The following is a 45,672-nucleotide window of genomic DNA, read 5'->3' on the forward strand; positions in this document are numbered from 1 at the left end:
TCCGGCATCAACACGGTGCCCGTCGGGCAGGCCGAGGCGGCACGCGCGATCGGCCTGAACTTCTCGCAGACCCTGCGGCTGATCGTGCTGCCGCAGGCCTTCCGCGCGGTGATCGGCCCGCTGGCCAACGTCCTGATCGCCCTGACCAAGAACACCACCGTGGCGGCCGCCATCAGCGTCGCCGAGGCCGCCGCCCTGATGAAGACGATGATCGAGAACGAGGCCCAGACGGTGGCCATCGGCGCGGTCTTCGCCTTCGGCTTCGTGGTCCTGACCCTCCCGACCGGCCTGTTCCTCGGCTGGCTCGCCAAGCGCCTGGCGGTGAAGCGATGAGCTCGGTCCTGTACGACGCCCCCGGGCCCCGCGCCAAGCGGCGCAACGTCCTGCTCTCCGTCGTCTTCGTGCTGCTGCTCGGCCTCCTGCTCTGGTGGGTCTGGCAGAAGATGGACGACAAGGGCCAGTTGAAATGGGACCTCTGGCAGCCGTTCACCACCTCCGAGGCGTGGACCACGTATCTGCTGCCGGGGCTCGGGAACACCCTCAAGGCCGCGGCGCTCGCCATGGTCATCGCCCTGCCGCTGGGCGCGGTCTTCGGCATAGCCCGGATGTCCGACCACGCGTGGATACGCATCCCGGCCGGCGCCGTCGTGGAGTTCTTCCGCGCTATCCCGGTCCTGCTGCTGATGCTGTTCGCCATGGAGTTCTACGTCCGCTCCACCGACGTGAGCAGCGACGAACGGCCGCTGTACGCGGTCATCACCGGCCTGGTGCTCTACAACGCCTCGGTGCTCGCCGAGGTCGTACGGGCCGGCGTCCTGGCGCTGCCCAGGGGGCAGACGGAGGCGGCCTACGCGGTCGGTCTGCGCAAGGGGCAGACCATGACCGGCATCCTGCTGCCGCAGGCGGTCACCGTGATGCTGCCGGCCATCGTCAGCCAGCTCGTGGTGATCGTGAAGGACACCGCGCTGGGCGGTGTGATGCTCCAGTTCACCGACCTGCTCAACGCCCGCGGCACGCTGGCCGCCAACTACGCCAACGTGATCCCCAGTTTCATCGTCGTGGCGATCATCTTCATCCTGCTGAACCTGGCCCTCACCACCTTCGCCTCCTGGCTGGAGCGCCGGCTGCGGCGCAGCAAGCGCGGCACGGGCGCGGTCCTGGGTGCCGAGGAGGTCGTCGACCTGAACGCCGCGGAGATCAGCGGCACCTACGCCACGGGCGCGGGCGGAGCCAACGCCTGACACGCGGTCGGCCCGGCCCGGAGAACGACGGAGGCAGCGATCATATGATCGCTGCCTCCGTCGTTCTCCGGGCCGTCGGCGGGCCCGCGCGCCCACCATGCTGACGTGTCCCCGGGTGCGCCGCTTGACCGGCTGGCGCCCAGTCTGTTGCATACGTTCTGTGATCGTGCACCCTGCTCCAACAACCTGTTCATCCGTCTCCGTCGGGACTTGCGTACGGGCAGGGGGCGCCGCGCCGTGGACCCGGTGATCATCGTAGGAGCGGGGCCCGTCGGGCTCACGCTCGCCCTGGCGCTGGCCCGTCAGGAGGTGCCGTCCGTCGTCCTGGACGAGGGTCCGGGCAAGGACGAACCGCGGCCGGCCCGCACGGTGGTGCTGCGCGAGGACACCTCCGCCCTGCTGACGCGGCTGTCCGGCGCCCCGCTGGACGAGCTGGGCACCCGCTGGACCGGCTGGCGCTCGATGCGCCGCAAGCAGGTGATGCGCGAGGTCGTCTTCGACGACGCGGCCGGCGAACCGTCTCCGCTGCACATCGCCCAGCACACGCTCACCCACGCGCTGCGCGCCGCGATCGCCGATCAGCCGCTGGTCAAGGTCGCCACGGACAGCAGGCTGGACGGCGTGGAGCAGGAGCGGTCCGGTGTCACCGCGCACACCCGTGGCCCCAAGGGCACCTGGTGGCGCGGCAGTTACCTGGTGGGCTGCGACGGACCCCGTTCGACCGTGCGCAAACTCCTGGACATCCGCTTCCCGGGCCGTACGGCGGTGGAGCGGCATGCGGTCGCCGCGCTGCGCACGGAACTTCCGTGGCCCGGCCAGGCGTTGCTCCACCGGACCCCGCCGTGGCGGATGTCCGGGCCCTCGGCCGCGGAGGTGACCGCCCGCCCCCTCCCGGACGGCGCCTGGCGCCTGGACTGGCTGCTGCCGCCCGGCAAGGACCTGGTCACCCCCGAGCTGCTGGTGAACCGGATCCGCGAGACCCTGGCGGGCTGGGCGGACGGCACCACCCCGCCGTACGACCTGCTCGACACGGGAGTGCACACCGTCCACCACCGTCTCGCCAGGCGGTGGCGGGTGGGCCGGGTGTTCGTCGCCGGGGACGCGGCGCATCTCCTCGGGGCGTTCGGCACGCACGGGCTGGAGGAGGGCCTGCGGGACGTGGACAACCTCGCCTGGAAGCTGGCCCCGGCCTGGCACCACGGCCCGCATGAGGCCCTGCTGGACAGCTACCAGAGCGAGCGGCGGGCGGCGGTCGCCGCCCGGCTGCGCGCCGCCGACCAGGTGCTGCCGCTGCTGCGCGGCGGCGGCGGGCTGCGCGGGATGGTGCCGGGCACGGCCAGGGGGCACGACGCGCTCCTCACCGATGGTCACCTGGGGCACGGCCCGCTCGGCGCGCCGGGGGCGTACGCCGACTCGCCGCTCGCCCCTCGGCACCTGGAGCACGAGATCCCGGTCGACACCCCGTTGGGAGCGCCGGTCAGCGACGTCCTGGTCACCGCGGAGGACGGCACCTTCGTGCAGCTGCGCTCACGGCTCGGCCGCGGCGCACTGCTCGTCGTCCTCATCGCGCCCGGTACGGGGGTGTGGGACCGCAAGCACTGGGTCTCCGCCGGGATCATGCCCCGGCTCGCCGCGGCCGTGGCCGCGCTGCCACACCCCGCCGAGCTGCTGGTCGCGGAGGCCTACCCGGGCGCACCGGCGCACTCCGTGCTGCTCGTGCGCCCCGACGGCCATCTGGTCACCGCCCTCAACGGGGTCCGGCCGGCCGATCTGTACGCGGCCGCCGAGGCCACGCTGGGCGGCAAGGACCCGGAGAAGACGGAAGCGGAGGCGGAGGCACAGGCCGGATCCGGTGCGCGGTGACCGCGCGGTCCACATGCTGACAGTGAGTTGACCCGCCCCCACCGGCGTGGTGTACTCCGCAACGTGAACGACACCACTGTGCGCCTGTGGCGGAAGGTCCATGTCGACCTGGTCCGCTATGCGGGCTGCGTGTGTCTTCCGTCCTGCTGAATTCGCTTTTTCTCCTTCCTTCTCCGGGGCGCCGTCCGCGCCCCCCTTCGGCGAATCTTCATCAGGAACGGTGCACGTGTCTGCCTCTCTCTCCACCCCGTCCTCCCCCGTTTCCCCGTCCGCCTCCGTGCCCGGCGCCGCCCCCACCCAGGCGGACCTCCTCGACTTCGTCCGGCGGACGGCCGCCGACACCGAGCTGATCTCCTCGCTCCCGCTCGACCCGGAGGGCCGCACTTGGGTACGGCTCGACGGTCCCGGCGGCAGCGAGGCCTGGCTGATCGGCTGGCCGCCCGGGTCCGGCACCGGCTGGCACGACCACGCCGAATCGGTCGGCGCCTTCCTCACCGCCGCCGGCGAACTGCGGGAGAACTCGCTCGCCACCCGGCTGCCCACCGACGGCTGGAAGACCCTGGAGCTCTCCGAGGACGTCGACCGGGAACGCCGGCTGCCCGCCGGGAAGGGCCGCTCCTTCGGCCGCGACCATGTCCACGAGGTACTCAACGAGTCCGCCGAGCACCATGCCGTCTCCGTCCACGCCTACTACCCGCCGCTGCCGCGGATCCGCCGCTACAGCCGCAGCGGACCGGTGCTGCGGCTGGAGCAGGTCGAGCGCCCGGAGGACTGGCAGTGAGCGCCGCCGGACAACACCCCCTGGGAATCGACGAGTTGCTGGAGCAGGCGCGGGCCGGCTACCAGCGCGTGGCAGCGCACGAGGCGTACGAGGCGGCGCGCACCGGAGACGCCCTGCTGGTGGACATCCGGTACGCGGCGCTGCGCGAGCGGGACGGGGTGATCCCCGGCGCCCTCGTCATAGAGCGCAACGAGCTGGAGTGGCGACTGGACCCCCAGGGCAGCCACAAGGCTCCCGAAGCCACCGACCACGACCTCCGGGTCATCGTGATCTGCAACGAGGGGTACGCCTCCAGCCTGGCCGCTGTCTCCCTGCACCAGCTGGGCCTGCACCGGGCGACGGACCTGGTCGGCGGCTTCCAGGCCTGGAAGGCGGCGGGACTACCGGTCACGCCCTGATCACCGCCCCGCACTCAGCGGGGCGGTCCGAACCGCCCGTCAGAAGTCCCCGCCCTCAAGGACATCCGTGTCCTCGCCCTCCTCCTCCAGAGCCCGCCGGACCACTCTGAGAGCCATGCCCTCGGGGTATCCCTTGCGGGCGAGCATGCCGGCGAGGCGGCGGAGGCGTTTGTCGCGGTCGAGACCGCGGGTGGAGCGGAGCTTCCGGGCGACGAGTTCGCGGGCCGTCTCCTCCTCCTGCTCGGAGTCGAGCCGGCCGACGGCCTCGTCGATGAGAGTCGAGTCGACGCCCTTGGTCCGCAGTTCCTGCGCGAGCGCGCGCCGGGCCAGCCCGCGGCCATGATGCCGGGACTCCACCCACGCGTCCGCGAACGCGCTGTCGTTGATCAGCCCGACCTCCTCGAACCGCGACAGCACCTCCTCGGCGACGTCGTCCGGGATCTCCCGCTTGCGCAGGGCGTCCGCGAGCTGTTTCCGGGTGCGCGGGCTCCCGGTGAGCAGGCGCAGACAGATCGCCCGCGCCCGCTCAACCGGGTCCGCCGGTGGCTCCCCCTGCTCGGCCCTCGACAAGGAGGAGGAACCCCCGTCCTCACCTGACGGCTCCCCGGAGCCACGCCGACGGCGCGTCCCGGGCCGCCGCGCGCCACGGCCGGGTGATCCGTGTCCGCGAGGCCCGTCCGGGCCGTCGTGCGTGCCGTTCTCGTACGCGCCGTACGAGTCGGGCGGGCCGTCGTCCTCGTACGAGCCGTCACGCCCGTACGAGCCATCGATCCCCCGTGTCGCGTCCCCGTACCTGTCGCCGCCTGCGCCGTAGGCCCCGGAGCCGTCCCCGGTGCCCCTCCCCCGTGGGGCACCGGGGGACATGTACTCGTGGTCGGCCCAGTCGGTTCGTCGTGTCACGGCGTCAGCTCTTGGCGGCGGCGGCCTTGGGCTTGGTGACCTTGGCGGCGGCCGGGGCGGGCACCGTCTTCGCCGCGTCGCCCGTGGCCGCGGTGACGACCGCCGCGTCCGCGCCCGGCTCTGCGGCGGGCGCCTCCGGGCGGACACCGACGCCCAGCTTCTCCTTGATCTTCTTCTCGATCTCGTCGGCCAGGTCGGGGTTGTCCTTGAGGAAGTTGCGCGCGTTCTCCTTGCCCTGGCCGAGCTGGTCGCCCTCGTACGTGTACCAGGCACCGGCCTTGCGGACGAAGCCGTTCTCCACGCCCATGTCGATCAGGCCGCCCTCGCGGCTGATGCCCTGGCCGTAGAGGATGTCGAACTCGGCCTGCTTGAAGGGCGGGGCCACCTTGTTCTTGACGACCTTGACGCGGGTGCGGTTGCCGACCGCGTCCGTGCCGTCCTTCAGGGTCTCGATGCGGCGGATGTCGAGCCGCACCGAGGCGTAGAACTTCAGCGCGCGGCCACCGGTCGTGGTCTCCGGGGAGCCGAACATCACGCCGATCTTCTCGCGGAGCTGGTTGATGAAGATCGCGGTGGTCTTGGACTGGTTGAGCGCGCTGGTGATCTTCCGCAGCGCCTGGCTCATCAGGCGGGCCTGGAGACCGACGTGGCTGTCGCCCATCTCGCCCTCGATCTCCGCACGCGGGACGAGCGCCGCGACGGAGTCGATGACGATGAGGTCGAGGGCGCCGGAGCGGACCAGCATGTCCACGATCTCCAGGGCCTGCTCGCCGTTGTCGGGCTGGGAGAGGATCAGGTTGTCGATGTCGACGCCGAGCTTCTGCGCGTACTCGGGGTCGAGGGCGTGCTCCGCGTCCACGAACGCGACCTGACCGCCCGCCTTCTGCGCGTTGGCCACGGCGTGCAGGGTCAGGGTCGTCTTACCGGAGGACTCCGGTCCGTAGATCTCCACGACCCGGCCGCGCGGCAGGCCGCCGACGCCGAGGGCGACGTCGAGCGCGGTCGACCCGGTCGAGATGACCTCGATGGGCTCCTTCGTCCGGTCACCCATGCGCATGACCGCGCCCTTGCCGAACTGCCGTTCAATCTGTGCGAGTGCGGCTTCGAGAGCCTTCTCGCGGTCGGTACCTGCCATGGGTTCCACCCGGTTTGCTTGAGTCGATCGCTTCACGTCAAAGACGCTAACGCCTGCCACTGACAATGCGCCCCGACGCCGGTCCGGCCTGTGGACAACTCAGGGACAAACCCGCCCGGACCATGCCGGACCGCCACTCGGACCCCCCGTCGAGAACCTCGCCGGAGCCTCCATAAGAATGGATGTTCGATTTTCGTGTCAAGCGCACCACGCGGTACTCCTGTACTTCCCCGCACGGCACTCACCCACCGCACACCGGCCACGCCGGACCGCCTCCGTGAGGTGTCCGGGCCACCCGCCACGGCAATCCGCACTGCCGGGCGAGGGTTCACCCGATCGCGAGTTTCCGCATGTCCGGCCCCCTCGTGCCGCGATCCTCGAAGAGGCGGCCGACAGGCGGCGCCCCTGTGTGGCGTGGGTGGGAGAGCGCATGACACGTGAGACGGGACGACCCGGCCCGGACGAACAGGCCGTACTGCTGGCGGCGGGACTGGCCGATCTGGCGGTGAGCACGCTGGGCACCGCCGTCGGCACGGTACGGGGGCTGCTGCGCCGCTCCGACGCCGGCGCGCTGGCGGCGGAGGCCGAGCACGACCTCACCGCGCGCGGACGCCTGGTGCTGGACCGGTACGCGACCGTTCCCCCGGCCCATCTGGAGATCCTCGCCCGGCACGCCCTCGCCCGGCGGACCGCCGATGTCGACTGACCGCTGGGATCCGACCGCCTTCAAGAACCGCGTCGACGAGGTACTGCACCAATTCGTCGCCCAGGAGGCCGACCTGTTCGCGGCGATCGATCCGCTGCTGGGCCCGGTGGCCGGGCAGCTGGAAGCGGCGGTCGCGGACGGCAAACGGCTGCGGGCGGCGTTCTGCTATTGGGGCTGGCGTGCGGTGGGGCAGCCGGACAGCGACGCGCTGGTGCGGGCGGCTGCCTCCATGGAGCTGGTGCACGCCGCCGCCGTCGTCCACGACGACCTCATCGACGACAGCCCGTTGCGGCACGGACGCCCCACGGCACATGTCGCCCTGCGGACCGCCGTACCGGCTCGGCCGGGTGCCGACGGCACCGCGCGGTCGCTGGCGATGCTCGTGGGCGATCTGCTGATGTCGCTGGCCGGGCAGTTGTTCGCGACCTGCGGCCTGCCCGCCGCCTATCTCGCCCGGGGCCGGCCCCTGTGGTCGCTGCTGGCCCGGGAGCTGATCGCGGGCGAGTGCCTGGAGATCCTGCGCACCGGCACCGGTCCGGACACGGACGCCTCGCTGAAGGTGATCCGTTACAAGACCGCCAAGTACACCGTCGAACAGCCCCTGCTGATCGGCGGTGCCCTGGCCGGGGCCGGTGAGCGGCTGCGGGCGGGGTACTCCGCGTACGGGCTGCCGCTGGGCGAGGCGTTCCAGCTCCGCGACGACCTGCTCGGCCTGTTCGGGGAACCGGAGCACACCGGGAAGGCCAACGCCGACGACGTGCGCGGCCACCGGCCCACCGCGCTGCTGGCGGAGACCTGGCGGCTCGCCCGCGCCGAGGACCGGGAGCGGCTCGGCGCGTTGCTCGGCCGGGGCGACCTGGGTGCGGAGGGTCTGGACACGGTCCGCGAGGTGATGTGCCGGCTCGGAGCGCCCGACCGGATCGAGCACATGATCGGCGCGCGGGTCGCGGAAGCGCTCGACGCCCTCCGTTCACTGGCCGTACCGGCCCCCGCCACGGGGGCCCTGACCGCGCTGGCCCACTCGGCGGCGGTCCGCCTGTCCTGACACCCCGCCCCCCACCGCCAGGTCAGCCACGACGAGACCCGCGAAAAGACCCGTGAAGACAAGGAGCCCCGCGTGACCCACACCGAGGCATCGTTGGACGCCCTGCGGCACGCCGGTGACGAACTCGCCGACGCCACGGTCGCCGCACTCTTCGAGCGCGGGGAGGTGGGCACGTTCAACACCCTGATGCGCTACGTCTCCACCGCCGGCGCTCCCCTGCCGGACGGGCTGCCCGACGTCGCGCGGGAGTACCTGGAGGCCACCCGGGTCCCGCCGTCGTGGGTGGACTGGGGCGAGATGGAGAAGGCCCGGCTGTTCTTCATCGACAACAACGTGCACATCGCGACCGCGCTCTCCTTCGCCTCCATGCCCGCCTGTTACGTCGTCCCGCGCGTGGCGAAGCTGCTGTCGGCCACCCACGGGCTCGCGTACCCGTCGAAACGCATGGCGGAGACCGGCCAGTTCACCGTCTACCTGATGCAGCCCGACGCCTTCGAGGCCGGCGGCCGCTTCGTCCCCGCCGCCCAGAAGGTGCGCCTGCTGCACGCCTCCATCCGGCACCACCTCAAGCGCGAGAACCGCTGGGACACCGAGGCGCTGGGCACGCCCATCTGCCAGGAGGACATGATCGGCGGGCAGATGTTCTTCTCGCTGCTGGTCCTCGACAGCCTGCACCGGCTGGGCATCCATCTGTCCACGGAGGGCGCGGAGGCCTACTACTACGCGTGGCGGGTGGTCGGCGCCATGCTCGGCGTCGACCAGGAGGCCGTTCCCAAGACCCTCGACGAGGCCCGCGGCTTCCTGGACCTGTACATGATCCGGTACATGGGTCCCTCCGAAGAGGGCGTCCACCTGACCCGGCAGCTCATCGAACTCTACGAGGAGGTCGTCCCCGGCACCTTCTTCGACCCGATCGTCCCGGCCCTCGTCCGCCATCTCGTCGGCGACACCTGCGCGGACTGGCTGGAGGTGCCGCGCACGCCGTGGGACACCGTGGTGAAGGCCGTACCGCACCTTCTCGGCGTTCTGGAGACCATCGAGGACCGCTCACCGCTGGGCGCCTGGGCCCTGGACCGCCTCGGCCATCTCACGGCCGTCTTCGAACTGTCCTCCCTCACCCGTGGCCGCGTCATGCACTACGCGATCCCGGAGCACCTCAGGAAGGACTACGGCGTGCCGGGCGCGGTGCCCCGCACCCGGCGGTGGACCCCGCCGGCCGCCACGGTCTCCTGATTCCTCCGCCCGCCTGCTCCTCACGGCGTACGGCCGCTGTCTTCGGCCGGACGACGACCGCGCGGCCGGCCTCCGGGAGGGTGGTCGCATGCCCTCACCCCTGGAAAGTCCGCCCTCCCTGGAGAGCCCGCCCCGCGACCCGCCGGCGAGCCGCCCGCGCGGGGTCCGCCCCGCCGAGCGTCTGTGTCATGCCACCGGTGTGCTGCTCGTCTTCTCCGGCCTGGTGCACCTGGTGGTGTTCGCGGTCGACGGCGGCCCCTGGTACGGCCCGGTCTCCTGGCGCAAGCCGGTCACGTTCGGGCTCTCCTTCGGGCTGACGCTGATCGCGGTCACCTGGGTCACCTCGTACCTGAGGATCGGCGAGCGGCTGCGGACCGTGCTGCTCGTGGTGTTCGCGGCGGACTGTGTGGTGGAGGTCGGCGGGATCACCCTGCAGACGTGGCGCCGGGTGCCCTCGCACCTGGACATGGAGACGCCGTTCGACACGGCGGTGTCGATGACCCTCGCGGTGGGCGGCGGGGTCCTGGTGGTGCTGCTCACCGTCTTCGCCGTGGTGTCGTTCCGGCGTCGGCCGGCCGGTCCCGAGGGCATGGCGCTCGCCGTGCGCTCCGGGTTCACGGTCCTGCTCGTGGCGCTGGCCTCGGGGGCCGCGATGATCGCGCGCGGGGTGCTGCTCGTCCGGACCGGCCACCAGGAGGCGGCGTACGGCTCGACGGCCCCGCTCAAGCCGCTGCACGGGGTCAGTCTGCACGCCGTGCTGGTCCTGCCCGCGCTGGCCTGGCTGCTGTCCCGCACGTCCTGGAGCGAACAGGTCAGGTGGCGGATCGTGGCCACGGCGGTGGGCTGCTACGCGGCCGCCGTGGCCGCCGCCGGGGTGTGGGCGGTGCTCACCTACTGACCACGGCGGGCCATCACCCATCGCGGTGGCGGTCACCGGCCACGGCGAGCCGTCACCGATCGCGGTGGCGGCCGCTGACCGCGGCGGCCGTCAGGCCGAGCCCTCCCGGGAGTCCTCGGCCGGCCGCTGCCATATCGCGTGCCGCACGCGCGTGAGCAGCCCGGGGCCGGCCGGGGCGCGTCGGGGGCGGCCGTTCACCCGGGGGTCGTCCGTGACGTCGTACCGCTTCACGTAGGCACCCAGGAAGGCCTGGAGCGTGGCGACCGCCGGGATCGCGATCAGGGCGCCGACGGCGCCGAGGAGCGCGGTGCCCGCGATGACCGAGCCGAAGGCGACCGCCGGGTGGATGTCGACGGACTTGGAGGTCAGCTTGGGCTGGAGCATGTAGTTCTCGAACTGCTGGTAGATCACGACGAACACCAGCACCCACACCGCGTACAGGGGATTGACGGTGAACGCGATCAGCATCGGCAGCGCGCCCGCGAGATAGGTTCCGATGGTGGGGATGAACTGCGAGACCAGGCCCACCCAGACACCGAGCACGGGCGCGTACGGCACGCCCAGGGCCTCCAGCAGGATGTAGTGGGCGATGCCGGAGATCAGCGCCATCACCCCGCGCGAGTACAGATAGCCGCCGGTCTTGTCGACGGCGATCTCCCAGGCACGCAGCACCTCGGCCTGGCGGGCGGGCGGCAGCACGGAACACAGGGTGCGGCGGAGCCGGGGGCCGTCGGCGGCGAAGTAGAAGGCGAACAGGGTGATCGTCAGCAGCTGGAAGAGGCCGCCGAGCACCTGTCCGGAGACGTCGAGCACCCCGGCCGCGCTGTTCTGCGCGTACTTGCGCAGCCAGTCGGAGTGCAGCAGGCCTTCCTGGACGTCGACCCGCTTCACGTCGGTGTGGAAGGTGTGGTTGACCCAGTTGATGACCGAGTCCAGGTAGTCCGGGAAGTCTTCGACGATCTTGATGATCTGGCCGGCCAGCATCGAGCCGAGCAGCGTGACGAATCCCGCGGTGACGATGGCCAGGCCCAGGAAGACCAGGAAGGTCGCGAGTCCGCGGCGCATGCGACGGGAGGCCATCCAGCTCACCGCGGGCTCGATGGCGAGCGCCAGGAAGAACGCGATGAGGATGTTGATCAGCAGGCCGGTCAGCTGGTGGAAGGCCCAGCTGCCCAGCTGGAAGGCGGCGATGAGGGCGAGTGCCAGCACCATGGCGCGCGGCAGCCAGCGCGGCATGCGGGCACCGCGCAGCGCGGCGCCGGCGGCCGGGGGTCCGGCGGGCGGCGTCGTGTCTGCCGGGGATGCGTCCTGGGCGGTCCGCCCGTCGTCGTCAGTGGGTGCCACGGTGCAAGTCTCGCCGACGCCACTGACAACGCGTGGCCCGTATCCGATCTTTGTGCACGTTCAGCGCTTCTCCCCGGGAACGTTCATGACCGTGCAGACCACGCGCCACACTTCCTTGGCCTCCCAGCCGGCGTCCAGCGCCTCGTGCACCGTGAGTCCGCCGAGCTCCGTCATCACATGATCACGTGCGAACGTTTCGGCGTACCCGGAACCGAAGTGTTCCGCCATCCGCTGCCAGAAGACCGTCAACCGCATGACACCAGTATCCCGCCCCTGAGAGTGGGCCCTGCCCGTGACCGCTTGCCGAGACCGCTTTCCGCCCTACGGTCTGACGCATGGCCGAAACCGGAGCGTCCCCGCTCCCCCCTACGCCCCCGGCGCACTCCCCGCTCTTCCGCGCCGAACAGTTCATGTGGCTCACCGCGCGCGTGCTGGAGCAGCGCCTGTTCGCCCACCACTTCCTGAACGGCGACCCCGATCCCGTGGAGACGGCGCTGGACGCCTATCGCAACGAGGACGGCGGGTACGGGCACGCCCTGGAGCCCGACCTGCGCGGTCCGGTGAGCCAGCCGCTGCACACCGCGCACGCGCTCGCCGTCCTGGACGCCCTGGGGCGCTGCGGCGGCCAGCGGGCGGAACGGGTGTGCCGCTATCTGACGTCCGTCTCCACCGCGGACGGCGCGCTCCCGGCGGTCCGTCCGAGCCAGCGGGGCTATCCCGCCGCCCCGTTCGTCCCGATCACCGACGACCCGCCGAGCGAGCTTCTCGCCACCGGGCCGGTGGTGGGGCTGCTGCACCGCAACGAGGTGTGGCACGCCTGGCTCTTCCGGGCCACCGACTTCTGCTGGGAGGCCGTGGACTCCCTGGAGAAGTCGCATCCCTACGAGGTCCAGGCCGCGGTCGCCTTCCTGGACGCGGTGCCCGACCGTGCCCGCGCGGAGGCCGCCGCCGACCGGCTGGGCCGCCTGGTGCGCGAGCACCGGCTGGCCGCGCTGGACCCGGAGCACCTGGACGCGTACCCGGTGGCGCCCGGCTACGCCCCCGGCGAGCACCACTTCCCGCACGACTTCGCGAAGTCCCCGCACTCGCTCGCGCGGGCGTGGTTCACCGACGAGGAGATGGCGCGCTCGCTGGACCATCTCGCCGCCGGGCAGCAGGAGGACGGCGGCTGGCCGATCGGCTGGCTCCAGTGGACGCCGGCCGTCACCCAGGAGGCCCGCCCGATGGTGACGATCGAGGCACTGCGCACACTCAAGGCGTACGGCCACTTCGTGGGGTGACGGTCCTCTTCCTGGGGTGACGCGTCTCACGCGCGCGTGCTCAGCCCGCGAGGGCCCGTACCCCCGCCGTCACCAGCACGGCCGCGCCGACGACGACCAGGAAGGGCGCGCGCAGCACCAGCGCCACGGCGGCGGCCCCGAGCCCCGCGGCCCGGGCGTCCAGCACGAGCGTGTGCCCGTCGGCGAACGTCTGCTGGGCCGTGAGCGCGGCGAGCAGTGCCACCGGCAGCAGTGCGGCGAGCCGCCGCACCACCGGCCGCTCCAGGACGTCCGCGGGTACCAGCAGGCCGGCGAGCTTGACGGCGTAGCAGCCGAGGACGGTCGCGCCGATCGCGATCCAGGCGTTCAACGGGTCTCCTCGGAAGCGACGTCACGGGTACGACCGGACCGGCGGCCTGAGACGTACAGGGCGGCCGGTGCCGCCAGCGCGGCGGCCAGGACCGGCACCCCGGCGGGCAGCACGGGCAGCAGCCCGAGCCCCAGCAGCACCGCGAGGGCGGCGACCGCGCGGTCGGTGGTGGCCTTCAGCATGGGGGCGAGCAGCGCCAGGAACACGGCGGGTCCGGCCGCGTCCAGGCCCAAGGCGTCGGTGTCGCCGACCGCCTTGGCGCCGAGTGCGCCGAGCAGGGTGGTGAGGTTCCACAGCACGTACAGGCTGAGTCCGGTGACGGTGAAGCCGATCCGCGCGGCGCGTCGTGTCGGCTGGGCGAGTGTCACCGCGGTGGTCTCGTCGATCACCCACTGGGCGGCAAGTGGCCGCAGCGCGCCCGGAAGGGCCAGCACCTGTGACAGCCGCAGGCCGTAGAAGGCGTTGCGTATCCCCAGGAAGAAGGCGCCGGCGGCCGCGGTGAGCGGGTTGCCGCCGGCCGCGAGCGCCCCGACCAGGGCGAACTGGGAGGCGCCGGTGAAGACCAGGAGGCTGAGTGCGCAGGTCTGGAGCAGGCCGAGCCCGCTGCCGGCGGAGGTCACCCCGAAGGCGAACCCGGAGAGTCCTACGGCGACGCCGACCCCGAGGGCGTCCCGGACGACGGCGGAGTCCGGTTTCGGCTCGCCTTCGTCCCGTATGTCTGCGAGTGCTGTCTGCTGTGCCACGCCCAGGACGCTACGTACCGCCGTCCCGCGCGTCTTGTACGTTCTTGCGCCCGCGCGGACGCGCCCCGGATCCGCGCTCGCGCTGGTAGGCACCCGGCGGGACGCCGACGATCCGGGCGAAGTGCCGGTTGAGGTGCGGCTGGTCGGTGAAGCCGACGGTGACGGCCGCCTCGGCGGGTGCGGTGCCCGCGTCCAGCAGCAGCCGGGCGCGGCGCACCCGGGCGTCGGTCAGCCAGGTGTGCGGAGGCATGCCGTAGGCGTCGCGGAACGCCCGGAGCAGTGCGAAGGGGCTGGTGCCGAGGTCGGTGGCGAGCCGCTCCAGGGTCGGCGGCTCGGCCATCCGCTCCTCCAGCACGGTACGCGCGCGTGCGGCGAGCAGGGTGCCGGCGGTGCGGACCTTCCGCTGCGGCAGCGGGCCGCCGTTCGTGCGCAGCAGCCGGGTCACCACGACCCGCAGCAGGGTGTCGGCGGCGAGCGCGTTGCCCTCGTCGGCGGCGCGCAGCACCCGGTGCACCAGGGCGACGCAGTAGGGGTCGTCGAGCATCGGGCTGACGAAGCCGGGGGTGCCCCGCAGCGCGGTGGTCTCCGTGGCGATCGCCGCCACCAGTTCCGGGGACGGGTAGACCGCCCCGTACCGCCAGCCCTCGGGGACCCCGGCCCGGCCGGTGTGCGCGGTGTCGGGGTTGACGAGGGCGAGCGCCCCGGCGCCGACGGTCACGTCGGATCCCCGGTGCCGGAAGACCTCCACACCGTCCGCGATCCCGGCGATCACGAAGTGCTCGTGGGTGTGCCGGACGAAGGTCTTCCGGACATACCGGGCACGCAGCAGATCGACGTCGGGCAGCGCCTCGTACCGCCAGTGCCGCGCCCGCTCGTCCGATCCCGTCATGCCCCCATTGTCGACCGCTCCGCCGCACCCCAGCGCCCTCGCCCCGCACCTCGGCTCCCGCTTCGCCCGGCCACCCGGCTCCGGGGCTCCGCGTCCTCTCCCCACCCCCCATCCGCCACGGCCCGCACCTCCCGCGTCTCCACAGGTCAGAGCCGGCTGTCAGTGGCCGGGTGCAGGATGGACGCATGGCGAAATCCGCGCACCGAGCCCTCGACGGCTTCTCCCCCGCGACCCGCGGCTGGTTCACGGGGGCGTTTTCCGCGCCCACCGCGGCCCAGGCGGGCGCGTGGCAGGCCATCGGGGAGGGCTCGGACGTGCTGGTGGTCGCCCCGACCGGCTCGGGCAAGACGCTGGCCGCCTTCCTCGCCGCCCTGGACCAGCTGGCCTCGGCCCCGCCCCCGGCCGACCCGAGGAAGCGCTGCCGGGTGCTGTACGTGTCACCCCTGAAGGCCCTCGCGGTCGACGTCGAGCGGAACCTGCGCAGTCCGCTGACCGGCATCCGCCAGGAGTCCGTCCGGCTCGGGCTGCCCGAGCCGGAGATCAAGGTCGGCATCCGCTCCGGCGACACCCCGGCCGCCGAGCGCCGTGCCCTGTCCACCCGGCCGCCGGACATCCTGATCACCACCCCGGAGTCGCTGTTCCTGATGCTGACGTCGGCCACGCGCGACGCGCTGACCGGCATCGAGACGGTGATCCTGGACGAGGTGCACGCGGTCGCCGGCACCAAGCGCGGCGCGCATCTCGCGCTCTCCCTGGAGCGGCTGGACGAGCTGCTGCCGAAGCCGGCCCGCCGCATCGGCCTGTCGGCGACGGTCCGCCCGGTCGACGAGGTGGCCCGCTATCTCTCGCCGCGCCGCAAGGTGGAGATCGTCCAGCCCCGGTCCGGCAAGGAGTTCGACCTCTCCGTCGTCGTCCCCGTGGAGGACATGGGCGAGCTGGGCGGCTCCCCGGCGACCGAAGGCAAGGACGCCGGGGACCGGCCGTCGATCTGGCCGCAGGTGGAGGAGCGGATCGCCGACCTGGTGCAGGCCCACCGCTCGACCATCGTGTTCGCCAACTCGCGCCGGCTCGCGGAGCGGCTGTGCAACCGGCTCAACGAGATCGCCTACGAGCGCGTGACCGGTGAGCCGCTGGACGAGCACCACTCCCCCGCCGAACTGATGGGCGGCTCGGGCGCCGCCCAGGGCGCTCCGCCGGTCATCGCCCGGGCCCACCACGGCTCGGTCTCCAAGGAGCAGCGCGCCCTGGTCGAGGAGGATCTCAAGGCCGGCCGGCTGCCCGCGGTGGTGGCCACCTCCAGCCTTGAACTGGGCATCGACATGGGCGCGGTGGACCTCGTCGTCCAGGTCGAGTCGCCGCCCTCGGTCGCCTCCGGCCTGCAGCGCGTCGGTCGCGCGGGACACCAGGTCGGCGCGGTCTCCACCGGCGTGGTCTTCCCCAAGTACCGGGGTGACCTGGTGCAGGCGGCGGTGGTCACCGAACGGATGCGCACCGGCTCCATCGAGTCCCTGAGGGTGCCGGCCAACCCCCTCGACGTGCTGGCACAGCAGCTGGTCGCGATGACCTCGCTGGACACCTGGCAGGTCGACGACCTGCTCGCCATGGTCCGCCGGGCGGCTCCGTTCGCCTCGCTCCCGGAGTCGGCGTTCACCGCGGTCCTCGACATGCTCGCGGGCCGCTATCCGTCCGACGCCTTCGCGGAGCTGCGCCCCCGGGTGGTCTGGGACCGGGTCGCGGGCACGGTCACCGGCCGTCCCGGGGCCCAGCGGCTCGCCGTCACCTCCGGCGGCACGATCCCCGACCGCGGCCTCTTCGGGGTCTTCCTCGCCGGCTCGGACCCCAAGAAGGGCGGCGGCCGGGTCGGCGAGCTGGACGAGGAGATGGTGTACGAGTCCCGGGTGGGTGATGTCTTCACCCTGGGCACCAGTTCCTGGCGCATCGAGGACATCACCCGCGACCGCGTCCTGGTCTCCCCCGCCCCCGGAGTGCCCGGCCGGCTGCCCTTCTGGAAGGGCGACCAGCTGGGCCGCCCGCTCGAACTGGGCCGCGCGGTGGGCGCGTTCCTGCGCGAGGTCGGCTCGCTCCCCAAGGACGACGCCCGGCTGCGCCTGCTCCCCGCGGGCCTGGACGCCTGGGCGGTGGACAACGTGCTGTCGTACCTCGACGAACAGCGCGAGGCCTGCGGCCACGTCCCCGACGACCGGACGATCGTCGTGGAGCGCTTCCGCGACGAACTGGGCGACTGGCGAGTCGTCGTCCACTCCCCCTTCGGCGCCCAGGTGCACGCCCCCTGGGCGCTGGCCCTCGGCGCCCGCCTTTCCGAGCGGTACGGCATGGACGCGCAGGTCATGCACGCCGACGACGGCATCGTGCTGCGGCTGCCCGACGCCGATCTGATGGGCCTCGACCTGCTCGACCAGGCCCCCACGCAGGCCGGCACGGAATTCGACGCCGACCAGGCGCCGGTCGGCGCGGCGGACGTCGTCTTCGACAAGGGCGAGGTCGACCAGATCGTCACCGACCAGGTGGGCGGCTCGGCCCTGTTCGCCTCCCGCTTCCGGGAGTGCGCGGCCCGCGCGCTGCTGCTGCCCCGGCGCAGTCCCGGCAAGCGCACCCCGTTGTGGCAGCAGCGCCAGCGGGCCGCCCAACTGCTGCAGGTGGCGAGTGAGTTCGGGTCCTTCCCGATCGTCCTGGAAGCGGTCCGCGAGTGCCTCCAGGACGTCTTCGACGTCCCCGGGCTCGTCGAGCTGATGGGCGACCTCGAATCCCGCAAGGTGCGGCTGGTCGAGGTCACCACCCCGGAGCCGTCCCCGTTCGCCCGCTCCCTGCTCTTCGGATACGTCGCGCAGTTCCTGTACGAGGGCGACTCGCCGCTCGCCGAACGCCGCGCGGCCGCGCTCTCCCTGGACTCCCGGCTGCTGGCGGAGCTGCTGGGCCAGGCGGAGCTGCGCGAGCTGCTCGACGCGGACGTGCTGACCGAGTTGGAGCGCGAGCTCCAGTGGCTCACCGAGGACCGGCGGATCAAGGACCCGGAAGGCGTGGCCGACGTGCTGCGGATGCTCGGGCCGCTCACGGACGCCGAGCTGGCCGAGCGGGGCGCCGAACCGCAGTGGGCCGAGGAGCTGGCCGGGGCCCGCCGCGCGATCAGGGTCCGGATCTCCGGCGCCGGCCACTGGGCGGCGATCGAGGACGCGGGCCGGCTGCGCGACGCCCTCGGCACCGCGCTGCCGGTGGGTGTCCCGGAGGCGTTCACCGAGCCGGTGAAGGACCCCCTCGGCGACCTCCTCGCCCGGTACGCGCGCACACACGGCCCGTTCACGTCGGCCACGGCGGCGGCCCGGTTCGGGCTCGGGGTTGCGGTGACGGAGGGCGCGTTGCAGCGGCTGGCCGCGGGCGGGCGGACGGTGCAGGGCGAGTTCCATCCGGCGGGCATCGGCCAGGAGTGGTGCGACGCGGCCGTGCTGCGCAGGCTGCGCCGCCGTTCCCTGGCCGCGCTCCGGCACGAGCTGGAGCCGGTGGCACCGGCCGCGCTCGCCCAGTTCCTGCCGCAGTGGCAGCACATCGGCAAGGGGCACGGGCTGCGCGGCGTCGACGGGCTGGTGCGCGCCGTCGAGCAGGTGCAGGGCGCGTCGGTGCCGGCGTCGGCGCTGGAGAAGCTGGTCCTGCCGTCCCGGGTGGCCGGCTACACGCCCTCGATGCTCGACGAACTCACCGCCGCCGGGGAGATCGTGTGGGCGGGCGCGGGCGCCCTGCCGGGCAAGGACGGCTGGGTCTCGCTGTACATGGCGGACGCGGCCCCACTGCTCCTGCCTCCGCCGCACCCCCTGGAGCTGACGGCTCTGCACCAGTCCGTCCTGGACACCCTCTCCGGCGGCTACGGCCTGTTCTTCCGTCAGATCGCCGACCAGGTGCGCGCCACCACCCATCCCGACGCCACCGACCCCCAACTGGCCGACACGGTCTGGGACCTGGCCTGGTCGGGTCGGCTCACCAACGACACGCTGGCGCCGATGCGCTCCCTGCTGGGCTCGGGCCGGACCGCGGGCGCCACCGCGCACCGCGCCAAGCGCACCGTCCCGCGCGGCCGCTACGGCTCCCTGACGGCCGCCGCCCGCACCGCCTCCCGTACCGGGCCGCCGACCGTCGCCGGCCGCTGGTCCCTGCTCCCGCAGCGCGAGCCGGACACCACCGTGCGCGCCCACGCCCTGGCCCGCACCCTGCTCGACCGGCACGGCGTGGTCACCCGGGGAGCGGTCGCCGCGGAGGGCGTCGAGGGCGGCTTCTCGGCGGTGTACCGCATCCTGTCGGCGTTCGAGGACAGCGGGCAGGCGCGCCGGGGTTACGTCGTCGAGGGGCTCGGCGCGGCCCAGTTCGCGATGGACGGCGCGGTGGACCGGCTGCGCGCGGTCTCCAACGCCCGCGATCGCGGCGAGGCGCTCCCGGGCACCGCCTTCGCAAACGGCGCCCGGGACATGTCCGCCGGCTTCGCGCACGGCGGCCCCGGCCACCCGGGCGGCTTCGGCGCCGGGACTCCCCTCGGCCCCATCGACGAGGCCGATCTCCAGGGCCTGGACGGCGACTTCGACTGGCCCCCCGAGCCGCCCAGCGCCCCCGGGGACTACGTCTCCCCGAGGGACCTCGCCCCCGCCGACCCCTTCGCGGCCCCGGGGTACGGCGGACCCCGCGGCGGCAGCACCACCAACCCCTACGTCTACGGAAACCGGCACGCCCGTACGGTCGACCCCGACCCCAGAGCGGTGGTCCTCGCCGCCGCCGACCCCGCCAACGCCTACGGCGCCGCCCTTCCCTGGCCGGAGCCCCCGACCGGTGCCGGGCACAAGCCGGGCCGCAAGGCGGGCTCCCTGGTCGTCCTGGTGGACGGCGAGCTGACCCTCTACATGGAGCGCGGCGGCAAGACCCTGCTGGCCTGGCCCTCCGCCCCGGACACGGACGCGGCCGACGACCTCCGGCTGCGTACGGCGGCCGAGGCCCTCGCCGGCGCCGCCCGCGCCGGCACCCTGGGCACGGTGACGGTGGAGCGCGTCAACGGCGCCACCGCGCTGACCTCGCCGCTGGGCGCCCTGCTGGAAGGGGCGGGCTTCATCGCGACCCCGCGCGGCCTGCGCCTGCGAGCTTGAACGGGCGGGAACATGCACAGCACCCCCCTGGTGCGCCGCCTGCGCCCCCGCCGCTCCCGGCCCATGCCGAACGCCCCCGTGTCACCCTTGACCCATGCCCGAAGGTGACACGGTCTGGCAGGCCGCCCGGCGCCTGCACGACGCACTCGCCGGCCAGGTGCTGACCCGCAGCGACTTCCGGGTCCCCGCATACGCCACCGTCGACCTGACCGGCCGTGCCGTGCTCGGCACCACCGCGCGCGGCAAACATCTGCTCACCCGCTTCGAGGGCGGCCTGACCCTGCACACGCACCTGCGGATGGAGGGCGCGTGGAAGATCTACGGGAACGGCGAGCGCTGGAAGGGCGGCCCCGGCCACCAGATCAGGGCCATCCTCGGCACCGCCGACCGCACGGCCGTCGGTTACCGCCTCCAGGTCCTTGAGTTCCTGCGCACCGGCGAGGAGGAACACGCGGTCGGCCACCTCGGCCCCGACCTGCTGGGCCCCGACTGGAATCCCGACCGCGCCCTCGCCAACCTGCTCGCCGACCCCGCCCGGCAACTCGGCGAGGCCCTGCTCGACCAGCGCAACCTCGCCGGTATCGGCAACGTGTACAAGAGCGAGCTCTGCTTCCTGATCGGCGCCACTCCCTGGCTCCCCGTCGGCGCGCTCCCCGCCGACCGCGCCGCGAAACTCCCAGAGCTCGCCAAGCGGCTCCTGGAGGTCAACCGCGACCGTCCGGTCCGCCGGACCACGGGCCTGCGCGACCAGGATCTGTTCGTCTACGGCCGCGCATTCCGCCCCTGTCTGCGCTGCCACACCCCGATCCGCGTGGCTGAGCAGGGCGACGGCTCCCGCGAGCGCCCCACCTACTGGTGCCCCGCCTGCCAGACCGGCCCCACCCCCGCGCCGGGTCCCCACCGCACCCCGCGAAGCCGCCCCCGCACAGGGAATTGACGATCCGTCAGAAACGCTCGTACCGTCCCCTCATGTCCCTCAAGGCGTACGACCTCACCGGACGCACCGCATTCGTCACCGGGGCCGCCGGCGGTATCGGCCGGGCCTCCGCCGTGCTGCTCGCCGAAGCGGGTGCGACCGTGCACTGCGCCGACCGGAACACGGAAGGCCTGGACGAGACGGCAAAGATGATCAAGGACGGTGGCGGCACCGCCCACACCCACACCGTCGACGTCACCGACCGGGCGCAGCTGGGGCAGGCGGTCCGGTCCTGCGAGCGGCTGGACGTCATGGCGGCGATCGCCGGGATCATGCACCGCAGCCCGGTCCTCGAGACCACCGACGAGGACCTCGACCGGGTGCTGGACGTCAACTTCAAGGGCGTTCTGCACTCCTGCCAGGAGGCGGCGGGCCTGATGCTCGCCCGCCGGACCGGAGGCAGCATCATCACCATGGCGTCGGGCGCCATCGACACCGGCGGCCCCGGCCTGCTCTGCTACGGCGCCTCCAAGGCGGCCGTGGTCCAGCTGACCAGGACGCTCGCGAACGAGGTCGGCCGGCAGGGCATCCGCGTCAACGCGGTCGCCCCGGGCTGGACCCGCACTCCCATGACAGAGCGCGACGACGGCGAGGAGCAGCGGCAGACGGAGGAGTGGATGGCCCGGTTGTCGCCCCTGGGCCGGGTCGGCGAGGCGGCGGACGTCGCGCACGCCGTGCTGTATCTGGCGTCCGACGCCTCCTCGTTCACGACGGGCCAGATCCTGCGCCCGAACGGAGGGGTCGCGATGCCCTGGTAGCGCCCGGTGTCCGCCAGGCGGCCCGCCACCGCCCCGGGCCCATGGCCCCGGCCGCCCGGGTCCGCGGCACACAGTTCACCGGCAGCAGGCTCAGCCCCCATCCTCCGGCGGCCACGGTCCCCTCCAGAGCACCGGCGCCGTCGGCGAAGGTGATGCGCAGCACGGCCCACCACCACACCGCCGCGAAACCCAGGGCAACCCCCCAGCGCACTGTCCGTCCCATCATGGCCGCCACCTCCAGCCGGACGCTAGAACGCCGCCCGGTCCACCGGGGAGGCGCATTGAGGGCTCACCGATGCAACCGCCGACGGCCGGTGCCGGGCCACTGCTACGCGTTCTCCGCCTGGAACATCCAGTGGTGTTTCTCCAGGTCCGCGGTGATCCCGATGAAGATGTCCTGGGAGACCGGGTCCGGCTCCGCTGTCGCCGTGACCCGCTCCCGCATCCGGGTGATCACCGCGCCCAGCGCGTCGACCAGGGCACCCACCGCGTCCGAGTCCTTGACCCAGCCCGCCGGGGCCGTGTCGATGCCACTGCCGGCGGCCACCGTGACCGCGCGTCCGTCCGGTGAGACGCCCAGCGCCGACGCCCGCTCGGCGACCGTGTCGGAGTGCGTCCGCGCGGTGGCGACGACCTCGTCGAGCTGGAGGTGGACGGTGCGGAAGCGGGGGCCGACCACGTTCCAGTGGATCTGCTTGGCGATCAGCGCCAGGTCCACGAGATCGACGAGGGCGCCCTGGAGCGCCTCGGCCACGGTCTTCAGGTCCGCGTCGGACAGCGGGCTCTTCACGACGTACATGCGTCTCTCCGGTCGTTTCGCCCCCTGTCGGTCCTCCCACCATGACCGCACGACCGGATACCGGCAAATGGACGCATCCCGTCGGCAGGCACGCGAAAGCCCCGGCCGCGCCTCTCCAGATCTGCCTGGAGAGGCTCCGGCCGGGGCCTCGTACGCTTCTTCGGCGCCGGGTCGGCGCCGCGTCGGTCTACGCCCGCACAGGCGTCACGCGGCGACCACGTCCACTGCCTCGGCGGGCGCCTTGATGGTCACCCGTTCCGGTGGCACACCGGTCACCGAAACGGTACCCAGCATCGGGCGAACCGACGTGGGCACGGACTCGGTGGCCTGAGCGGACTGGGCCAGCTCGGCGAGGGCGAGTTCGTCGCTCACTTCCCGCATGAGCTCGGACATCCGTACGTCCAGCGCGTCGCAGATGGCGGAGAGCAGCTCGGAGGAAGCCTCCTTCTGCCCCCGCTCCACCTCGGAGAGATAGCCGAGTGAGACTCGGGCGGACGAGGAGACTTCGCGCAGAGTACGGCCCTGGCGCTGGCGCTGCCGACGCAGCACGTCACCCAGCAGGCGACGGAGCAGAATCATCGGTGGCTCCCTCCTCGGACCGCGTAGCCGCATCCTTCTCGCCCCACCGTACCGCCTTGCGCCGCGGCCGTGCGGGGAGCGATGTCGTGTTCACTCAGGGCTGCAAACATCAAAACCCCCCGTTCTGTTCCGTATCCTGTGTCCGCTCATTCCCGGTCTGTTCGCTCGCAAGCTCCCTCAGAAGCAGTGCGAGTACGCTCCGTACACTCTCTCTACGAATTTCCGCACGGTCGCCGTTCAACCGCAGGGCCTCCACTTTTCCGCCAGCGGCGGAACCGGAACCGGCCGCGAGGGGGCCGTCCACGGCCACGTAAACCGTGCCGACCGGGCGGCCGTCCTGGGGTTCGGGGCCGGCGACCCCGGTGGTCGCGAGGCCCCAGTCGGCACCCAGAGCCTTCCGCACCCCGGCCGCCATCTGGGCCGCGACCTGCGGATCCACCGCGCCCCGCTGGGCCAGCAGAGTGGCATCGACTCCCAGCACCTCGTGCTTGAGCTCGGTGGCGTAGGCGGTGACCGAGCCCCGGAAGGCCTTGGACGCCCCGGGGACCGTGGTGATCTCCGCCGCCACCAGGCCGCCGGTCAGCGACTCGGCGACGGCCAGGGTCTGCCCCCTCACCGTCAGTAGTCGCACCAGTTCGGCGGCCGTGGAACTCACGCTTCTGTTTCCTCCAACGCCGCCGCGCGCTCGGCGATTCCCTGCCGTCGCAGCACAATGGCCTGTCTCACGTAGTCGAGGCCCGTCAGGACCGTCAGAACGACGGCCGCTGCCATCACCCAGAACCTCAGGGTCGCCAGCCACCCCGTCAGTGCCAGCACGTACATCCCCACGGCGATGCCCTGGGTGAGGGTCTTGAGCTTGCCGCCGCGGCTGGCCGGGATCACGCCGTAGCGGATGACCACGAAACGAAGCAGGGTGATCCCGAGTTCCCGGCCGAGGATCACGATCGTCACCCACCAGGGGAGATCGCCGAGCGAGGAGAGGCAGATCAGCGCCGCGCCCATGATCGCCTTGTCGGCGATGGGGTCGGCGATCTTCCCGAAGTCGGTGACCAGGTCGTAGGTCCGTGCCAGATGGCCGTCGAACAGGTCGGTGATCATGGCGATGGCGAACGCGGCCCAGGCGAGCGAGCGCCAGGCCGGGTCGTATCCGCCGCCGGCCAGCATCAGGGCGACGAAGCCGGGGACCAGGACCAGCCGGAGCATGGTCAGCAGATTGGCGACGTTCCAGAGGCTGGCCTGGTTGACAGCCGCGGCGGCGATCTTCCCGCCCCGCACGGACCGCTCGCCGTCACGGGAACCGGAATCCCCGGCGCCGGGCTGCGGGGCACCGGCGTTGCCCGGCCCGGAGAGGTCCACGGCAGCGGCGTTGTGGACACCGGCGTTCGGCGGGCCGGAGAGATCCGGAGCGGCGCCGGAGGTGGCGGCGGAGCCTCGGGCGCCCTGTGCGCCGGAGGAACCGCCCGCGGCGGACGCCGGGACTCCGGTCATCTGCCGGCCTCCTCACTCCACACGGGCGAGCCCAGCAGCGGCTCGGCCACCAGGTCGACACCCTCGGTACCGACCACCTTCGCCTCGACGATACGGCCGACCCGCAGTCCTTCGCCGCTCGTGAGCAGCACCTGCCCGTCCGTCTCCGGGGCCTGGTGGGCCGCCCGGCCGTGGACGCCCTCCTCGTCGCCGACGGACTCCACCAGGACGTGCACGGTCTCGCCGACGCGCTCCTCGGCCCGCTGCGAGACGAGTTCCTCGGCGAGCCGGGAGATCCGCGCGAGCCGCTCGGCGACCAGGTCCTCGTCCAGCTTGTTCTGGTACGTCGCGGCTTCGGTGCCCTCCTCGTCGGAGTACCCGAAGACGCCGATCGCGTCGAGCCGTGCGCCGGTCAGGAAGCGCTCCAGCTCGGCCAGGTCGGAGGCGGACTCGCCGGGGAAGCCGACGATGAAGTTGGAGCGGACACCGGCCTGCGGCGCCTTGGACCTGATGGTGTCGAGCAGTTCCAGGAAGCGGTCGGTGTCGCCGAAACGGCGCATGGCCCGCAGCACGCCCGGAGCGGAGTGCTGGAAGGACAGGTCGAAGTAGGGCACGACGTTCGGGGTGGAGGTGAGGACGTCGATCAGGCCGGGGCGCATCTCGGCCGGCTGGAGGTAGCTGACGCGTACCCGCTCGATGCCGTCGACCTCGGCAAGCTCCGGCAGCAGGGACTCCAGCAGGCGGATGTCGCCCAGGTCCTTGCCGTAGGAGGTGTTGTTCTCGGAGACCAGCATGACCTCCTTGACACCCTGTTCGGCCAGCCACCGGGTCTCGTTCAGCACGTCGCTGGGGCGGCGTGAGATGAAGGAGCCGCGGAAGGAGGGGATGGCGCAGAAGGAGCAGCGCCGGTCGCAGCCGGAGGCGAGCTTGACCGAGGCGACCGGGGAGCCGTCCAGCCGGCGGCGCAGGGGCGCGCGGGGGCCGGAGGCGGGCGCCAGGCCCTCCGGGAGGTCGGACGGGCCGTGCCCGGGCAATGCGACCGCCGCGGCGGATTCCTGCCGCTCGGCCGGGCTGATGGGCAGCAGCTTGCGGCGGTCGCGCGGGGTGTGCGAGGCGTGGATGCCGCCGTTGAGGATGGTCTGCAGCCGGTCGGAGATGTCGGCGTAGTCGTCGAAGCCGAGCACGCCGTCCGCCTCGGGCAGCGCCTCGGCGAGTTCCTTGCCGTACCGCTCGGCCATGCAGCCCACCGCCACCACGGCCTGGGTTCTGCCGTGGCCCTTGAGATCGTTGGCCTCGAGGAGGGCGTCGACGGAGTCCTTCTTTGCGGCCTCGACGAATCCACAGGTGTTGACGACGGCGACGTCCGCTTCCTCGGCGTCCTCGACGAGCTGCCAGCCGTCCGCCTCCAAACGGCCTGCGAGCTCCTCCGAGTCCACCTCGTTACGGGCGCAGCCGAGAGTGACTAGTGCGACGGTACGGCGTTCAGGCATGGGCTCAAGACTACTTCGTCCCGCCGACAGCCCACGTCGAAGGGGCTGGCCGATCATGGCCAACCCCTTGTGTACGTGCTCGGCCCGAACGGTTATCCGACTTCCGGGTCACCCTTGGTGTAGGTCAGGCGCTCCACGGCTCCGGGCCGGAACTGGTCCTCGATCTTCTTGCCGTTGACGTAGAGCTGGATGGCTCCGGCGTCGCCGAGGATCAGGTTGATCTTGGTGCTGTCCTGGAAGGTCTTGGATTCGCCCTTCTTCAGCAGCCCGTCGAAGAGCATCCGGCCGTTGTGGTCCTTGGCCGAGATCCAGCTGCGTCCGTTCGCCGCGCTGACCTGGACGGTGACCTTGTCCTGGGGTGCGGCGGCGATCGCGCTGTCGGAGGGCGCGGGTGCCTTGCCGGGCTTGCTCTCCTTCGGGGTCGGCGAGGCCGGCTTGCTGGTCGTCGGGGTGGCCCCCTCGGCGACCGACCGCTTGGCGTCGTCGCCATCGCCGCCCTTGAAGGCGGTGAAGCCGACGAAACCGATCACGACGACGATCGCCGCGACCATGGCCGCCGTCCAGTTGGGGCCGCGACGCTCGGGGCGGATACGCTCCGCCTCGAACAGCGGGGCGGCAGGCGTCGGCGCGGGCCGCCCACCACCGTGTTCGGCCGCGAACTGCGCCAGCAGCGGTTCGGGGTCGAGGCCGACGGCCCTGGCGAGGGTCCTGATGTGCCCGCGGGCGTAGACGTCGCCGCCACAGGGGGCGAAGTTGTCGGCCTCGATCGCGTGCACGATGACGATACGGACCCGGGTGCTCCCGCTGATCTCGTCGACGGTCAGCCCGGCGGCGATACGGGCCTGCTTGAGGGCTCGGCCTACGGAGGGGCGGTTTTCCTCGGACACGTCTGGGAACGGACGCTCGTCTTCAGGGGAGTTGCTGCCGATGGACACGGGGGCGCCTTTCGAGCGTGTAGCCACCTGTGCTGGAAGTTCAGTCTATGGGGGGTACGAAAGGGTGGGGCAACCGGGCGGCGGGACTTTGTACGCCATCGGTATGGCCGGACATCCCGATGACGGGTCGGGTGTCCGCCCCAGGCTGGGGTACACACCTTTCCTCTCGCTCAACTTGACGTGCGTCAAAGGGAAACGGTTGCCCGACGGTCTCTAACGGGTGGATCACGACACGCCTCCTCCGGCCTGCGGGCGCCCGAAGCCCTCGGACAGACCTACCCCTCAGACTCCCCACGGATCACAGCGAGGACTCCGTCCAGCTCATCGGGTTTCACCAGAACGTCACGCGCCTTGGACCCCTCGCTCGGCCCGACCACCCCGCGCGACTCCATGAGGTCCATGAGCCGGCCCGCCTTGGCGAAGCCCACCCGCAGCTTGCGCTGGAGCATGGAGGTGGAGCCGAACTGGGTGGAGACGACCAGCTCGGCAGCCTGGCACAGCAGGTCCAGGTCGTCGCCGATGTCCTCGTCGATCTCCTTCTTCTGCTTGGAGCCCACCGTGACGTCGTCGCGGAAGACCGGCGCCATCTGGTCCTTGCAGTGCTGGACAACAGCCGCGACCTCGGCCTCGGTCACGAACGCGCCCTGCATACGGGTCGGCTTGTTGGCCCCCATCGGCAGGAAGAGGCCGTCGCCCTTGCCGATCAGCTTCTCGGCGCCGGGCTGGTCGAGGATGACGCGGCTGTCGGCGAGCGAGGAGGTGGCGAAGGCGAGCCGGGAGGGCACGTTCGCCTTGATCAGACCGGTGACGACGTCGACCGACGGCCGCTGGGTGGCGAGCACCAGGTGGATACCGGCCGCCCGCGCCAGCTGCGTGATCCGGACGATCGAGTCCTCGACGTCGCGCGGGGCGACCATCATCAGGTCGGCGAGCTCGTCGACGATCACCAGCAGATACGGGTACGCCTGGAGCTGGCGCTCGCTGCCCTCGGGCGTCTTGAGCTTGCCGCTGCGCACCGCCTCGTTGAAGTCGTCGATGTGCCGGTAGCCGAAGGCGGCCAGGTCGTCGTAGCGCAGGTCCATCTCGCGTACGACCCACTGCAGTGCCTCGGCGGCCCGCTTCGGGTTGGTGATGATCGGCGTGATCAGGTGCGGGATGCCCTCGTAGGCGGTCAGCTCGACCCGCTTGGGGTCGACCAGGACCATCCGGACGTCCTCCGGGGTCGCCCGCATCATGACCGAGGTGATCAGGCAGTTGATGCAGGACGACTTGCCGGAGCCGGTGGCGCCGGCGACGAGCATGTGCGGCATCTTCGCCAGCGAGTGCATGACGTAGCCGCCCTCGACGTCCTTGCCGAAGGCGACCAGCATCGGATCGTCGTCCTCGGCGGACTCGGCGAGCCGCAGCACGTCACCGAGGTTGACCATCTCCCGGTCGGTGTTCGGGATCTCGATGCCGACCGCGGACTTGCCGGGGATGGGGCTGATGATCCGCACGTCCGGGCTGGCGACGGCGTACGCGATGTTCTTGGTGAGGGCGGTGATCCGCTCGACCTTCACGGCCGGGCCGAGCTCGACCTCGTACCGGGTGACGGTCGGGCCGCGGGTGAAGCCGGTGACGCGTGCGTCCACCTTGAACTCGGAGAAGACGTTGGAGAGCGAGGCGACGACCTTGTCGTTGGCCTCGCTGCGCGACTTGCCCGGCCCGCCCCGGGTGAGCAGGTCCAGGGAGGGCAGCGAGTAGGTGATGTCGCCGGAGAGCTGGAGCTGCTCGGCGCGCGGCGGCAGGTCGCGGGGCTGCTCGGGGGCCGGTTTGGTCAGGTCTGCGACGACCTGCTCGATCTCGAGCTTCTCCTGCTTGGGACGCGCGGCCGGGACGGGGCTCGTGCTCGGGCTCGGGGTCGGACCGCCGCTCGGGGCCGGCACGGGCGTGGGCGTGGTCTCCTCGCGGTCCCCGACGCTGACACCCTGGGTGAGGTCGGCGACGAGCGGCGAGGGCGGCATGCCGTGCATGACCGCGCCGTCGAGCGCGGCGGCGGCCGCCGCCGCGACGTCCACGGCGTCCATCTGACGGCCCATCTCGGGCTGCGGCACGGCGGAGCGGCGCGGGCGGCCCCGGCGCTTGGCGAGGGCCTCCTGCTCGGCGATGTCCGGGTCGGCGTGCTGGGGGGCGCCGGAGCGTCCCCGGGAGCGCGGGGGCAGCGCTTCGCGCCACTGTTCGTCGTAGCGCTCGTCGTCGCCGTACTCGCCGTACTCGCCGTACTCGTCGGGTTCGGGGTCGTGCAGCAGTCCGAGGCGGACGCCGAGCGCGCGCAGCCGCTGCGGGATCGCGTTGACCGGGGTGGCGGTGACGACGAGCAGCCCGAAGACCGTGAGCAGCGCCAGCAGCGGGACGGCGAGGACCTCGGTCATGGTGTACGTCAGCGGGGTCGCCGCCGCCCAGCCGATGAGGCCGCCGGCGTCCCTTATGCCCTGCATGCCGTCGCTGCGGGCCGGCGAGCCGCAGGCGATGTGGACCTGGCCGAGCACGCCGATGACGAGCGCGGAGAGGCCGATCACGATCCGGCCGTTGGCCTCCGGCTGCTCGGGGTGGCGCATGAACCGCAGGGCGATCACCGCGAGCAGTATCGGCACCAGCAGGTCGAGGCGGCCGAAGGCGCCGGTGACCAGGATCTCCACCAGGTCGCCGACCGGGCCGCGCAGGTCGGCCCAGGTGCCGGCGGCGACGATCAGGGCGATGCCCAGCAGGAGCAGGGCGACGCCGTCCTTGCGGTGGGCCGGGTCCAGGTTCTTGGCTCCCTGTCCTATGCCGCGGAAGACGGCGCCGACGGCGTGCGCGACACCGAGCCAGAGGGCGCGCACCAGGCGGTAGACGCCCCCGGTCGGGCTCGGCGCCGGCTTGGGCGCGGGCGCGGCCTTCTTCGCCGCGGCCCTCTTCGCGGGCGCCTTCCTGGCCGGGGCTTTCTTCGCGGCGGCCTTTTTCGCCGGCGCCTTCGAGGGAGCGGCCTTCTTCGGGGGCTGCTTCTTGGCTGCCGAGGGACGTGAGGCCATGGGTGTGAGATTACCGGGGGATGCGACAGGGGACACGCGTGCCCACTGCTTCACCCGTTCGTGTCGCCCTTGCGGGGCCGCGGAACTGACGCGCGCTCATGGGCAACTGGGGCCGCCGTCGTGGTCAGTTCTGCGAGGGAAGCGGCGAAGGGCCGCCTGCGGTGCCCGGTTCGAGGGCGTCCAGCGCCCGGCGCAGACCGGTGAGTTTGCGTTCCAGATGGGCCGCCGTGGCCACCGCCGCCGCGTCCGCGGACTCGTCGTCCAGCTGCTTGGACAGCGCCTCGGCCTGCTCCTCGACGGCCGCGAGGCGCGCCGACAGCTCGGCGAGCAGCCCCGCGGACTCCTTGCCCGTGACCGCGCCCTTGCCGCCGCCTTCCAACTGGAGCCGGAGCAGCGCGGCCTGCTCACGGAGCTGGCAGTTCTTCATGTACAGCTCGACGAAGACCGAGACCTTGGCGCGCAGCACCCACGGGTCGAAGGGCTTGGAGATGTAGTCCACCGCGCCGGCCGCGTACCCCCGGAAGGTGTGGTGCGGGCCGTGGTTGATGGCGGTGAGGAAGATGATCGGGATGTCCCGGGTCCGCTCCCGCCGCTTGATGTGTGCCGCGGTTTCGAAACCGTCCATGCCTGGCATCTGGACGTCCAGCAGAATGACCGCGAAGTCGTCCGTGAGCAGTGCTTTGAGCGCTTCCTCCCCGGACGATGCCCGCACCAGTGTCTGATCGAGCGCAGAGAGGATGGCCTCCAGCGCCAGCAGATTCTCCGGCCGGTCATCGACCAGGAGGATCTTGGCCTTCTGCACCATGGCCCGCCCTCCTCGCCCCGGATGTGCACCGGGCGCCGCCCCAGGGGACGACTCCCTTTCGCCGCCCGTCCTTGTGCCGGTCATGGTAGCCGCACCCCGCCTGTCGCCACACCCTGTCACCGCGATGTCACTGTGCACGTAGCAGAAACGCAGCCGGAGACCAGAAGGTTCCCCCGATCCCGCACTTCTACACGGCCTCGACAACCCTGCGTCAGCGACCCCCCGTACACACGGAAGGTTCCCGGAACGTTCACAACACTCCCGCTCGCTCCGGTCACTCCTCGCGCATCCACTTCTCCATCACCGCCAGCAGGTGATCGGGGTCCACCGGCTTGGTGACGTAGTCGGAGGCGCCGGACTCGATCGCCTTCTCCCGGTCGCCCTTCATCGCCTTGGCGGTCAGCGCGATGATCGGCAGGCCGGCGAACTGCGGCATCCGGCGGATCGCCGTGGTCGTCGCGTAACCGTCCATCTCCGGCATCATGATGTCCATCAGGACGACCGCGACGTCGTCGTGCTGCTCCAGGACCTCGATGCCCTCGCGGCCGTTCTCGGCGTACAGCACCGACAGTCCGTGCTGCTCCAGGACGCTGGTGAGCGCGAAGACGTTGCGGATGTCGTCGTCGACGATCAGCACCTTCTCCCCGGCGAACCGTACGCCCCGGCGCGGCGCCGCGGTCGTCGCCTCCTGCTCGGCCAGCACGGGCCAGGACTCGGCGATCTGGGGGGTGGCCCGGCGCCGGCGCCGGAAGAGCGCCGCGGCACCGTTCTGGGTCTCCTGGTACGACTTCACCTCGGCCGGCGTCTCGACGTCCGCACCGGACAGCTCCGAGCCGTGGTTCTGCGAGGCGACCAGGTCCCCCGCCTCCAGCGCGGGCGCGGCCTGCTGGTAGCCCTGGGGGGGCAGCTCGCTGGGGTGCAGCGGCAGGTACAGGGTGAACGTCGAGCCGCGGCCCGGCTCGCTCTGCGCGTGGATCTCACCGCCGAGCAGCTGTGCGATCTCCCGCGAGATCGACAGTCCGAGGCCCGTACCGCCGTACTTGCGGCTGGTCGTGCCGTCGGCCTGCTTGAAGGCCTCGAAGATGACCCGCATCTTGCTGGCCGCGATGCCGATCCCGGTGTCGGTCACGGAGAAGGCGATCAGCGGCGCGTCCGGATCGCTGAGCGAACCGGCCTCCAGGAGCTGCTCCCTGATCCCCACCGGGACGTCGCCGCTCGCCGGCCGGATCACCAGCTCCACCGAGCCGGAGTCGGTGAACTTCACCGCGTTGGACAGCAGGTTGCGCAGCACCTGCAGGAGCCGCTGTTCGTCGGTGTGCAGGGTGGCGGGCAGCTCCGGGGAGACCCGCACCGACAGGTCCAGGCCCTTCTCCGCGGTCAGCGGCCGGAAGGTGGCCTCCACGTAGTCCACCAGCTGCACGAGCGCGATACGCGTCGGGGAGACGTCCATCTTGCCCGCCTCGACCTTGGACAGGTCGAGGATGTCGTTGATCAGCTGGAGCAGGTCGGAGCCGGCGCCGTGGATGGTCTCGGCGAACTCCACCTGCTTCGGCGAGAGGTTGCCCTCGGCGTTGTCGGCGAGCAGCTTGGCCAGGATCAGCAGCGAGTTGAGCGGAGTGCGCAGCTCGTGCGACATGTTGGCGAGGAACTCGCTCTTGTACCGCATGGAGACGGCGAGTTGCTCGGCACGCTCCTCCAGGACCTGCCGGGCCTCCTCGATCTCGGTGTTCTTCACCTCGATGTCACGGTTCTGCTGGGCCAGCAGCTCGGCCTTCTCCTCCAGTTCGGCGTTGGACGCCTGGAGGGCCTTCTGCCGGTTCTCCAGCTCCGCCGACCGCTCCCGCAACTGCTCGGTCAGTTCCTGCGACTGCCTCAGCAGCACCTCGGTCTTGGTGTTCACGGAGATGGTGTTGACGCTGGTCGCGATCATCTCGGCGATCTGGTTGAGGAAGTCCTTCTGGATCTGCGTGAACGGCGTGAAGGACGCCAGCTCGATCACGCCCAGGACGTTGCCCTCGAACAGCACCGGCAGCACGATCACCTGCGCCGGCGGGGCCTCGCCGAGCCCCGAGGAGATCTTCAGGTAGCCCGTGGGCGCCTTCTCCACCAGGATCGTGCGCTTCTCCTGGGCTGCGGTGCCGATCAGCGCCTCACCAGGCCGGAACGAGGTCGGCATGGAGCCCATCGAGTAGCCGTAGGACCCCTGCATGCGCAGTTCGTAGGCGTCCTCCGTCTCGTCGCCGAGATCCTTGCCGTCGACCAGTGGCATCGCCATGAAGAACGCGCCGTGCTGTGCGGTGACCACCGGCGTCAGCTCGCTCATGATCAGCGAGGCCACGTCCGCCAGGTCGCGGCGGCCCTGCATCAGCGCGGAGATCCGCGCCAGGTTGCCCTTGAGCCAGTCCTGTTCCTGGTTGGCGACCGTGGTGTCGCGCAGGTTCGCGATCATCTTGTTGATGTAGTCCTGCAGTTCCTGGATCTCGCCGGAGGCGTCCACGTCGATCTTCAGGTTCAGGTCGCCACGGGTCACCGCGGTCGCCACGCGCGCGATGGCACGCACCTGCCGCGTCAGGTTCCCGGCCATCTCGTTCACCGACTCGGTGAGGTCGCGCCAGGTGCCGTCGACGTCTCGCACGCGTGCCTGACCGCCCAGCTGCCCCTCGGTGCCCACCTCACGGGCCACCCGGGTGACCTCCTCGGCGAAGCTGGACAGCTGGTCGACCATCGTGTTGATCGTGGTCTTGAGTTCGAGGATCTCGCCGCGCGCGTCGATGTCGATCTTCTTGGTCAGGTCGCCCTTGGCGATGGCCGTGGTGACCATCGCGATGTTGCGGACCTGGCCGGTCAGGTTGGACGCCATGCCGTTCACCGACTCGGTGAGGTCCTTCCAGGTACCCGCCACACCCGGTACGTGCGCCTGACCGCCGAGGATGCCGTCCGTGCCCACCTCGCGGGCCACCTTGGTGACCTGGTCGGCGAACGAACTCAGCGTCTTGACCATCGTGTTGATGGTGTCGGCGAGCTGCGCCACCTCACCGCTCGCCTCGATGGTGACCTGCCGGGTCAGGTCGCCGTTGGCGACCGCCGCCGAGACCTGGGAGATGTTGCGCACCTGCATGGTCAGGTTGTTGGCCATCAGGTTCACGTTGTTGCTGAGGTCCTTCCAGATGCCCGTGACACCCGGAACGTGCGCCTGGCCGCCCAGGATGCCCTCGGTGCCCACCTCACGGGCCACCCGGGTCACCTGCTCGGCGAAGCTGGACAGCTGGTCGACCATCGTGTTGACGGTCGTGACGAGTTCGAGGATCTCGCCCTTCGCGTCGACGGTGATCTTCTTCGACAGGTCGCCCTTCGCGACCGCGGTCGTGACCTCGGCGATGTTGCGGACCTGGATGGTCAGGTTGTTCGCCATGAAGTTCACCGACTGGGTGAGGTCCTTCCAGGTGCCCGCCACCCCCTGCACCTCGGCCTGGCCGCCCAGGATGCCCTCGGTGCCCACCTCGCGCGCCACGCGCGTGACCTCCTGGGCGAACGACGACAGCTGGTCGACCATCGTGTTCAGGGTGTTCTTCAGCTCCTGGATCTCGCCGCGCGCGTCGACGGTGATCTTCTGGGACAGGTCACCCCGGGCCACCGCGGTCGCCACCTGGGCGATGTTGCGGACCTGGGCGGTGAGGTTGCCGGCCATGCCGTTCACCGAGTCCGTCAGGTCCCGCCACACGCCGGCCACGCCGGGCACCTGTGCCTGACCGCCGAGCCGGCCCTCCGTGCCCACCTCGCGGGCCACCTTGGTGACCTGGTCGGCGAAGGCGGAGAGCTGATCGACCATCGTGTTGATCGTGCTCTTCAGTTCGAGGATCTCACCGCGCGCGTCGACGTCGATCTTCTGGGACAGGTCGCCCCGCGCCACCGCCGTCGTCACCTGGGCGATCTGACGCACCTGCGAGGTGAGGTTGCCGGCCATGAAGTTGACGGAATCCGTGAGCTCCTTCCAGGTGCCCGAGACGCCGTCCACGCGGGCCTGACCTCCCAGGCGGCCCTCCGTGCCCACGTCCCTGGCCATCCGCGTCACCTGGTCGGCGAAGCTGGAGAGCTGGTCCACCATCGTGTTCACGGTGTTCTTCAGCTGGAGCATCTCGCCGGAGACGTCGACCGTGACCTTCTGCGAGAGGTCGCCGTTGGCCACCGCCGTCGTCACCTGGGCGATGTTGCGCACCTGACCGGTGAGGTTGCGGAACGCCGTGTTGACGGAGTCGGTCAGGTCCTTCCAGGTACCGGCGGCCCCGGCCACCTGTGCCTGGCCGCCCAGTTCACCCTCGACACCGATCTCCCGGGCCACGCGGGTGACCTCGGCACCGAACGACGACAGCTGGTCGACCATGCCGTTGACGGTGTTCTTCAGCTCCAGCATCTCGCCGGCCACGTCCACGGTGACCTTCTGCGAGAGGTCACCGTTGGCCACCGCCGTCGTCACCGCGGCGATGTCCCGCACCTGGGTGGTCAGGTTCCGGAAGACCGTGTTGACGGAGTCCGTCAGGTCCTTCCAGGTGCCCGCCGCGCCCGGCACGTTCGCCTGCCCGCCGAGCTGTCCCTCGGCACCGACCTCGTTGGCCACGCGCGTGACCTCGTCCGCGAAGATCCGCAGCGTCTCGGTCATCTGGTTGATCGTCTCGGCGAGCTGCGCGACCTCACCACGGGCCGGCACGGTCACCTTGCGCGACAGGTCACCGCTGGCGACCGCGGTGGTCACCTCGGAGATCCCGCGCACCTGGGCCGTGAGATTGCCGGCCATGGTGTTGACGGAGTCGGTGAGTTCCTTCCACGTGCCGGCGACCCCGGGCACATGCGCCTGACCGCCCAGGATGCCGTCCGTACCCACCTCACGGGCGACCCGGGTCACCTCCGAGGAGAAGGCCGACAGCTGGTCCACCATCGTGTTGACGGTTTCCTTCAGCTCCAGCATCTCGCCGGCGACCTGGACGGTGACCTTCCGGGACAGGTCACCCTTGGCGACCGCGGTCGTCACCAGCGCGATGTCCCGCACCTGGGCCGTCAGCCGGTACGCCATCGTGTTGACCGAGTCCGTGAGGTCCCGCCACGAACCGGACATACCGCGCACCCGGGCCTGCCCGCCCAGCTTGCCCTCGGTGCCCACCTCGCTGGCCACCCGGGTGACCTCGTCGGTGAACGTCGACAGCTGGTCGACCAGGTTGTTGACGGTCCTGCCGACCTTCAGGAACTCGCCGCGCAGCGGGTGCCCGGCGCCGTCCGCCGACGGCGACCGCAGATCCATCCGCGGCGACAGGTCACCCTCGGCCACCGCCGTCAGGACCCGGCCCACCTCGGAGACCGGCCGCACGAGGTCCTCGACGAGGGCGTTGGAGTTGTCCACGGCGGTCGCCCAGGAACCCTCGCAGGCCCCCGTCTCCAGCCGTTCCGTGAGTTTTCCCTCACGTCCGACCACCCGCCGTACCCGTGACAGCTCACCCGTGAGGTGGAGATTGCGGTCGGCGACCTCGTTGAAGACCGCCGCGATCTCCGACATCACGCCGTCACCGGACACCGTGAGCCGCTTGCGGAAGTTCCCGTCGCGCATCGCCACGAGAGCCACCAGCAACCGGTCCAGGGCGGCCGAATCCACCTCCGTGGTCCCGCCGCCGCCCCGCCGACCGCTCAGGGACTGTCCGCCCTTCGCGCGCGCCTTAGTGCCCCGCGTCGCTGCGCCAGACTCCACTGTGTCCCTCCCGCAGGGGTCGACCGTCACCACTGTGCCCGTACCACTGTGCTCGGATACCGCCGCAGTCGGCGTACCGTCTGCTTCGGCGTACCCGTTACTGCCGCGTATTCCTGCCGGATCGGATCCGGCCACACCAGGGGCTGCTGCCCGCCCGACACGCGACGCACTCAGCCTGCCCGTACCTTCATCAGAAGCTTGCCCAGTGTTTCACCCCGGCCGAACCAGGCCATAACAGTTCGGCAGCTTCGCACATCGTCCGCACACCCTGCGGCGTAAACACTGGCGACCGGCATCCGCTCGGACGGCGAAGGTAAGTAACCTTGCATGCGGCTGTCCAGCCGCGCCGGTTCATACGGCCTGGGCGGTGGCACGAGAACGAGCGGGCATTCGGAGGGGCGGCCGCAGACCATGACCACCGGAGTGATCCCCGGGGGACACACCCCGGAGCCACGGCCCACGGGCGAGCGGATGCCGCAGCAGCGGCACGAGCCGGCCGGCCGGGGAAACCCGCATGTCGAGACACGGTCGAGGAGTTCTGTGATCACCGCGCGCGCGGCCGCCAGCTTCGAGCCCGTCGGGCGATCGGTCGCGACCGCCCGCGCCTTCGTCCGCGACACGCTCCAGGGCTGGGGCTTCGCGGACGTCGTCGACGACGCCGTGGTCCTCACCAGCGAACTGGTGACCAACGCGGTTGTACACGCCGGCACCCACGCCGACGTCCTGTGCCTGCGCGCGGACGACGGGGTACGCATCGAGGTCGCCGACCGCTACCCGGAGCGCGAGGTCCCGCTCCAGGGCTCCGCCGTCAACATGGGCAGCCCCGACCGCGAGGGCGGCCGCGGCCTGCAGCTGTGCGCGGCCCTGGCCGCCCGCTGGGGTGTCGAGTACACGTCCACGTACAAGAACGTCTGGTTCCAGCTCGATCTTCCCGAGCGTCCGGTGGGCACCCGCGCGGCCGGCCCGTCCCTCCCCGCCGACCTGCTGCCCCTCGCGGACGGCCGGGTCCGGGTCGCGGTCGTCCAGATCGACCGCAAGGGCTCGATCACGGCCTGGAACGAGGACGCCGAGGAGATCTTCGGCCACACCTCGGCCGAGGTCACCGGCAAGCCGCTGACCGACCTCGCCGCCTGGCCGCACACCCCCGGCACCGGCACCGGCGTCGCCGAGGCCCTGCAGCTCTCCCGCTGGGAGGGCAGTTACGGCATCCGCGGCGCCGACGGCCGCGTCACCCCCGTCTACGCCTCGCACCTGAGGGTCCGCGACACCGGCGGCGAGCCCTCCACCGTCTGCCTGATGGTGCGCGACCACGAACGCGCGGTCCTGCAGACCCCGTTGCGCCTGCCCGCCGACGGCACCGGCGCCCCCGACGGCCAGAACGCCGACCCGTTCGAGGTGTTCATCGGCTCGCCGGCCCCCGACGACCTCGACGGTCTCCTCCAGCGCACGGTCGAGCGCGCCCGCGACATGCTCGACGGCGACTCCGCGTTCCTGCTCCTGGCGACCGACGACGAGACCGAGTTGGAGGTGCGCGCCTCCACGGGGCTGCCGTCCGCCCGGCAGCGCTTCGCGCGCGTGCCCGTCGAAGCCGGTCCCGGCCGCTACGGCTCGGCCCGCATGCCGGCCGTCCACGACGACCTGACGGCCGTTCCGGGCGCGGTCCCGCTCCTGGGCGGCACCGGCATGCGCTCGGTCGTCACGGTCCCGCTGAAGGTGGAGGGCCGGCTGACCGGCTCCCTGGGCGTCGCCGCCGAGTCCCCGGGCAGGTACTCCAACGAGGAGGCGCTGCGCCTCCAGTTCGCCGCCGACCGCATCGCCCTGGCCGTCGAGTCGGCCCGCCTGGGCGAACTGGAGCGGCTGCGCCGCGGTTCGCTCAGCTTCCTGGTCGAGGCCTCCGACCTGCTCGCCGGCACCCTGGACCGGGACCAGACCCTCGCCCTGATGGCCCAGATGACGGTCCCGACCCTCGCCACCTGGTGCGCGGTCTACACGATCGCCGACCAGGCCTCCGAGCCCTACCTGTCGTACGTCCTGCACGAGGACGAGGAACTCATCGACGGCATCAAGTCGTTGCTCTCCAAGGTGCCCCCGCCGGACCCGGTACCCACCCCGGGCGCCCGGGTCTGGAGCGCTCCCGGCGAGCACGCTCACCGGGCCGCCCTGCGCAGTTCCATGCGCAGCCTGGGCCTGACCGGCGGGCCCGCCCGCCAGGTCTCCTCCGCCATCGGCCCGACGCTCGCCACCGCCTCGGCCGTCGGCGGCGAGATCGTCGTCCTCCCCCTGGTGGCGCGCAACCGGGTCATCGGCATGCTCACCCTGGGCAAGCCCACCGACGAACACTTCCGCCAGGAGATCCTGGAACTGGCCGAGGACCTGTCCCGCCGGGCCGCTCTGGCCCTGGACAACGCCCGCCTCTACTCGGAGCGCACGGCCATCAGCCAGGCCCTCCAGCGCAGCCTGCTGCCCCCGGGCACCCCGCACATCGAGGGCGTCGAGGTCGAGGTCATCTACCGCGCGGCCGGCGAGGGCAACGAGGTCGGCGGCGACTTCTACGACGTCTTCCCCATCTCCGACGGCACCTACGGCTTCGCCATCGGCGACGTCTGCGGCACGGGCCCCAACGCGGCCGCCGTGACGGGCCTGGCGCGGCACGCGCTGCGCCTGCTGGCCCGGGAGGGCCTCAGCGGCCCGGCGGTCCTGGAGCGCCTCAACTCGGCCATCCTGGACGAGGGTTCCCGCAGCCGATTCCTGACCCTCCTGTACGGCGAGATGCGCCCGCGGGAGGACGGCAGCGCGGAGATGAAGGTGGTGTGCGCCGGCCATCCGCTGCCGTTGCGCCTGCGCCAGGACGGCACGGTGGAAGCCGCCGCCGAACCCCAGCCGCTCCTCGGCGTCATCGAGGACCTGGAGCTCTACGAGCAGACGATCACCCTCGACCCCGGTGATGTCCTCCTCTGCGTCACGGACGGCGTGACCGAACGCCGTGAGGGCACGCGCATGCTCGGCGACGACGGCCTCGCGGAGGTCCTCACGACCTGCACGGGCCTGACGGCGGGTGCGGTCGCCGCGCGCATCATGCGCGCGGTGGAGCGCTTCGCGTCCGACGCCCCGTCGGACGACATGGCGATTCTCGCGATGCGGGTCCCCGGTCTCCAGAACGACTGAGGGACCGGGAACGACTGAGGGACCGGGCGCGAGGACCTTCCGCCCCGACGAGTGAGCGACACCATCCCGATTCTGGATTACCCATTCAAGATTGCCTGCTACGCTCCCTTCATCGACAGCGGCTCCGGCCCGGAGAACACCGGCCGCCCCTGTCGTACCGAAATTGTGTAATGATCATTCCAGAACAGGATTCGTCATGGAACTGCACCTCAAGGGCAAGGTCGCCGTCGTCACCGGAGCCAGCAAGGGCATCGGCCTGGCCGTCGTCGCGGGCCTGGTACGCGAAGGCGCCAAGGTCGTGGCGGGCAGCCGCACCTCCACCCCCGAGCTGGACACGCTGGCAGCCGAACACGACGTCACGGTCGTGGCGGTCGACCTGTCCACCCCGGAAGGCGCCGAGACCCTGGTCCGGCGGGCCGTGGAACGCCACGGCCGTGTCGACATCCTCGTCAACAACGTCGGCGCCACCGCGCCCCGCGAGTCCTTCCTGAAGGTCACCGACGACGACTGGCAGAAGGTCTTCGGCCTGACCTTCTTCAGCGCCGTACGCGCCAGCCGTGCCGCACTCCCCCACCTGATCGCGGCCGGCGACGCGGCGATCGTCAACATCAGCTCGATCAACGCCCGGCTGCCCTTCCCGATGGTGGTCGACTACTCGGCGGCCAAAGCCGCGCTCACCAACCTGAACAAGGCACTGTCCGAGGAGTTCGCCCCCCAGGGCGTCCGAGTCAACGCCGTCTCCCCCGGGCCCGTCCGCACCCCCTTCTGGACCGCACCCGGAGGCTTCGCCGACGCCACCGCCAGCGCCGCCGGCACCACCGCGCAGGAAGCCCTCGACACCGTCGTACCGCAGAGCATGGGCATCACCACCGGCCGCATCACCGAACCGCACGAAGTCGCCGACCTCACCCTCTTCCTCGCCTCCCCCCTCGCCGCCAACATCACCGGAGCCGAGGTCGTCATCGACGGCGGCCAGACCAAGACGCTCTGAGGCGGCCCCGCGGACACCCGGAAGGACGCCCGGTGAGCGGCCCGGAACCGTCGCACCCCATGTACGTGACCGTCCTGGCGGAAGACAGGCTGACCGCTCAAGGCGTCGAAGCGCACCTCGCCGCCGACGAACGGGTGCGCGTCCTGGCGGCGGGCGCCGAGCAACCGCCGGACGTCCTGCTGGTCATCACCGGCGAGCTGGAGGAGAAGACCTTCGCGGCGCTCGGGCGCTACTGCCCCAAGGGGCCCGCCGAGGCGCCGCGGCTCGTCCTGGTGGCCCACAGGCCCACCGCCGCACAACTCGTCCGCGCCGCGGGGCTGGGGCTCGTGGCCTTCATGTCCCGCGAGCGGACCACCCTCGCGGACGTCACCGAGATGCTGTGCACCGCGGCACGCGGCGCGGCGCCACCGCCGCGGCCCGTGCCCGGACCACAGCCCGAGCGGAGCCGTGCCGGCCCACGGGACGCCGCGGCAGCCGAGACCGCCGACGAGCCGCCGTCCTTCTCCGCCAGGGAAATCGCGGTCCTGCGGCAACTGGCCGCGGGTTTCAGCACCACGGAGATCGCCGCGGCCCTGCACTACTCGGAACGCACCGTCAAATACGTCATCCACGAGGTCACCGCACGCCACGGCCTGCGCAACCGAGTGCACGCGGTTGCCTACGCCCTGCGCCACGGCCTTCTGTGAGCGGCCGAGCACGGCGCACGTCGTGCGGCCCCGGCCCACGCCCGCCCCGGCTCCCCCGGCGTGACCGTGATTACAGGCGAGTCCCAGCTACAGCCCTTCCGGCAAGATAGAACGTTCTATACAGTTCGTAGGACAGCTCACCGGGCGCCCGCCGCCCGGCCTCACCCCCTTGCGAGAGGACCCGACATGCCCGTGCCCGAGATCGGTACGCCCGCCCCCGACTTCACCCTCCGCGGAGTACTGCTGGGAGACGGTGGCACTGTCGAACGACAGGACTACTCACTGTCGGCACACCGTGGCCACCCCGTCGTGCTCGCCTTCTACCCCGGCGACGAGTCGGCGGTCTGCACCAAGCAGTTGTGCTCCTACACCTCGGACCTGGACCGGTTCCGTGACTTCGGGGCGAACGTGTGGGGAGTCAACTTCAGCGACCTCGACAGCCACGAGCGCTTCGCACGCAAGCGCGACCTGCGCTTCCCGCTGCTCGCCGACACCGACCGCTCGGTCGTGCAGGCGTACGGCATCCAGATGCCGGGCCTGGGCCTCAAGCGCTCGGTGTTCGTCATCGACGCCGACGGCATCGTGCGCTGGAAGCACGTCGCCCGTATCGGACTCACCTACCAGGACACCGAAACGATCACGAGGGAACTGGCGGCGCTCACCCGGCGCTGACCGCCGGCACCGCCCCCGCGAGGCCGGGCACCGCGAGGCCGACCATAGTTGATTGACTATTCCACATAGCGCGTTAGGCTGACTCCATGGCACGTACCAGGGAGTTCGACATCGACCAGGCCGTGGACCGTGCCATGGACCTGTTCTGGCGCCGCGGCTACGCCGAGACCTCCCTGCAGGACCTGCTGCAGGAGCTGTCCATCGGCAGCGGCAGCTTCTACGCCGCCTTCGGCTCGAAGGAACAGCTCTACATCCGCTCCCTGGACCGCTACGCCTCTCTCCAGGCCGCCGACCTGGAGAAGGCCGTCGACGGGACGACCGAGATCCGGGTCGCGATCCGCAAGGTGCTCACCTCCCTCGTCGAAGCCGATCTGACCGACCCCGCACGCGGCTGCCTCGTGGTCAACGCCTCCACACAGTGCGGCGACCAGCCGACGGCCGCCGAGCGCGTCACCGCCGCCCTCCGGCAGATCGAGTCCGCCCTGGCCGGCGCCCTGGAGCAGGCGCAGGTGCGGGGCGAGATCGCCGCGGACAAGGATCCGAGGAAGCTGGCCCGGTTCCTCACCACGTTCATGCAGGGACTCCGCGTCGTCGGCCGGGGGCGCATGGGACGGGAGTTCGCGGAGGACGCCCTGGCCACCGCGATGCGCGCTCTGGACTGACCAACCGGGGCACGCCCGCGTCGACGCCGTCTCCACGGGACCGGAGCGCGCCCCTTCCGGACACTGCCCGAAAAGGCAACCGAGGTGGTCAGGGCGCCCTTTCCGTCCCCCGCCGGCTCTCACACAACGGCTCAACGGCTCGACGTGCACCGGTATCTGTTTAGCATTCAACTTCCAACACCAATGGAGACACACATGTCGGTCAACGACCCGATCACCCCTGAGCCGCTCCTTCAGCTGGGCCTCGGCTTCATGGCTTCCAAGACCCTTCTCAGCGCGGTGGAGCTGGGAGTCTTCACCGTGCTGGCCGACGGCGGCCGCGACCGGGAGTCGCTCGCCTCCGAGGTGGGTCTGCACTCCCGGTCCGCCGCGGACTTCCTCGACGCCCTGGTCTCGCTCGGGGTGCTGACCCGTGACGAGACCGGCGTCTACGCCAACACCCCCGCCGCGGACCTGTTCCTGGACCGCGCCAAGCCGTCGTACGTGGGCGGCATCCTGGAGATGGCCAACTCCCGGCTCTTCGGCTTCTGGAACAACCTCACCGACGCGCTGCGCACCGGCGCCCTCCAGAACGAAGTCGCGCACAGCGGCGCCCCGTTCTTCGCCACCCTCAGCCAGGACCCGGCCGCCTGGCGGAACTTCCTCAACGGCATGAACGGCGTCAGCACCCCGCTGGCCGCCGCCCTCGCCGCCGACTTCGACTGGACCGGCCGCCGCCACGTCGTCGACCTGGGCGGGGCCCTCGGCGCCGTACCGGCAGCCGTCCTGCGCGCCAACCCGGACATCACCGGCGCCGTCTTCGAACTGCCTCCCGTGCAGCCGGTGTTCGAGGAGTTCGCCGCCGCCCACGGCCTGACCGACCGCCTCGCCTTCCACGGCGGGGACTTCTTCGCCGACCCGCTGCCCGCCGCCGACGTCTACGTGATGGGACAGATCCTCCACGACTGGAACCTGGAAGAGCGCCGGCTCCTGCTCAAGAAGGCCTACGACAGCCTGCCCGAGGGCGGCACCCTCATCGTCTACGACGCCATGATCGACGACGAGCGCCGTCACAACACCTACGGCCTGATGCTGTCGCTCAACATGCTCATCGACACCGAGGGCGGATCCGAGTACACCGTCGCCGACGCCACCCAGTGGCTCCAGGACACCGGCTTCGCCAAGGTCGAGGCCCGCCCCCTCATCGGCGGCTACACCGCCGTCTACGCCACCAAGTAGCAGCTCTCGGGCCCGCCGCCAGGAAGGCGGCCCGGAATGCCGCTCCGGCGCCGTCGACCAGCGAAGAGACAGACCGTTCTATGCTGACGACATGTCGAAGGCAAAAGACGCGTCCGTACCGATTCGCCCCTCCCCGGCACGTGAGCGACTTCTGCGCACCGCGAGCCGGCTCTTCTACGGCGAGGGCATCCGCGGGGTCGGGGTGGATCGTGTCATGGCGGAGGCCGACGTGGCGCGCGGCACCTTCTACCGGCATTTCGACGGCAAGGACGACCTTGTGCGCGCCTACCTGGAGGCGACCGACCACCAGATCCGGGAGCGCGTCACCGCGGCGGCCCAGGAGATCACCTCTCCCGCGGACTTCCTCCTCGCGGTGGCGTCCGGCATCGGCACCGAAGTGTGCGGCCCGGGATTCCGGGGCTGTCCGTTCATCAATGCCGCGGCCGAGTACCCGGATTCCGCGAGCACGGTCCATCAAGCCGTACTGGAACACCGCGCCTGGTTCCGTGACGTCCTGCGGGACGCCTTCCAGCGCCTCGGTGCGGCCGACCCCGGGGAATCGGCCGACTCGATGGTGGCGTTGCGCGACGGTGCGATGGTGGCCGGCTACCTCGGCGACGCCCGGACCGCCTGCGCGGTCCTGGTGCGCGGAGTCACCCATCTGGTCACCGTGCCCTGAAAACAAGAGAAGCCCCGCCCGAAAGGGCGGGGCTTTTCCTGTCGGAGCCCCCAAACGGAATCGAACCGTTGACCTTCTCCTTACCATGGAGACGCTCTGCCGACTGAGCTATAGGGGCCTGTTGCCTTTTCGGAGTTTCCCCCTCGGCAACGGAATAGATCATACCCCGAACAGACCCGGGTTCCCAAACTCGTTCAGAAGGCGGGCTGGAGCAGTCCACCGAGTGCGTTGCAGGCGGAGACGATCCGCTGCATCTCCCGCTTCGTCAATGCGGCGTCCACGGGCAGCGACAGCGTGCCGTCCGCCGCCAGCTCGGTCTCCGGCAGCGAGAGGCAACGCCGGAATTCCGGCAAGCGGTGCACCGGCGTCTTCACCGGTACCCGGCAGTCAACTCCCTTGCCCCGCAGCGCCCGCGCGAAGGCGTCCCGGTCGGGGCGGCCGTTCCCCGGCACCCGCACGACGTACTGCTGGTAGGTGTGCCCGTCGCCACCGTCCGGCGTCCGCACGCCTCGCAGCTTGGCATCGAGGTAGGCGGCGCGCTGCCGCCGCTGGGCGATCTCGTCGTACGGCGCCTCGGACTCGCCCTGCTCCAGGACCAGCAGTCCGTGGCGCTGCCCCAGCGCGTGCAATCTTCGGATGTCGGCCCACCGTCCGAAGCGGTGCACGACAACGACGGCCGCGGACCGGGGAGTTACCGCCGCTTCCACCGCCGAGGGGTCGAGGCAGTAGGTCACGGGATCTATGTCGGCGAACACCGGAAGCGCACCGGCGAGGGTCACGGCCTCGGCGACTTCCACGTTCCCGAAGGCCGGCACGATGACCTCGTCGCCGACTCCGACGCCGGCGGCCCTGAGCATTGCAGCAGTACCCATGCTGCGATGCTCGGCGCGCAACGTGAACTTTGCGTTACGCATACCAAAAAAGGGCTGGACCCGGAACGGAAGTTCCGGGTCCAGCCCTTTGAATGATTGTTCGGCGGTGTCCTACTCTCCCACAGGGTCCCCCCTGCAGTACCATCGGCGCTGTGAGGCTTAGCTTCCGGGTTCGGAATGTAACCGGGCGT

Annotated in this window: 38 protein-coding genes, 1 tRNA gene and 1 rRNA gene (1 of these 40 cut by a window edge); 21 read left to right on the top strand and 19 right to left on the bottom strand. The window is 71.4% G+C overall.

The genetic code is table 11. The annotated features are described in order from the left end of the window. The 6 genes from ACFXI4_RS21440 to ACFXI4_RS21465 form a co-directional block, all read left to right on the top strand. Positions 1-333, top strand: the 3' end of a protein-coding gene (locus ACFXI4_RS21440; protein WP_362721520.1) for an amino acid ABC transporter permease. Its footprint begins 333 nt before the window's first position; only the last 333 of its 666 coding nucleotides appear in the window; its start codon lies off the left edge, out of view; its stop codon occupies positions 331-333. Continuing rightward, positions 330-1,241, top strand: coding sequence for an amino acid ABC transporter permease (locus ACFXI4_RS21445; RefSeq protein WP_362721500.1), 912 nt, complete (start codon positions 330-332; stop codon positions 1,239-1,241). The genes ACFXI4_RS21440 and ACFXI4_RS21445 overlap by 4 nt, the downstream gene beginning before the upstream one ends. Before the next feature lie 237 nt (positions 1,242-1,478). Continuing rightward, positions 1,479-3,104, top strand: coding sequence for an FAD-dependent monooxygenase (locus tag ACFXI4_RS21450; protein WP_384993174.1), 1,626 nt, complete (start codon positions 1,479-1,481; stop codon positions 3,102-3,104). Positions 3,105-3,182: 78 nt separating this feature from the next. Further along, the gene (locus tag ACFXI4_RS21455) at positions 3,183-3,254 is read left to right on the top strand and encodes a putative leader peptide (RefSeq protein ID WP_311737274.1); all 72 of its coding nucleotides are present in this window, start codon (positions 3,183-3,185) and stop codon (positions 3,252-3,254) included. A 76-nt stretch (positions 3,255-3,330) separates the two neighbouring features. Continuing rightward, the gene (locus ACFXI4_RS21460) at positions 3,331-3,885 is read left to right on the top strand and encodes a cysteine dioxygenase (RefSeq protein WP_384993177.1); all 555 of its coding nucleotides are present in this window, start codon (positions 3,331-3,333) and stop codon (positions 3,883-3,885) included. Then, complete coding sequence (locus ACFXI4_RS21465) at positions 3,882-4,283, top strand: rhodanese-like domain-containing protein (RefSeq protein ID WP_384993179.1); 402 nt, start codon at positions 3,882-3,884, stop codon at positions 4,281-4,283. Before ACFXI4_RS21460 ends, ACFXI4_RS21465 begins: the two co-directional genes overlap by 4 nt. A gap of 39 nt (positions 4,284-4,322) precedes the next feature. On the opposite strand, the gene recX is transcribed toward ACFXI4_RS21465, so the two are convergent. Continuing rightward, positions 4,323-5,183, bottom strand: coding sequence for a recombination regulator RecX (recX, locus tag ACFXI4_RS21470; RefSeq protein WP_384993182.1), 861 nt, complete (start codon positions 5,181-5,183; stop codon positions 4,323-4,325). 4 nt (positions 5,184-5,187) lie between these two features. Beyond that, positions 5,188-6,318: a recombinase RecA gene (gene recA, locus ACFXI4_RS21475; protein WP_384993185.1), complete on the bottom strand. Its 1,131-nt coding sequence runs from the start codon at positions 6,316-6,318 to the stop codon at positions 5,188-5,190. 430 nt (positions 6,319-6,748) lie between these two features. Here recA and ACFXI4_RS21480 point away from each other — a divergent pair, with 430 nt between their 5' ends. The 4 genes from ACFXI4_RS21480 to ACFXI4_RS21495 all read left to right on the top strand — a co-directional run bounded on the left by ACFXI4_RS21480 (position 6,749) and on the right by ACFXI4_RS21495 (position 10,200). Next, positions 6,749-7,024, top strand: coding sequence for a polyprenyl synthetase (locus tag ACFXI4_RS21480; RefSeq protein ID WP_384993188.1), 276 nt, complete (start codon positions 6,749-6,751; stop codon positions 7,022-7,024). Next, positions 7,014-8,069 (top strand): polyprenyl synthetase family protein, encoded by a 1,056-nt coding sequence (locus ACFXI4_RS21485; RefSeq protein ID WP_384993191.1) that lies wholly within the window; start codon positions 7,014-7,016, stop codon positions 8,067-8,069. Before ACFXI4_RS21480 ends, ACFXI4_RS21485 begins: the two co-directional genes overlap by 11 nt. 72 nt (positions 8,070-8,141) lie before the next feature. Further along, positions 8,142-9,302, top strand: a complete 1,161-nt coding sequence (locus tag ACFXI4_RS21490) for an oxygenase MpaB family protein (RefSeq protein ID WP_362720684.1) — start codon at positions 8,142-8,144, stop codon at positions 9,300-9,302. 88 nt (positions 9,303-9,390) lie between these two features. Continuing rightward, on the top strand, positions 9,391-10,200 hold the full coding sequence (locus ACFXI4_RS21495; RefSeq protein ID WP_384993194.1) for a hypothetical protein: 810 nt from the start codon (positions 9,391-9,393) through the stop codon (positions 10,198-10,200). 90 nt (positions 10,201-10,290) lie between these two features. Here ACFXI4_RS21495 and ACFXI4_RS21500 read toward each other — a convergent pair whose 3' ends face one another. Both ACFXI4_RS21500 and ACFXI4_RS21505 read right to left on the bottom strand, forming a co-directional pair. Next, positions 10,291-11,544: an AI-2E family transporter gene (locus ACFXI4_RS21500; RefSeq protein WP_384993197.1), complete on the bottom strand. Its 1,254-nt coding sequence runs from the start codon at positions 11,542-11,544 to the stop codon at positions 10,291-10,293. 60 nt (positions 11,545-11,604) lie between these two features. Continuing rightward, positions 11,605-11,799, bottom strand: coding sequence for a DUF3046 domain-containing protein (locus ACFXI4_RS21505; protein ID WP_362728827.1), 195 nt, complete (start codon positions 11,797-11,799; stop codon positions 11,605-11,607). Between the two features lie 80 nt (positions 11,800-11,879). Between ACFXI4_RS21505 and ACFXI4_RS21510 the strand changes: the two genes are divergently transcribed. Continuing rightward, entirely contained in the window at positions 11,880-12,824 is a 945-nt protein-coding gene (locus ACFXI4_RS21510; RefSeq protein WP_384993200.1) for a hypothetical protein, read from the top strand. Positions 12,825-12,864: 40 nt separating this feature from the next. On the opposite strand, the gene ACFXI4_RS21515 is transcribed toward ACFXI4_RS21510, so the two are convergent. From ACFXI4_RS21515 to ACFXI4_RS21525, 3 genes are read right to left on the bottom strand one after another with little or no spacing between them, the layout of a single operon-like run. Further along, positions 12,865-13,173, bottom strand: coding sequence for an AzlD domain-containing protein (locus tag ACFXI4_RS21515; protein WP_384993202.1), 309 nt, complete (start codon positions 13,171-13,173; stop codon positions 12,865-12,867). Then, complete coding sequence (locus tag ACFXI4_RS21520; protein WP_384993205.1) at positions 13,170-13,916, bottom strand: AzlC family ABC transporter permease; 747 nt, start codon at positions 13,914-13,916, stop codon at positions 13,170-13,172. Before ACFXI4_RS21520 ends, ACFXI4_RS21515 begins: the two co-directional genes overlap by 4 nt. Before the next feature lie 10 nt (positions 13,917-13,926). Beyond that, the gene (locus tag ACFXI4_RS21525) at positions 13,927-14,805 is read right to left on the bottom strand and encodes an AraC family ligand binding domain-containing protein (protein WP_384993208.1); all 879 of its coding nucleotides are present in this window, start codon (positions 14,803-14,805) and stop codon (positions 13,927-13,929) included. Positions 14,806-14,990: 185 nt separating this feature from the next. On the opposite strand from ACFXI4_RS21525, the gene ACFXI4_RS21530 reads away from it, so the two are divergent. The 3 genes from ACFXI4_RS21530 to ACFXI4_RS21540 all read left to right on the top strand — a co-directional run bounded on the left by ACFXI4_RS21530 (position 14,991) and on the right by ACFXI4_RS21540 (position 21,677). Then, a complete protein-coding gene (locus ACFXI4_RS21530; protein WP_384993211.1) occupies positions 14,991-19,943 on the top strand; it encodes an ATP-dependent helicase in 4,953 nt (1,650 codons plus the stop codon). Between the two features lie 94 nt (positions 19,944-20,037). Then, positions 20,038-20,880, top strand: a complete 843-nt coding sequence (locus tag ACFXI4_RS21535; protein ID WP_384993214.1) for an Fpg/Nei family DNA glycosylase — start codon at positions 20,038-20,040, stop codon at positions 20,878-20,880. Between the two features lie 32 nt (positions 20,881-20,912). Beyond that, on the top strand, positions 20,913-21,677 hold the full coding sequence (locus tag ACFXI4_RS21540; protein WP_384993217.1) for an SDR family NAD(P)-dependent oxidoreductase: 765 nt from the start codon (positions 20,913-20,915) through the stop codon (positions 21,675-21,677). 328 nt (positions 21,678-22,005) lie between these two features. Here the strand turns inward: ACFXI4_RS21540 and ACFXI4_RS21545 are convergent, their stop codons facing one another. The 9 genes from ACFXI4_RS21545 to ACFXI4_RS21585 form a co-directional block, all read right to left on the bottom strand. Continuing rightward, complete coding sequence (locus ACFXI4_RS21545) at positions 22,006-22,476, bottom strand: Dps family protein (RefSeq protein ID WP_384993220.1); 471 nt, start codon at positions 22,474-22,476, stop codon at positions 22,006-22,008. 204 nt (positions 22,477-22,680) lie between these two features. Next, on the bottom strand, positions 22,681-23,055 hold the full coding sequence (locus ACFXI4_RS21550; protein ID WP_046730366.1) for a helix-turn-helix domain-containing protein: 375 nt from the start codon (positions 23,053-23,055) through the stop codon (positions 22,681-22,683). A gap of 109 nt (positions 23,056-23,164) precedes the next feature. Further along, on the bottom strand, positions 23,165-23,710 hold the full coding sequence (locus ACFXI4_RS21555; RefSeq protein ID WP_362722046.1) for a CinA family protein: 546 nt from the start codon (positions 23,708-23,710) through the stop codon (positions 23,165-23,167). Next, positions 23,707-24,543 (bottom strand): CDP-diacylglycerol--glycerol-3-phosphate 3-phosphatidyltransferase, encoded by an 837-nt coding sequence (pgsA, locus tag ACFXI4_RS21560; protein WP_362722049.1) that lies wholly within the window; start codon positions 24,541-24,543, stop codon positions 23,707-23,709. The genes ACFXI4_RS21555 and pgsA overlap by 4 nt, the downstream gene beginning before the upstream one ends. Then, positions 24,540-26,012 (bottom strand): 30S ribosomal protein S12 methylthiotransferase RimO, encoded by a 1,473-nt coding sequence (rimO, locus tag ACFXI4_RS21565; protein WP_384993223.1) that lies wholly within the window; start codon positions 26,010-26,012, stop codon positions 24,540-24,542. The genes pgsA and rimO overlap by 4 nt, the downstream gene beginning before the upstream one ends. A gap of 92 nt (positions 26,013-26,104) precedes the next feature. Continuing rightward, positions 26,105-26,947: a helix-turn-helix domain-containing protein gene (locus tag ACFXI4_RS21570; RefSeq protein WP_362726713.1), complete on the bottom strand. Its 843-nt coding sequence runs from the start codon at positions 26,945-26,947 to the stop codon at positions 26,105-26,107. 275 nt (positions 26,948-27,222) lie between these two features. Further along, positions 27,223-29,997, bottom strand: a complete 2,775-nt coding sequence (locus ACFXI4_RS21575) for a DNA translocase FtsK (RefSeq protein WP_384993226.1) — start codon at positions 29,995-29,997, stop codon at positions 27,223-27,225. A 124-nt stretch (positions 29,998-30,121) separates the two neighbouring features. Further along, positions 30,122-30,802, bottom strand: a complete 681-nt coding sequence (locus tag ACFXI4_RS21580; RefSeq protein WP_362718118.1) for a response regulator — start codon at positions 30,800-30,802, stop codon at positions 30,122-30,124. A gap of 274 nt (positions 30,803-31,076) precedes the next feature. Further along, positions 31,077-36,536, bottom strand: coding sequence for a HAMP domain-containing protein (locus ACFXI4_RS21585; RefSeq protein WP_384993230.1), 5,460 nt, complete (start codon positions 36,534-36,536; stop codon positions 31,077-31,079). 411 nt (positions 36,537-36,947) lie between these two features. Between ACFXI4_RS21585 and ACFXI4_RS21590 the strand changes: the two genes are divergently transcribed. The 7 genes from ACFXI4_RS21590 to ACFXI4_RS21620 all read left to right on the top strand — a co-directional run bounded on the left by ACFXI4_RS21590 (position 36,948) and on the right by ACFXI4_RS21620 (position 44,609). Further along, positions 36,948-39,701: a SpoIIE family protein phosphatase gene (locus ACFXI4_RS21590; RefSeq protein ID WP_384993232.1), complete on the top strand. Its 2,754-nt coding sequence runs from the start codon at positions 36,948-36,950 to the stop codon at positions 39,699-39,701. Positions 39,702-39,897: 196 nt separating this feature from the next. Then, the gene (locus ACFXI4_RS21595) at positions 39,898-40,692 is read left to right on the top strand and encodes an oxidoreductase (RefSeq protein WP_362718127.1); all 795 of its coding nucleotides are present in this window, start codon (positions 39,898-39,900) and stop codon (positions 40,690-40,692) included. A 32-nt stretch (positions 40,693-40,724) separates the two neighbouring features. Beyond that, positions 40,725-41,378, top strand: a complete 654-nt coding sequence (locus ACFXI4_RS21600; protein WP_384993235.1) for a response regulator transcription factor — start codon at positions 40,725-40,727, stop codon at positions 41,376-41,378. A gap of 186 nt (positions 41,379-41,564) precedes the next feature. Next, complete coding sequence (locus ACFXI4_RS21605; protein WP_362727914.1) at positions 41,565-42,050, top strand: peroxiredoxin; 486 nt, start codon at positions 41,565-41,567, stop codon at positions 42,048-42,050. A gap of 86 nt (positions 42,051-42,136) precedes the next feature. Further along, the gene (locus tag ACFXI4_RS21610) at positions 42,137-42,712 is read left to right on the top strand and encodes a TetR/AcrR family transcriptional regulator (protein WP_384993238.1); all 576 of its coding nucleotides are present in this window, start codon (positions 42,137-42,139) and stop codon (positions 42,710-42,712) included. Positions 42,713-42,907: 195 nt separating this feature from the next. After that, a complete protein-coding gene (locus ACFXI4_RS21615) occupies positions 42,908-43,930 on the top strand; it encodes a methyltransferase (protein ID WP_384993240.1) in 1,023 nt (340 codons plus the stop codon). Positions 43,931-44,021: 91 nt separating this feature from the next. After that, the gene (locus ACFXI4_RS21620; protein ID WP_384993243.1) at positions 44,022-44,609 is read left to right on the top strand and encodes a TetR/AcrR family transcriptional regulator; all 588 of its coding nucleotides are present in this window, start codon (positions 44,022-44,024) and stop codon (positions 44,607-44,609) included. 45 nt (positions 44,610-44,654) lie between these two features. Here ACFXI4_RS21620 and ACFXI4_RS21625 read toward each other — a convergent pair. The 3 genes from ACFXI4_RS21625 to rrf all read right to left on the bottom strand — a co-directional run. Beyond that, positions 44,655-44,727: transfer RNA gene (locus ACFXI4_RS21625), tRNA-Thr, on the bottom strand. Positions 44,728-44,803: 76 nt separating this feature from the next. Continuing rightward, complete coding sequence (locus ACFXI4_RS21630) at positions 44,804-45,466, bottom strand: DegT/DnrJ/EryC1/StrS family aminotransferase (protein ID WP_384993260.1); 663 nt, start codon at positions 45,464-45,466, stop codon at positions 44,804-44,806. 113 nt (positions 45,467-45,579) lie between these two features. Further along, a 5S ribosomal RNA gene (rrf, locus tag ACFXI4_RS21635) occupies positions 45,580-45,672 on the bottom strand; the annotation flags it as partial.

The organism is Streptomyces sp. NPDC059224 (assembly GCF_042754285.1).
Taxonomy (GTDB): domain Bacteria; phylum Actinomycetota; class Actinomycetes; order Streptomycetales; family Streptomycetaceae; genus Streptomyces.

What these genes read in the sequence shown, in the direction of transcription:
- ACFXI4_RS21505 (WP_362728827.1), bottom strand. Translation starts at nt 11,799, where the DNA reads ATGCGGTTGACGGTCTTCTGGCAGCGGATGGCGGAACACTTCGGTTCC.
- ACFXI4_RS21605 (WP_362727914.1), top strand. Translation starts at nt 41,565, where the DNA reads ATGCCCGTGCCCGAGATCGGTACGCCCGCCCCCGACTTCACCCTCCGC.
- ACFXI4_RS21615 (WP_384993240.1), top strand. Translation starts at nt 42,908, where the DNA reads ATGTCGGTCAACGACCCGATCACCCCTGAGCCGCTCCTTCAGCTGGGC.
- ACFXI4_RS21480 (WP_384993188.1), top strand. Translation starts at nt 6,749, where the DNA reads ATGACACGTGAGACGGGACGACCCGGCCCGGACGAACAGGCCGTACTG.
- ACFXI4_RS21580 (WP_362718118.1), bottom strand. Translation starts at nt 30,802, where the DNA reads ATGGTGCAGAAGGCCAAGATCCTCCTGGTCGATGACCGGCCGGAGAAT.
- ACFXI4_RS21530 (WP_384993211.1), top strand. Translation starts at nt 14,991, where the DNA reads ATGGCGAAATCCGCGCACCGAGCCCTCGACGGCTTCTCCCCCGCGACC.
- rimO (WP_384993223.1), bottom strand. Translation starts at nt 26,012, where the DNA reads ATGCCTGAACGCCGTACCGTCGCACTAGTCACTCTCGGCTGCGCCCGT.
- ACFXI4_RS21535 (WP_384993214.1), top strand. Translation starts at nt 20,038, where the DNA reads ATGCCCGAAGGTGACACGGTCTGGCAGGCCGCCCGGCGCCTGCACGAC.
- ACFXI4_RS21620 (WP_384993243.1), top strand. Translation starts at nt 44,022, where the DNA reads ATGTCGAAGGCAAAAGACGCGTCCGTACCGATTCGCCCCTCCCCGGCA.
- recA (WP_384993185.1), bottom strand. Translation starts at nt 6,318, where the DNA reads ATGGCAGGTACCGACCGCGAGAAGGCTCTCGAAGCCGCACTCGCACAG.
- ACFXI4_RS21545 (WP_384993220.1), bottom strand. Translation starts at nt 22,476, where the DNA reads ATGTACGTCGTGAAGAGCCCGCTGTCCGACGCGGACCTGAAGACCGTG.
- ACFXI4_RS21485 (WP_384993191.1), top strand. Translation starts at nt 7,014, where the DNA reads ATGTCGACTGACCGCTGGGATCCGACCGCCTTCAAGAACCGCGTCGAC.
- ACFXI4_RS21610 (WP_384993238.1), top strand. Translation starts at nt 42,137, where the DNA reads ATGGCACGTACCAGGGAGTTCGACATCGACCAGGCCGTGGACCGTGCC.
- ACFXI4_RS21495 (WP_384993194.1), top strand. Translation starts at nt 9,391, where the DNA reads ATGCCCTCACCCCTGGAAAGTCCGCCCTCCCTGGAGAGCCCGCCCCGC.
- ACFXI4_RS21575 (WP_384993226.1), bottom strand. Translation starts at nt 29,997, where the DNA reads ATGGCCTCACGTCCCTCGGCAGCCAAGAAGCAGCCCCCGAAGAAGGCC.
- ACFXI4_RS21540 (WP_384993217.1), top strand. Translation starts at nt 20,913, where the DNA reads ATGTCCCTCAAGGCGTACGACCTCACCGGACGCACCGCATTCGTCACC.
- ACFXI4_RS21590 (WP_384993232.1), top strand. Translation starts at nt 36,948, where the DNA reads ATGACCACCGGAGTGATCCCCGGGGGACACACCCCGGAGCCACGGCCC.
- ACFXI4_RS21525 (WP_384993208.1), bottom strand. Translation starts at nt 14,805, where the DNA reads ATGACGGGATCGGACGAGCGGGCGCGGCACTGGCGGTACGAGGCGCTG.
- ACFXI4_RS21550 (WP_046730366.1), bottom strand. Translation starts at nt 23,055, where the DNA reads ATGATTCTGCTCCGTCGCCTGCTGGGTGACGTGCTGCGTCGGCAGCGC.
- ACFXI4_RS21510 (WP_384993200.1), top strand. Translation starts at nt 11,880, where the DNA reads ATGGCCGAAACCGGAGCGTCCCCGCTCCCCCCTACGCCCCCGGCGCAC.
- ACFXI4_RS21445 (WP_362721500.1), top strand. Translation starts at nt 330, where the DNA reads ATGAGCTCGGTCCTGTACGACGCCCCCGGGCCCCGCGCCAAGCGGCGC.
- ACFXI4_RS21595 (WP_362718127.1), top strand. Translation starts at nt 39,898, where the DNA reads ATGGAACTGCACCTCAAGGGCAAGGTCGCCGTCGTCACCGGAGCCAGC.
- pgsA (WP_362722049.1), bottom strand. Translation starts at nt 24,543, where the DNA reads ATGACCGGAGTCCCGGCGTCCGCCGCGGGCGGTTCCTCCGGCGCACAG.
- ACFXI4_RS21630 (WP_384993260.1), bottom strand. Translation starts at nt 45,466, where the DNA reads ATGCTCAGGGCCGCCGGCGTCGGAGTCGGCGACGAGGTCATCGTGCCG.